This is a genomic window from Actinoplanes ianthinogenes, from assembly GCF_018324205.1.
In the GTDB taxonomy this organism is placed as follows: domain Bacteria; phylum Actinomycetota; class Actinomycetes; order Mycobacteriales; family Micromonosporaceae; genus Actinoplanes; species Actinoplanes ianthinogenes.
The window spans coordinates 7,572,990-7,627,500 of sequence record NZ_AP023356.1 but is presented as its reverse complement, the minus strand read 5'-3'; the positions used below and the strand labels follow the sequence as shown (position 1 = coordinate 7,627,500).

Genomic DNA, 54,511 nt, shown 5'->3' with positions numbered 1-54,511 from the left:
GGGCGGCGTCCAGGCCGGCGGTGGTGACGATGTTCCACCCGGCCCGGCCACCGCTGATGATGTCCAGCGAGGCGAACCGGCGAGCCAGGTTGTACGGCTCGTTGTAGGTGGTCGACGCGGTCGCGATCAGGCCGATCCGCTCGGTGGCGCCGGCCAGCGCGGTGAGCAGCAGGGTCGGTTCGAGGACGCCGGACGGGCGGCGCCCGACCTGGTCCCAGAGCACCGGGCCGTCGGCCAGGAAGAGCGAGTCGAGCTTGCCGCGCTCGGCGGTCCGGGCGATGTTCTTGAAGTGCTCGACGTCGAGGTCGGCGTAGGGGTCGCTCTCCGGCAGGCGCCAGGCGGCCTCGTGGTGCCCGACGCTCATCACGAAGGCGTTCAGGTGAAGCTGCCGCTCAGAAGAGGACATCACTGCACCTGCGGGGTGTAGTGGGTGGCCTCGTCGCCCTCGAGGATGTAGCTCTTGGTGCCGTCCAGGCTGACCGGGACGTCGCCGGCGACGGTGACCCGGTGCAGCTTGCGGGCCAGGTCGCCGTAGTCGTCGGCGGCGTAGTGCTGGGTGCTGCGGTTGTCCCAGACGACGATGTCGCCGACCTGCCACTTGTGGCGCAGGGTGTTCTCCGGCCGGGTCACGTAGTGCTGGAGCAGGCGCAGGATGTCCCGGGACTCGGTCCTGGACAGGCCGAGGATGCCGGTGACGAAGTTGCCGATGAACAGGTTCGGCCGGCCGGAGTCGGGGTTGACGCGGACCACCGGGTGCGCGGTGCGGTACCGGGTGGAGACGAAGACCTTGTGGTACTCCTCGACCTCGGTGGAGCGGAACTGCGGGTGCTCGGCGTAGTCGTACTCGTTGGAGTGCTCGGCCCAGGCCCGGTCGGCCAGCAGGCGCAGGTGCTCCGGCAGGTCGGCGTAGGCGGCGGCGGTGTTGGAGAACAGGGTGTCGCCGCCGTACGGCGGGATGACCAGGCTGCGCAGGGTGGTGGCCTTGGGCGGGGCGACCACGAAGGTGACGTCGGTGTGCCAGGCGTTGGCCCGGGCACCCTCGCCGCCCGCCACCTCGAGCACGTTGGCCTGGCCGTCGACGGACGGGACGGTCGGGTGCGCCAGGGTCAGCTCGCCGAAGATCGACGCGAAGCGCTGGTGCTGTTCGTCGTCGAGGTGCTGGCCGCGGAAGACCAGGACCTTGTGCTCGACCAGGGCGTCGTGGATCTCCTTGGCGGCGCCCTCGTCGAGGGGGGACTTCAGGTCGACGCCGGTCACCGAAGCGCCGATCCGGCCACCGATCCGCGTGATTTCGATGCTCATGACATTCCTCCGAAATTAGTTGGTGCGCCAGGTCGAGAAGCGACGCTCGATGGCGATCAGAAGCTGGTTGACGAGCAGGCCGATGGCGGAGATCGTGATGATTCCGGCGTACATGTCAGGCACCGCGAAGTTGTACTGGGCGTAATTGATGAGGTATCCGAGGCCCGCTTTGGCGCCGACCATTTCGGCCGCGATCAGAATGAGGATCGAGTACGCCCCGGCGAGCCGGATGCCGGTGAAGATGGTGGGCACCGCGGCCGGCAGGATCACCTTCTGGAACAGGCGCAGCGAGCCGAGTCCGAGGGACCGCGCCGACTTGATAAGCAGCGGGTCGACGGTGCGGACGCCACTGACCGTGTTGAGCAGGATCGGCCAGGCGCAGGCGTACAGAATGATCGCGATCTTGGAGGTCTCGCCGAGGCCGAGGATCAGCACGAAGACCGGGAGGATCGCCAGCGCCGCGGTGTTGCGGAAGACCTCCAGCAGCGGGTTGAGCAGGTTGGCGACCGGTTTGTACCAGCCGATCAGCAGGCCGAGCGGGATGGCGATGACGATCGCGAGACCGAAGCCGGCCAGCGAGCGGGTCAGGCTGGCCTGGGTGTGTTCCCACAGCTCGCCCGACTTCACCAGTTCCCACCAGGCCTTCAGCACCTCGGAGAGCGGTGGCAGGAAGGTCGCGTCGACCACGCCGAGCCGGGGCAGGATCTCCCAGACCGCGGCGAGCGCGAGGATCGCGACCGACCGAGTCACAACATTTCCGAAAAATCCTGTGATACGCCGGTGACGGCGCGCAGCCGGCGCGGTCACTACCAGGGGTGCCGCGGTCTGCGCGGGCTCAACCAGGGTGGAGCTAGACACGGGAAGCCTCCAGTTCCAGCGAACGGGCTTTGCTGACCTCGTCGCGCAGCAGGCTCCAGATCTCATGCCGGTAGTGCGCGAACTGCGGGTCCGACCGGACGTCCTCGGACTGCTCGAGCTGAGGAATGTCCACCACCTGCTTGATCCGCCCCGGACGCGAGGTGATCACGGCCACCCGCTGTCCGAGATAGACCGCCTCTTCGATGCCGTGCGTGATGAACACGACGGTCTTGCCGGTCTTCTCCCAGATCCGCAGCAGCTCGTCCTGGAGCCCGTCCCGGGTCTGCGCGTCCAGCGCCGCGAACGGCTCGTCCATCAGCAGCACGTCGGGGTCGAACGCGAGGCTGCGGGCGATCGCGACGCGCTGCTTCATGCCGCCGGAGAGCTCGTGCGGGTAGCGGTCGTGGAAGCCGGCCAGGCCGACCAGGTCCAGGTACTCCTTGGCGCGGGCGGCGCGTTCCCGGCGCGGCACGTGCTTGGCTTCCAGACCGAATTCGACGTTGCCCTGGGCGGTGCGCCACGGGAGCAGGGCGTACTGCTGGAAGACGACGCCGCGATCCAGGCCGGGGCCGGTGATCTGCTTGCCGTCGACCAGGATCCGGCCGCTGGTCGGCTCAGCGAGGCCGCCGAGCAGGTCGAGCAGTGTGGACTTGCCGCAGCCGCTCGGCCCGACGATGACCAGGAATTCGCCGTCCTTGACCTCCAGGTTGATGTCCTGGAGCGCGGTGACCGTGGTCCCGCGGGCCTGGAACACCTTGCCGATGTTCTCGAAGACGATCTTCGAGGTCATGCCGCACCTCCGACGTTGTACTGGTTGGTGAAGATGTCGGTGGCCTTGATGTCCTTCTTCAGCTCGCCGGACCGGCTCAGCCAGTCGACCCAGGTCTGGAACTCCTTGTCGGCGATCACGCCGTTCTTGCCGGCCACCCCGAAGCTCTTCCAGTACTGCAGCGGCGAGCTGTCCTCGCTCCGGCCGCGCTTCTTGACGATCTCCTCGAATTTGGCGATGACCTGGTCACGCGGGGTGGTGCGGGTCCACTCGATGGCCTTGCCGACGCCGGTGACGAAGGTCTTGACCGTGTCCGGGTTCTTCTTGAGGAAGTCGTCGCGGAAGATGTAGCTGCCCGCGGTGAACTCGCCGAGCAGGTCGAAGTCGGTGAACACCGGGTGGATGCCACCCCGCTCGAGAGCCTTGTCGCGCAGCGTGCCGCCGAGGGTGCCGACGTCGATCTGCTTCTGCCGCAGCGACTGCTCGGTGTTGACCGGCGGGACCACGACCAGCTCGACCTGCTTGATCTCCGCGTCGGTGAGCCCGTTCTTGGCCAGGTAGGTCTTGATCACCGCCTCGTGGTGCGCGCCGAGCGTGTTCACGCCGATCTTCTTGCCGATCAGGTCGCGGGCGCTCTTGATCGGGCTGCCGTCGAGCACGTAGTAGCCGCTGAAGGTGTCCTTGTTGACGCCGTAGTAGCCGATCACCGCCTTGATCGGCGCGCCGTTGGCGGCGAGTTTGACGATCGCGCCGTTGAACGCGCCACCGAAGTCCGTGTCACCGGTGGTGGCGGCCTGGATGTCCTGTGGACCGCTGATCGTGTTCCCGATCCACTTGAGCTTCAGGTCGCCGAGGTAGCCGAGGTCCGCGGCGAGCTCGGGCAAGGTCACCGCGCCCACGCTGCCCTGATATCGCAGTTCCTTGACCTGCTCGCCGGCGGCCGCGGCGCCGCTGTCGCCGCATGCGGAGAGCCCGGTGACGGTCAGCAGTGCGCCGCTCAGCAGTCCGGCAAGTGCGGTTCGACGGGTGGTCATGATTGCTCCTCAGGGGTCATCGGACGACATTCGAGAATGCCGCCGGAGAAGAAAAGGGCGATTTTGCGTACGAATACACCGCAGTGACCGGCGACGATGCGGGGTCCGGCGGTATTGCAGGGGCGGCGACTTCGCCGTCACACGCTCAACAGGCGCAGGTACACACCCGGAGGTAGTCGACGAAGCGACGCCGGGTCAGGCGCTTGCTTCGGCTCATGCCTAGGAACGTAAACGGCTGGCGACGCCGCGTCAGCACCTTTGTGACCCAGGTCACATACATTTCCCATAGGGTGAGTGGGATATGAAACGAGAAAAGAGGGCGGCAGCGCCCCACGCGCTACCGCCCTCTCCCGAGAAACCGCAGGTCAGTCGTCTCCGCCGAAGTCCTCGAAGGCGTCCTCGATGGCCTCACCGACGAAATAGCCGGCGGCCAGACCGCCGACCGCCCCGAGGACGGCGCCACCCATCCCACTGCCGTGCCGATAGTGCCCGTGGTGCGAGGGACCGTGCCCGTAACCGTGTCCACCGTGGCCGTAACCGGGCGGCGGGGGCGGCGGGTAGCCCGGAGCGCCGTAGGCGCCGTGGCCGGGAGCGCCGTAACCCGGGCGGGACTTGTGCCGGTCGACCGCCTGCCGGACCCAGCCGTCCACGACCGACCGCCAGTCGGTGGTGTCCGCGTCGTGGTGGGAGACCGTGTAACGGCTGTAGGTGTCGTGACCGCTGTGGAACAGGCCGCCGCGCTTGTCGAACTCCAGGACCACCTCGACCTGGTGCGGGCTGGTCACGAAGGTGAGCTCGACCTCGTTGACGGCGTGCGCGTACTGCGGGGCGGGCCAGTACTCGATCTCCTGGTAGAACGGGAGGGTCTGGTGGACGCCGTAGATCTGACCGTACTCCAGGTCGGCGGACTTGAAGCGGAAGCCGAGCTGGCCGAAGGCGTCGAGGATCTTCTGCTGGATCGGCAGCGGGTGCACGTAGACCGGGTCGAGGTCGCCCTTGTCCAGCGCACGGGCGATGGACACCTCGGTGCGCACGCCCATCACCATGCCGCGCAGCTGCTGCCCGTACGCCGTCGTCACCGGGGTCTCCCACGGCATGTCGATGCGGAACGGGATGGACAGCTGCTGACCCGGGTAGATCCGGGTCGGGCCGGCCACGGTCAGGCGGAAGAAGTCGCCGGTCGTCGAGTAGTCACCGCCGCCGCCCTCCACCTCCATGCGGGTGACCAGGGCGAGCGTGATGTGCTCGATGTCCGCTTCCTGAGTGCCGCCGGTGAGGTTGACCTGACCGGTCAGCGGTGCTCCCGGATAGGTGCTCGGGTTGCTCAGCACGGTGTCGACGCTCGGACCGCCGACGCCCATGGCGCCCAGCAACTTCTTGAAGACCACGATCTCTCCTGTGCTCCGTAGCCGGCTTCGTCGGAACGCTAGCAACGCCGCCTGGAGGAAGGCTGAGAAAGCCCACGACCAGCCGTTGTTGACGCGAAGCCTACGACTATCGTGCAAGGTCATGGAGCCAGTAGCGGTCTATCACCTCACCGACGTCACCGTCGGCCACGAGCCGAGTCACCCGGACGAGGTCGTCGCGGGCGAGCCGACCACCGGGGCGGTCACCGTCACCACCCTGGACGGGCTGGGCGTGGAGGTCGGCGTGTGGGAGATGAGCACCGGCGCGGTTCGTGATGTGGAGGCCGAGGAGGCGTTCCTGGTCCTGTCCGGCCGGGCGACGATCGAAACGGATTCGTCGACGACCACCGTCAAACAGGGCGATCTGGTACGCCTGGCCGCGGGCACCAAGACCGTCTGGACGGTGACCGAGCCGATCCGCAAGCTCTACGTCACCGGGATGTGAGAAAGGGCGGCTTCTCGCGTACGAAAAGCCGCCCTTGATCGTGAATTACTTGATCAGGCCGAGACCCTGCACCGCGGTCCGCTCCTCCTGGAGCTCGGCGACCGAGGCGTCGATCCGGGCGCGGGAGAACTCGCTGATCTCCAGGCCCTGGACGATCTCCCACTTGCCGCCCGTCGAGGTGACCGGGAACGAGGAGATCAGGCCGGCCGGCACGCCGTAGGAGCCGTCGGAGACGATGGCGGCCGACGTCCAGTCGCCCTCGGCGGTGCCGTTGACCCAGGTGTGCACGTGGTCGATCGCGGCGGAGGCGGCCGACGCGGCCGAGGACGCGCCGCGGACCTCGATGATCTCGGCGCCGCGCTTGGCGACCCGCGGGATGAACTCGTCGGCGAGCCAGGCCTGGTCGACCAGGTCCTTGACCGCTCGGCCGGCGGCCTCGGCGTGGAAGACGTCCGGGTACTGCGTGGCGGAGTGGTTACCCCAGATGGTGACCTTGCGCAGCTCGGCGACCGGGACCTGGAGCTTGGCGGCGAGCTGGGCGAGGGCCCGGTTGTGGTCCAGGCGGGTCATCGCGGTGAAGCGGTCGGCCGGGACGTCCGGCGCGTGCTGCTGGGCGATCAGGGCGTTGGTGTTGGCCGGGTTGCCGACCACCAGGACGCGCACGTCGGAGGCGGCGCCCGCGTTGATCGCGGCGCCCTGCGGGCCGAAGATGCCACCGTTCGCCTCGAGCAGGTCGCCCCGCTCCATGCCCTTGGTCCGCGGGCGGGCGCCGACCAGCAGCGCCACGTTGACGCCGTCGAAGGCGGCCTTCGGGTCGTCGAACACGTCGACGCCGGCGAGCAGCGGGAACGCGCAGTCGTCGAGCTCCATCGCGGTGCCCTGGGCGGCCTTGGTGGCGGCCGGGATCTCCAGCAGGCGCAGGCGGACCGGTACGTCCGCGCCGAGCAGGTGACCGGAGGCGATGCGGAACAGCAGCGCGTAGCCGATCTGGCCGGCTGCGCCCGTCACGGTGACGGTGACCGGTGTCTTAGTCATGAGTTTTTGTCTCCCGAGGTTGAGGCATATCGGCACCCGATCCGGACTCTATCCCTCGCGTTACGGGACGATGACGCGGATGCCGATGGATGTGACCTCACGCGTCACTTCCGGGCGACTCCCGCGTAAAGCGCCACCTCGGCCGGGGTGGGTCGTTCGGCCTGCTCGGGGCGCCAGTCGCAGGCCGCGACGAGCCCCGGCTCGACGAGCGCCAGCCCGTCGAAGAAGCGGGCCACCGCGGCCCGGTCGCGGGCCAGCGCGTCGACCTGGCCGGCCTGATACATCGCGTGGTACATCGCGGCGTGCTCGGGGCTGACGAAGTCCATGGTCGCGTGGGTGGCGACCAGGTAGCTGCCCGGCGGCGCGGCGGCCAGCAGCTCGCGGACCACGGCACGGGCCTGGTCGTCGCCGGTCAGGAAGTGCAGCACCGAGATCAGCAGGATGCCGACCGGCCGGTCGGGATCGAGCAGCTCGCGCACCTCGGGGGCGGCCAGGATCTTGCCGGGGTCGCGGAGGTCGGCGTCCACATACGTCGTGGCGCCGCCGATCATCAGGGCCCGGGCGTGCGCCAGGACCATCGGGTCGTTGTCGACATAGACGACCTTGGCGTCCGGGGCGACCGCCTGAGCCACCTCGTGCGTGTTGTCCGGGGCGGGCAGGCCGGTGCCGATGTCGAGGAACTGGCGGATGCCCGCCTCCGCGGCCAGGAACCGCACCGCACGCTGGTGGAAGGCACGACCCTCCCGCGCGGTGGTCCGCACGGCGGGATAGGCCGCCGCGATCCGATCCCCCGAGTCACGGTCGACCTGGAAGTGGTCCTTGCCGCCGAGCCAGTAATTCCAGCGGCGGGCCGGTGACACCGTGTGCGGATCCACCTGATCGCTCATCACATGGTCATCCTAACCGGATTTCCTCCACTGTGGACATCGATGGTTTTCTGGTTCGGCCTCGCGGGCATATCCTGCATCGGCGGACTCACAGAAAGGTGCAGCGTGGCCATTCTGGCGCCGCCCTACCGGCCCTTCTCCCCCGGCTTCCCGCCGCTCGACCCGGCGCGCGGGGACGGCGGCGCGACCATCGCGGTCACCTTGCGTTACGCGCCACTGGCGTTCCTGCTCGGGCTCTTCACCCCGATCCTGCAGATCGACGGCCACAACGTGCCGGCCGGCTGGGGACGGGTGACCACCCCGGTCGCGCTCGGCGAGCACCACGTGCACGTGCACGTGCCCTATCTGCTGCCGTCCCGGCTGGGCGCGGCCGAGACCACCGTGCTCGCGTTGCCGGGCAAGACCGCCGAGTTGGAGTACCGGGCGCCGCTGCTGGCCTTCCTGCACGGGGCGCTGGGACCGCCGCCGCAGAAGTACCCGGGCCTGATCATGGCCGTGCTCTTGCTGATCGTGACGGCGATCCTCGCGATCTGCGGCTGCGCCGGGCTCCTCAGTTCGGCCGGGCAGGACGACACGCCCACGGCCGCGGCCCGGTCCGGGCCGCATCACACCGCTTTCCGGTACGGCGAGTAGCCCCGCTTCGCGAACGGAAACGCCGGAGAAACCCCGCGGCCGTCAGGCTGTCGCCCATCGATGGTGCAACGCGGGGAGGAGACACCATGCCGGTGCCGCTGATCGACGAGCTGCCCTTCGACCTGGCCGAGCTGGTCCGGTCGACGCTGGCCGCACACCGTGCCGAGGCCGACGAGCACGACGTGGTGCTGCTGCACGCCATCGCGCCGGCGGTCGCGCTTGGGCACCCGGAGCTGGCCGGCCACCTGGTGACCAGCCTGGTCGAGAACGCCATCCGGAGCACCGAGCCGACGGGCTGGGCCGGGGTGACGGTCCGCAGCGACGCTCTGCGCGCCGTCCTCACCGTGGTGAACACCGGTCCGGCGACCGCCGGCGACCAGGTGCCGGCCATGGCCAGCCGGTCGGGGGCGATCGTCACCGTCACGCCGCGGCCCGAGGGCGGGCTGGTCGTCGAGGCGGCGTTCCCGGCGGCCCGGCACGTGGCGGATCGGCGCAGGGCACCCCTGTCTCCGCGGTCAGAACCCGGAACAGAAACTCCCGCACAGTGGTGACCAGTTCTTGTGCCATTTTCCGGCGTCGTCGGGGGCGTACCAGTCCGCGCCCTCCGCCGGTTCCATCGCCACCCACCGCAGGGGCGACTGCGGACCGCCGAGAGAGAGGGTGCGCGTCTCGCCGTTGACGGATGCGGTGATCGTGACGAAGCCGGTGTACGCGTGGTCCGGCTTGGATTTCACATGGATGGCGACGAGGTCCTGGCTCTTGTCGGCGAGCGCGACGGAGGCCGGCGGCATCGCCTCGGCCGGTCCGCTGTCGATCTCCGAGTCATCCCCGGTGGTCTCGACGACGGTGGTCGTCTGCTGCTGGCTGTCGATGGTGATGTCGTGGTGGTAGAAGAACCCGTCGCCGCCGAAGACGCACTTCACCCAGGTCCCCGAGCCCGGGGGGACCGCCTTGCGGGTGCCGAGGCTCACGGTCGCCCGGGTCAGCGTGACCAGGTCGGGAGTCCCGGCGGAGAGGACCACCGTCTTGCTGATGTCGGTCAGGTGGAAACGGTCGATCGAGCGGACCCAGGCCATGAAGCCCGCGTCGTAGCAGGACATCTCGCCGACGGTCCGCTCCGGCGGTGCGGGCAGCCGGTCCGGCGGCCCGTCGAACCAGAGATACCAGGGCGAGCCCTCCCGCACCTCGACATTGGCGATCTTCGGCGCCCGCGCCTCGCAGTGGATCACGTTGTTGACGCCGTTGGCGTTGCAGTCACCGGCGACACTTCCCCCGGCCTGCGCGTCGCCCGCGACACCGGCCGGCCCGTCCCGCAGTCGGGCCACCACGACAGTCGCTCCGGCGCCGGCCAGCAGGATGGTGGCCAGGGCGCTCGCGACGGCCCACCGGACCCGCTTGCGCGGCGGGCCCGACCCGGCCGGCACGTGCTCGCGCGGCTCCTCCGGTGACGTCACGCCTCGGCCCCCATCGTGTCGGTGTCAACAGGTGATCTGATTGCCGGAACCGACGGCGTTGCAGTCCCCGGACACCTCCGCCGAGATCCGCGTCTGCGGCGGCGCCGGCCGGGTCTCCCCGCCGTCGCCGGTGAACTGCAAAACGTCACCACGACGCCCACCACGGCGAGGACGGCGCCGACGCATTGCCACGCCGGGTCCCGGACGGCGGTCAGGACGCGCCGCCGGAGACTGCCGGCGGGCGCGCCGTCGTACTGATCCCCGGTTTCCCCCGCGTCCATCTGGTTCCGACGCCTCCCTCAGCCACCACCGAGGCGCCAGTATCGAAGACGTCGGCGCGTGATCGCCAGGAGCCCGCGCCGGGCCGGTGGGCCGATCCCACGATCGGGCCGGACGACGCACCGGAAGGATTCGCCCGTTCGGACAGGTAGGGGATCAACATGACTGACGGTGACGAACCGATCAGCGGGTACCGATGGCCGGTTTCGGCCACAAGGCTCTCGCTGTGAGTCTGCCACCGCCACAGGATCCCTGGTCGCGCCCGTCGGAGCCGTCGCCGGAACATGGGCCGCCGCCGTCTTACGGACCACCACCGGGCGGGCCCGGAGCGTCTTACGGACCACCGCCCGCTTACCCGGCAGCGCCGCAGTACCCGCCGACCATGCCCTACGCGCCGCCCGGCAGGCCGCCGTCCAGGTGGAAGCCGTGGCACAAGGTCACCCTCGGCGTGGTGGCGGCCCTCGGCCTCTGCGTGTGCGGCGTCGCGGCCTTCGCCCCGGACAGCCCGAAGACCCCGGCCGGACCGGAGAGCACCGCGGCCGCCCAGCAGGTCGCCGACTCCTCGACCGCTCCGGCGACCGAGGCCGTGGTCGCGACACCGACGGCCACGAAGACCACCACGCCGGCCGCCCCGAAGACGACCAAGCCGAAACCCGCACCCACCACGACGAAGCCCGTCTACTACGCCAACTGCGCCGCCGTCGAGGCCGCCGGGCTCTACGAGATCCGCAAGGGGCAGCCCGGTTACCGCAAGGCCCTGGACCGCGACGGCGACGGCGTGGCCTGCGAGGCCGACGACACCGAGCCGGCCGACGACGACACCGGTGACGACGACGGCGGCGACTCCGGCAGCGGCGGGACCGACCCGCGCTTCCGGACCTGCGCCGAGGCGAACGCCAACGGCTACGGCCCGTACCGCGAGGGTGTCGACCCGGAGTACGACTGGTATCAGGACCGCGACGGCGACGGCGAGGTCTGCGAGTAACGGTCCGCCACCGCCGCCGGCCGCTCCACCACCCGGCCGGCGGCCAGGTCCCCGGCGAGCCGCAGGTACTGCGCGTGGGTCCAGGCCAGCGGCGTCGCCGAGGTGCTCGGCGTGCCCAGCGGGCGGTACGGCGGGTACTGGTCCCAGACCTGCTCGGGCAGCATCCGGCTGGGTCCGGCCGCGCTCGCCAGGACGGCCAGCTGTGCCCGGGCCGCCCGGGCCGAGCCCGCGCCAAGCAGGTATTCGCCGCGTTCGCCGTTGAGCAGCGGCCAGGCGCGGCCCCGGGTGATCAGCGAGTCGGCCGGCAGCGGATAGTCCCACTGGCTGCCGTCGGCCTTCTCGCCGTACCCGTCGAACGACGCCCGGTGCCAGAACGGCCCGGCCGCGAGCTGGGCGTCGACCACCCGCAGCGAGTCGCCGAAGACCGGGTCTGCGGCCGGCAGCACGCCGAGCCGGGCGAGTTCCAGGAAGCCCGGGTCGACCACCCGCCGCTGGTCGACCCCGGACGGCCCGCTGTCCCCGATGTCGTAGGTGGTGCCCTGGTCCGGCTTGCCGTCCTTGGTCAGCCGCAGGAAATACGGTTTCGCCGAGTACGGCCCGGTGGTGGTCACCGTCCAGCCCTTGACCGCGGCCTGCCACCGGTCGGCGACCGCGAGGTAACGGGCGGCCGCCGCGGCGTCCCCGTTCGCCTCGGCGATCGACGCGGCGCAGACCAGGCCGGCGATCTCCGCGGCGATGGTGGCCGGCGAGTACCCGGACTGGTTCTCCCAGCGGTCCTGCGGGCTCCACGGCGCCCGGTTGCCGTCCTGCTCGAAGCCGATCAGGAAGTCGGCCGCGCGGCGCACGTGCGCCCAGGTCGCCGCGTCGGTGCGGCCCAGCTGGTAGGCGAGCACGATCGGCAGCCCGACCTCGTCCAGTTGCAGGCCGCCCCAGACCGGGGTGCCGTCCAGCCGCGAGTTCTGCGGGAACGACCCGTCCGGCTTCTGCTGCACGGTGAACAGGTAGTCGAGGGCCCGCTCGGCGCCGGCCCGGTCGCCGGCCGCCAGCAGCCCGGTCGCGATCTGGTAGAGGTCCCGGGCCCAGACCAGGTGGTACGGCCCGGACGGGTCGTCGCGCCCGAAGGCCCAGGGCGAGGCCGGCGCGGCCACGTAGGCGCCCCGGTGGGTCTTGTCCTCACTGGCCGCCAGGATCATCGCGGACACCCGCCAGAGCGTGCGGTCGGCGACCGACGGCGGCCGGCGCAGCCCGTCCAGGTAGTGGTGCCAGCCGGCCGCGTAGTCCCGGGCGATCGGGTCGAAGCCGCGCCGCAGACCGGCCCGGGCGCCGGCCAGCGCCGCGCCGGTGGACGGGCCGAAGGCGAGCGCGAGAGTGGTGTGCCGGCCGCTGAGCCGGCCGGTCTGCACCAGGTCCCCGGGCGCGCTGCTGGACGTCGAGCGGAAGCCGGGGGACGCCACCAGGGCGCTGGCCACGTCGCCGTCCACGGCCAGCAGGGCGTCGCCCTGCACGCTGCCGGTGTCGCCGCCCCGGCTGTTGCCCAGCGCCGGGTCGTAAACCACCTGGAGCTGGTAGCCCTTCGGGGCGCGGAACTCCACGTCGACGAGCACCGTCGACCGGTTCGGGTCGGTGGCGTACCGAAGGAGGATCTGCCATTTTCCGGACGGGCCGGACAGCCGCTGCGCGAAGCTGAGGCTGCGCTCGTCGGTCAGCCTGGTCTCGGCGGACGAGGGGCCGGAGACCACGAAACTCAGTGCGCGTGCGCTCGGCGTACCCAGATCGGGATAGAAGATCTCGCCGAGGCCGCCCGACTTCTGCACGGTGGCCCACACCTTGCTGCCGGTGCCGGCCGAGGTCACCAGGCCGGTCTTGTCCGCCGGCAGATATTGCGGAGTATCGCCGGGATCAGCGGAAACGCCGGCCAGCGGGGGCAGGGCAAGCAGGGCCGCCGCCAGGCCGCGGCCGATTCTCCGGTACGCCATGAGCCCGCCCATACCCCGATGACCGTCGATGAACCGTCACGGTTTCGCTTGCAGCTCATCGTGCAAAGCCCGCATCAGCTCCGCACTGGTGAACGGCTTCTCCAGCAGGTGCACGCCGACCGCGAGGGTGCCGTGGTTGGTCAGCACCGGCTGGGCATAACCGGACATGAACAGCACCTTCGTCCGGGGGTACCGGGTGGTGACCGCGTCCGCCAGGTCCTTGCCCAGCATCCCCGGCATGATCACGTCGGTGAGCAGCACGTCGATCCGGTTCTCGGCGGCCAGCCGCAGCGCCTCCTCGCCCCCGTTCGCGGTCAGCACGGTGTACCCGCCGCGCCGCAGGATCCGGCTGGTCACCTCGCGCAACGCGTCCTCGTCCTCGGCCACCAGCACCGTCGCCCCGTGCCCGGTCAGCCCGGCGGCCGTGTCCTCCGCGGTGATCTCCTGCGCCTGCACGTCGGTGACCGGCAGCAGGATGGTGAACGTGGTCCCGATCCCCGGCTCGGAGTAGATCTGCGCCGTCCCGCCGGCCTGCGTGATGATCCCGTAGACGGTGGCCAGCCCGAGCCCGGTCCCCTGCCCGCTCGGCTTGGTGGTGAAGAACGGCTCGAACGCCTTGTCGATCACCTCCTTGGGCATGCCGGTGCCGGTGTCCGAGACGCGCAACCTCAGGTAACGGCCGATGCTCAGGCCGGCCCGGGCGGCCGAGTGGTCCGCGTCGACCCGGACCTCGGCGGTGTCGATGGTGAGCCGGCCGCCGGTCGGCATCGCGTCCCGGGCGTTCACCGCCAGGTTCACCAGCACCTGCTCCAGCTGGCCCGGGTCGGCCATCACGGCGGGCAGCGCGTCGGCCGTGCGTACGGTGAGGGTGATGTGTTCGCCGAGCGACCGCTCCAGCATCTGGTGGACCTCGGTCACCACCGTGTTGAGGTCCAGCGGTCGCGGCCGGATCACCTCCCGCCGGGCGAAGGCGAGCAGCTGGTGGGTCAGGTCGCTGCCGCGCCGGGCGGCCCGGGCGATCTGCTCGGCGTCGGCGGCCGGCGCGCTGCCGGCCGCGTCCTCGATGATGAACGCCGCGTAGTTGAGGATCACCGCGAGCAGGTTGTTGAAGTCGTGCGCGATGCCGCCGGCCAGCTGTCCCAGGCTCTCCAGGCGCTGTGCCTGCTGCATCCGGGCCTCCAGCTTCTGCCGGTCGGTCTCCTCGCGCAGCCGGCGCCGCTCGGCCTCGGCGGCCAGCCGGTCGGTGATGTCCCGGACCGCGGCCACGGTGATCACGCCGGTCTCGGTGTGCAGCGCGCTGCACGCGATGTCGACCGGCAGCTCGGCGCCGTCGCTGCGGATCGCCCGGCGTTTGGCCCAGCGTTGCTCGCCGTCCCCGGTGCGCTCGGTGTCCAGCGGGGTGGAGTCGCCGCCGGTGCGCAGCACCGCGGAGACCCGCGGCAGCCCGTCCGGCAGCAGCCGGGACACCGGGGTGTCGATCAGGTCGTGCCGGCGGTGCCCGAACAGCCGCTCCGCCTCGGCGTTGACCAGCACCACCGCGCCGGCCTCGCCGACGCCGAGCAGCGCGTCCGGGGCCGCGTCCAGGATCGCCTGGACCCGGGCCTCGGTGCGTTCCCGCTCGGTGATGTCCCGGGTCGTGGTGGTGGTGCCGAACATCGTGCCGCGCTCGTCGACCAGCGGTGAGATCAGCGTGTTGACCACGATGACCTGGCCGGTGGCGGTGAGCCGGGCGGCCCGGTACCGGTCCACCCGGCCGCCGAGCCGGATCAGGGTGCGGATCTGTTCCTCGTCGGAGCGCCGGTCGGGCGGGATGATCCGGTCGATCGGCCGGCCGATCATGTCGGCGGCGGTGAACCCGTAGAGCAGCTCGGCGCCCGGGTTCCAGGACAGGACCAGGCCGTCCAGGTCGGTGGTGACGATCGCGTCGTGCGACGACTGGACCACGGACGCGAGGAGGGCGCGGGTCCGGGCCGCCTCGCGCTGCGCGGTGTCGTCGCGCAGGACCGAGGTGACGTACGTCTGCCCGTCCGCCCCCTGCACCGCGGAGAGCGAGATCTCCACCGCGAAGATCGTTCCGTCCCGCCGCAGCCCGCGCAGCGGCAACCGGCGCAGCGGCCGGTGCGCGCCGGAGAGGTAGCGGGCGCGCTGCCCGGGGTGCCGGTCGCGGACCTCCGCCGGCACCAGCAGGTCGACGGAGTGGCCGACCAGGTCGCCGGGCGGGTATCCGAACATCTCGTGGGCGCGGCGGTTGGCGATGGTGATGGTGCCGTCCGAGCGGCTGATGACGATCGCGTCCGGGGCGGTGTCGATCAAGAGCCCGGGCAGGGCGTCACGTGACTCCACCACGACCTCCATCCCAAACTACGATAATCCCAGATTTTTCGTGCGGACTGGGTAAAAAGTGAATTATGGGAATCGACCCGAACAAGCCCAGCGCGGCCCGCATCTACGACGCCTTCCTGGGCGGGACGCACAACTTCGCCGCCGACCGGGTGGTCGCCACCCGGGCCGTCGAGCTCGTCCCCGACATCCCGGAGATCGCCCGCGCCAACCGGGCCTTCCTGCGGCGGGCGGTCCGGTTCGCCCTGTCCCGCGGCATCGACCAGTTCCTCGACCTGGGCTCCGGCATCCCCACCGAGGGCAACGTGCACGAGATCGCCCAGGCGATCGACCCGGGCGCCCGGACCGCCTATGTCGACGTCGACCCGACCGCGGTGCTGTACGCCCGGGACATGCTCGCCGCGGACCCGAACACCGTGGTGATCCAGGCCGACCTCCAGGAGCCCGGCACGGTGCTGGCCGCGCCCGCGCTGCGGGACCTGATCGACCTGTCGCGGCCGGTCGCCGTCCTGATGATCGCGGTGCTGCACTTCGCGCCGGACAGTCCCCGGCTGACCGCCGCGCTGCGCGATTACCGGGCGGCGGTGGCGCCGGGCAGCCTGCTCGCGATCTCGCACACCACCGGCAGCGGCGCCGACCCGGCCGCGCTGGAGCGGATCGCCGACCTGTACAACCGCACCGGGACGCCGCTGGTGCTGCGCGACCGGGCGCAGGTGGCCGGACTGTTCGAGGGCTGGGAACTGGTGGAGCCGGGCGTCGTCTTCTGCCCGCAGTGGCACCCGGACCCGGAGGACCCGCCGGAGGCCGACCCGGCCCGGCTGCTCATGCTGGGCGGCGCCGGGCTCGCGCGGCACTGAGGTCGCTGTCCGCCGGACGGTCGCCGCCGTCGCACTCGTCCTCCGGCTCCAGGTCCATCAGGTCGAGCAGGTCCGGGCCGGAGTGACCGGTGTCGACCGTGCCGCCGATCAGGCCGAGCGCGGCGGCACAGTTGCGGCCGTACCCCTGCACCATCCGGTCCACCCGGGTCGGGTGACCGCAACGGCGGCACGGCCGCATCCGCGCCGGAGGTAGATCAGACACCCCACCAGTATCGGTGGACCGGCCGGGGAACGCAGGCGGTCACCCCTCGCCGACCGCCTTCGCGAGCTCGTCCTTGGTCATCGAGGACCGGCCCGGGATGTCCTGCTCCTTCGCCTTCTCGTAAAGCTCCTGCCGGGTGGCCGGGTGCTCCTCGGCGGGCAGGCCGCCGGTCGTCGCCGCCAGGAACCGCTGCCCCATCTCCTCGCGCTCCGCGTCGCTGAGCCGGTCGGCGAGGACCGGCAGCAGGTCCTGCTCCTCCTCCTCGACGTGGTGCCGGAGCTCGCCGGTGATCGCCGCGAGCGTGCCGTCCCAGCCGGGGTCGTCGGGGCTGCCGTCGAGCAGGTTGCGCAGCATCTCCTCGATCTGGTGGTGCTCCTCGACGCCGTCGCGCACCTCCTCGCCGGTCTCGGCCGCCTTGGCGCGGATGGTCGGGTAGACGAAGTCCTCCTCCGCCTCGGAATGCGGCAGCAGCATCTTGGCGATCTCCTGAAGGATCGCCAACTGGTCGTTCTCCTCCGAAGCCGCCTGCTCCAGCAGCGCGTCGACCTTCTGGTGCTGCTCCTTGATGATCTCCACGATGTCCGGCACGGAACCTCCTCGATAGTGGGTACGCGAGCCGGAGATACCCCGCCTGCCAGGAAACACTCAACTTCCGGGGGATAGCGTCCGAACGATTGATCTTCAGGAGAGGGGTGGCGGGTGCCGGCGTTCCTGGTGTTCCGCGTGACCGCGATCGCCGAGGCGTTCTCGTGGACCGGCCTGCTGGCCGGGATGTATCTGAAGCACGTCTCGCACACCACCGACGCCGGGGTGTGGCTGTTCGGCCGGATCCACGGCGCGCTCTTCGTGGCGTACCTTGCGGCCACCCTCTGGGCCGCCCGCGCCGAACGCTGGTCGTTCTGGCGCACCGGCTTCGCCCTGGCCGCCTCGATCCCGCCGCTCACCACGCTGATCTTCGAGCGCTGGGTGACCAAGCGCCGCCCGGCCCCGGAGCCGGCCCCGGCCACCGTCTGAGGCCCGGCACGGCGAAGGGCGCGCCCGCATGGACGCGCCCTTGCCACGTGGGCTACTTGACGGCGATCGGGTTGACCGGGCTGCCGACCGCCCCGGTGACCGGCAGCGGCGCGGCGGTCAGCCAGAACTCGTAGACCCCGTCCGCCGCACAATCCGCGGCCAGCTCGTCCGGATCCCACATCTCCCCGAGGAACAGGCCGATGTGCGGGATCGCCACCTGATGCAGCGGCTGGAACGCGTCGTCGAACTCGTTCGGCCGGACCTCGAAACCCCAGGTGTCGGTCGCGATCGCGGCGATCTCGGTCCGGTGCAGCCAGTCCGCCGTGGTGAACGACAGCCCCGGGGCCGCGCCACCGGCATAGTCGCCCCACCCGTCCCGGCGCACCCGGGACAGCTGCCCCGTGCGTACCAGAACAATGTCGCCCCGGCCCACCGCGGACGTCGCGCCCTGCCGCGCGATCGTCGCCGCCAGATGCTCCTCCGTGATGGCGAAGCCATCCGGCAGCTCGCCGCCGGCGCCGAGCGCGCGCCCGACGTCGAGCAGCACCCCGCGCCCGGCGATCACCGAGGCGACCGTCTCGATGCCGGTCACGCCGTCGCCGAGGCTGGTCACCACCTTCTCCGCCGGGCGCCCGTTCCAGGCCCTGCCGTGGTCGAAGATGTGGCCGAGCCCGTCCCACTGGGTGGAGCACTGGAGCGGCATCGAGATCACGTCGTCGGCGCCGCCGATCCCGTGCGGGAAGCCCTGCACGCCGGCGACCGCGTCGGTGCCGGTGTCCAGCATCGTGTGCACCGGGTTGGTGCGCCGCCGCCAGCCCTTCTGCGGCCCGTTCGCGTCGAAGGACTGCGCCAGCGAGAAGGAGACACCGCGGCGCACCAGGCCCGCCGCACGCGCGCGGTGCGCCGGGGTCAGGAAGTTCATGGTTCCCCGTACGTCCTCGGCACCCCACCGCCCCCAGTTGGAGCAGCGCTTGGCGGCCGCCGCGACGGCACCCTCGGGATCCGTGCGATCGATCATGCGAAGACGTCCGTGATCCAGTCGGCGATGTAGGTCTGCACGTGCGCGAAGTGGTCCAGCCCGATGTGCTCGGCGCCGCCCTCGGCCGGCGTGAAGATCCGCAGGTCCCGCCGGGGCGCGTTGACCGCCTGCTCGTAGGAGCGGTACGCGTACTGAAGCGGGATCTGCCGGTCGTTCTCCCCGTGCGCGATCAGGAACGGCACGGTGATCTTCTCGACCACGCCGTCGAGGTTGACCGCCTCGGCCTTGGCGATGAAGGTGTCCAGGTCGGTCTCGCCCCACACCCAGAGCACGTGGTCCCAGTAGTGCGGGACCGGGTTCTCGCCCTCGCGCTCCAGCCGGCGCTTCTGCACCGCGCCCCAGTCGTGGTTGGCGCCCCAGGCCACGCAGAGCGCGAGCCGTTTCTCGAACGCGGCGGCGCGCGGCGCGTAGTAGCCGCCGAGCGACCAGCCGACCAGGCCGATCTTGTCGGCGACCACGTCGTCCCGGGTGAGCAGGTAGTCGACGCAGGCGCGCGCCCAGTCCTCGGACTCCACCCGGCTGGTCAGGCCGAGCAGCCGCAGCGCCTCGCCGCTGCCGGGGGTGTCGACCATCAGCGTGGAGATGCCGCGAGCCGCCATCTCCTGAGGGAAGCCGGAGGCGTACATGTGCTCCTTGGTGGAGTCCAGCCCGTTGAACATGATGATCACCGGCGCGCTCTCCGCGGCCTTCGTGAAGTACGCCGGCAGCAGCGCACCCTCGAACGGGATCGCCACCCGGCTGGTCGCCGGGTCGATCAGGTCGAACGCCTTCTGCTGGAGTTCCAGGCAGCGGCGGTAGAAGACGTTCCGGTCCGGCTGCTTGGCGCTCTGCATCCGCTCGGCCTGGGCCAGGTAGTTGGTGGCGCGCAGGTACTTCTGCCCCGCGGTGCGCGGGTGGCCGGCCGCCTCGTCGGCGGCGGCCTGGGTGGCCAGGTCCTCGGCGACCGCCGCCCAGGAGGCCAGGAACTCCTTGGTGCCGACGTCGGCGCCCTGGGCGCCCAGCTCGCGGATCGGGCGGCAGGCGCGGTCGACCTCGTCGATCAGGCCGCCGCTGTTCAGGGTGGCGACCACGCCCAGGTTCCAGACGTAGTTGCCGGGGAAATACTCGAACATCACTGCCTCTCTGCGCGAGCTTTCGCCGCGTCGCGACGCCGGACCGCCGCCAACGGCCGCCCAGCTTGTCCGGAAATAACGCGATTTACCAGGTTTCCGATGCCTTCGACGGTCAACGTCACCTCGTCACCGTCCTTCAACGGCGGCGGATCCTGCGCCCCACGACGGCCCCACAGCTCGGCCAGGCAGCCGCCGTTGCCCACGGTCCCCGACCCGAGCACGTCACCGGGCTTCACCACGCTGTCCCGCGCGGCATAGGCGAGCATCGTCTCGAACGTCCACCCCATGTTGCTGAGCAGATCCCGGCCCACCTCGACGCCGTTCACGCTCGCCGAGCACCAGAGATCGAGAAAACCGTCCTTTCGGTACGGCTCCAGCTCATCCGCCGTCACGATCCACGGCCCGAGGCTCGAGGCGAAATCCTTGCCCTTGGCCGGCCCGAGGCTCACCCGCATCTCGCGGCTCTGGAGGTCCCGCGCCGACCAGTCGTTGAAGATCGTGTAGCCGAAGATCGTCCCGCCGGGCCCGGCGACCGCGGCCACCTCCAGCTCGAAGTCCCGGGCCACCGACGCGGGCGGGAACGGGATGTCGTCGCCCGGCCCGTAGATCGCGTGCGGGTTGGTGAAGTAGAACGTGGGCGCGTCGTACCAGGCCTCGGGCACCCCGGCCGAGCCGTCGACGCTGCGCCGGACGCCCTCGACGTGCTCCTCGAACGCCACGAAGTCCCGCACCGACGCCGGCCGCAGCGGCGCCAGCAGACGCACCGCGGCCAGCGGCACACCCGGCTTGGTGCCGACGTTGTCCAGGCCACGCTCGATGACCTGGAGGGTGGAGAGGTCGTCGACGAACGGCCGCACCTCGTCCCCGGCGAGGATGCCCGACTTCTCCCGGCCGTCGTGCCGGTAGCTGACGATCCGCATCAGACCGGCGGCGCGACGAAGATGCCGCGGTCCACGTCGTTGAACGACTGCTTGGCGACGAACTCGTTCATCGGGTTCGCCGTGCCCCACTGGTCGCTGACCATCGGGTCGGAGAAGTCGTAGAGGTGCGGGTGCCAGCTGTCCTCGTCGAGTTCCTCCAGCTCGGTGGTGTACTCGATGGTGTTGCCGTGCGGGTCGAGGAAGTAGCTGAAGGTGTTGTTCCCGGCCATGTGCCGGCCCGGCCCCCACACCTTCTCGACGCCGCCGCGCAGCAGCCGGCCGGTGCCGCGCATGTACTCGTCGATGCCGCGCATCTCGAACGACGCGTGGTGCAGCGAGACGTGCGGCCCGCGGGCGATCGCCAGGCTGTGGTGCCACTTGTTGGTGCGCAGGAACCACATCATCGAGCCCATCCGCGGGTGCATCAGGGTGTCGGAGAGCGCGAAGTTCAGGTGGTCGCCGTAGAAGGCGACGGTCGCCTCCGGGTTCGGCGAGTTGATCACCACGTGCGAGAGCTTGACCGGGACGGACTCGCCCTCCTCCAGCTTGCGATGCTTGCGGACCTCGACATCGCAGGACACTTCGACGGTACGGCCGTCCAGGTCGAAGAAGCGGAAGCCGTACCCGCCGCCCGGGGTCAGCAGCGCGCCCGGCTCGCTGACCAGCGTGACGCCGGCCCGGCCCAGGCGCTCGGCCAGCGCGTCGACGTCGGCCCCGCTCGCCGCGCCGAAGGCGATCAGGTCGAGCCGCTTCTCCGCCGCCTTGCGCAGCCGCACCGAGTACTGCTCCGGCGAGCCGGCCGCGGCCAGGAACGCGATGCCCTCGTCGGTGGTCTCGGCGTCCAGCCCCCACATGGTCGTGTAGAACTCGAGCTGCTTGTCGTAGTCCGGCACGGCCAGGTCCACGTGCCGCAGGTGGGTGATCAGTCGTTCGTCGTTGCTCATGACCAGTCCTTTCAGGCCGGCTCGGCGACGAGGTGGGAGATCCGGGCCATCAGGCCCGGGACGTCGCCGCGCTCGTGGGCCAGCAGCCAGCGGCACAGTTGCAGGGAGGCCTCGACGACCTCCGTGGCGCGCGGGAGCCGCCGCGCGGTGAACTCGGTCCACAGCTCGTCACTCAGCGCGTCGTCCCGGAGCAGCAGCTCGGCGAGGACCACGGCGTCCTCCAGGGCCTGGGCGGCGCCCTGGGCGAGGGTGGGCGGGCAGCTGTGCGCGGCGTCGCCGATCACCACCACCCGGCCCCGGTGCCACGGCCCGTCGAGCACGTGGCTCTCGAACGCGGTGTAGTTGACCCGGCTCGGGTCGGTCAGCTGCTCGCGGATCTCGTCCCACGGCCCGTGGTAGGCCTGCGACAGCCCCCGCATCGTCTCCAGGGCCTGCTCGGGGCTGAGGCTGAACCGGTCCTGCGCCCGCTCGACCAGGTAGGCGTAGATGCTGTCCGGGCCGGTCGGGCAGTACCCGGCGATGTAGGCGGGACCGCCGTAGAACAGGTCGGTCCGGGTGATCGACTCCGGCCGCCGGCTGAACGTGCGCCAGATGCCCATGCCCACCGGCTGCGGCTCGACGTCGATCCCGACCGCACGGCGCGTCCAGGACCGCAGGCCGTCGGCGCCGATGACCAGGTCGTACCGTCGGATGTCGCCGTCGGTGAAGGTCACCGTGACCGCATCGCCGTCCTGTTCCAGAGCGGTCGGCTGCGTCCCGAATCGGACGGCCGCACCGGCCTCCTCGGCGCGCTTGAGCAGGATCCGGGCCAGGGTCGGCCGGTACATGCCCAGCGTGGCCGGCAGGTCCGGGCCGCCGGTGCGGATGTCGGTGAGCTCGGCGATCAGCGTGCCGGCCGGGTCCGGGGCGCGCAGGCCCAGGGTGTCGAACGCGTATCCCTCGGCGCGCACCTGGTCCCAGACGCCGAGCCGGCGCAGCACCCGCAGCGCGTTGCCCTGCAACGTGATCCCGGAGCCGAGAGCGGAGACGTCGGGCTTCAGGTCGATCAGGTCGACCGCGACTTGCTGTTCCGCTAGCAGGATCGCCGCGGCGGCGCCGGCCGCGCCCCCACCGACGACCAGAACGTTACGAACTGCTGGCACGGCGGTTTCCCTTCCGTTTCGTGTGACTGGGACCACTGTCACGTGCGGCGAGGTTATTACGGAAGCTCGACTTGGTGATGCTCACCATCGCCCAGGCTTATAGTGGCGCCATGGCGGTCGACCGGGTGCTGGCCAACCTCGATCTCAATCTGCTGGTGACGCTCGACGCCCTGCTCCGCGAGCGGAACGTGACCCGCACGTCGGAGCACCTGGGCGTCAGCCAGCCGGCGGTCAGCGGCGCCCTGGCCCGGCTGCGCCGCCACTTCGGCGACCCGCTGCTCACCCGGGTCGGCAACCGGTACGAGCTGACCCCGCTCGCGGCCCGGGTCGCGGTGCTGACCGGACCGGCCCTGGCCGGGGTGCGCCGGGTCTTCGACTCGACCGCCGAGTTCGACCCGTCCCGGCTGGACCGCGAGTTCACCCTGGTCGTCTCGGACTACGCGGCGACGATCCTGGGTCCGCTGGTGGCCCGGGAGCTCGCCCGGCTCGCGCCCGGCGTCCGCCTGCGGCTGGAGCAGACCACGCCGTACGCCGTGGACCACGCCGAAGCCACCCTGCGCGCCGCCGACGGCCTGATCGTCCCGCACGGCTTCGTCACCGACCTGCCCTATCGAGACCTCTTCGAGGACCGCTGGGTGTGCATCGTGTCCGACGACCATCCCGAGGTGGGCGACACGCTCACGCTGGAGCACCTCGGCGCGCTGCCCTGGGTGATGTACGTCGACCGGCCCACCGCGTTCGCCCCCGCCGCCCGCCAGTTGCGGATGCTCGGCATCGAGGCCCGGGTGGACGCCGCGGTCGACGGTTTCGTGCAGATGCCGTTCCTGGTCGCCGGCACCCGCCGGATCGCGCTGCTCCAGGAGCGCCTGGCCCGGCTGCTCGCCCCGGTCGCCGGGGTGCGGATCTTCGACTGCCCGTTCGACGTGGTCCCGGTGGCCGAGGCGTTCTGGTGGAACCCGATGTACCGCACCGACCCGGCACACACCTGGTTCCGCGAGCTGCTGGTGAACGCGGCCGGCTCGCTGCGCCATCAGCCCGGCTGATACCAGTTATCAGCGGATCCGGGCTTCCGTGATGGGACGGCGTCTGCCCACTATTCAGGTCCGCCGGATGTGACCTGGACCACCGGCTTCTCCTCCTCCGGAAGGCCCTCCCATGCCCGAAGCCGTCCTCCAGCGCCGCGCCGGCGCCGGCCAGCTGGTGCTGCTGCTGGCCGGCAGCTGCCTGTCGGTCCTCGGCGCGGTGCTGATCGCGCCGGTTCTGCCGCAGATGACCGACCACTTCGCCGGGGTCGCCGGCGCCGACGTGCTGGTCCCGATCGTGCTCACCGTACCGGCCCTGGTGATCGGGCTGACCGCGCCGTTCGCCGGGTTCGTCGTGGACGCGCTGGACCGCAAGCGCCTGCTGATCGCCGCCATGATCGGGTACGCGATCTGCGGCACCGCTCCGCTCTACCTGGACTCGCTGCCGGCCATCATCGGCTCCCGGGTCCTGGTCGGACTCTGCGAGGCGGCCATCATGACCTGCTGCACCACGCTGATCGCGGACTACTGGTCGGGCCGGCAGCGCAGCCGCTACCTCGGTCTCCAGACACTGCTCGCCTCGGTCTCGGCGACGATCTTCCTGGGCGTCGGCGGCGCGATCGGCGCGTCCGGCTGGCGTGCGCCGTTCTGGCTCTACACGGTCGCCCTGGCCCTGGCCGTGCCGATGTCCCTGCTGATCTGGCAGCCCGTCGCCGCCGCCTCCACAACCACCCCGGCCCCGCCGCCCGGTGCGCCCTCCCTCGCCCCGCCGGCCGGCGCGCTCTCAGCCGCCCCGCCGGGCGGTGCGCTCGCAGTCGCCCCGCCGCCCGGCGCCAAACCGAAGCTCCCGCCGCTCCCCTGGCGGCAGCTCCGCACCCCGTGCCTGGTCACCCTGGCCGGCGGCATCGTCTTCTACGCGCTGATCGTCGAATTGTCCTTCGTTCTCGACGAGGTCGGCGTCACCGAGACCGCCACGATCGGCGCCCTCAGCGCCTTGATGTCACTCGCCACGGCGATCGCGGCCGGCTCGTTCGCCAGGTTGTCGGCCCGCACGCCGCGCCAGCTGCTGCCGATCGCTTTCGGACTCGCCGCCCTCGGCTTCCTGATCATCGCGGCCACCGAGGCGGTCCCGGTGATCACCCTCGGGGCGGTCCTGACCGGCGCCGGCACCGGCCTGCTGCTGCCCACGCTGCTCACCTGGGCCACCAACAGCCTCACCTTCGAGGAACGCGGCCGGGGCACCGGCCTGTGGACCGGCACCCTGTTCGTCGGCGAGTTCCTCTCCCCGGTCCTGATCAACGGCCTGAGCGCCGCGGCCGGCGGCCTCCGCCCGGCGCTGGGCATCCTCGGCGTCCTCACCGTGATCCTCGCCGCGGCGATGCCCGTCATCGTCCCGCGCACCGCCCCCGCGCTGAACGTCACCACCGACTAGCCCCAACAGTCCAGCTGGCCGCCACGGCCCCATCACCGCCCGAGATAGGGCCATGAGCACCAGCCCAGAAACCTCGGCTGGCCACCACGGCCCTATCACCGCCCCGGAAAGGGCCATGAGCACCAGCCCAGGAACCTCGGCTGGCCACCACGGCCCCATCACCGCCCGAGATAGGGCCATGAGCACCAGCCCAGAAACCTCGGCTGGCCACCACGGCCCCATCACCGCCCGCAATAGGGCCATCAGCGCCAGCCCGGGGAACTCGGCTGGCCGCCACGGCCCTAACACTGCCCCGGATAGGGCCGTGGCGGCCAGCCCAGGAACCTCGGCTGGGCTCCACGGCCCTATCACCGTCACGGAAAGGGCCGTGGGCGCCAGCCGGGGACTGCGGGCCGGGGTGGAGGGTGAGCGTCAGGACGCGGGCAGATACGCCCGACCGGCGCCGTACGTACTCCCGGCCCGGTCCCGTTCCAGCCACCCGGTCTCGACCAGCATCCGGCGGACCGCCGCCACGTCCTCGGCCACCACCGCGATCCGCCGGTTCACCTCGTCCTCGGTGAGCAGGTCGTCGACCGCCAGGAACCGGGCGAGCAGCTCCGCGATCTGTTCGTACCGCTCACTGAGCGTCGGCGGCAGAGCGATCAGCCGCCCGTGCGCGAAGAAGCTCTTGAGCTGCGGATACTCCCTCAGCAGCGGCGCGATCGGCAGCGTCGAGACCAGCGCCTGCGCCGCCTCGCGCAGCACCTCCGGCTTGGCCCGGTAATACCCGTCGCCGCTGCCACTGGCGAGCCCCAGCCCGGCCAGCCGGCCCAGCGCCTCACCCGCCTCCGGCTTGGAGATGTCCAGGTGGAAGGCCATCTCGGCGAGGGACGACCCCTCGCTCCCGCGACGCACCAGCTCGGCGAAGGCGCGCAGGCGGGCGGGGTTGGACAGCTGGGTCAGGAGTTCGGCGGCACGGGCCGCTTCGGCGGACATCCCCACAACCTAGGAACCTCGCGGGTGACCGGCATCCGATTTTCCGCTCACATTGACTTATCTCGATCACCGAGGCACGCTGGGCGCCACAGCACGCACGTGAGCACACGCGGGCACCGCGGAGGCCTGGGCAGCCTCCGACGTCCCCCGCAGCCCGGCCGTCGCCACCGGCGGCCCCTGAGCTCAGGAGTGCTGAGTTCGCATGACGACTCATGTCGTACGCAAGAAGTTCTTGATCTCTGCTGTGATCGCGGCCCTGGTGGCCACCCTCGCCGTGCTGGTCACACCGACCTCCCCCGCCGCGGCGCACGGCAACGTGATCGGCCCGGCCTCGCGCAACTACGGTTGCTTCCAGCGCTGGGGTGACAAGTTCCAGGCGCCGGAGATGGCGACCGAGGACCCGATGTGTTACCAGGCCTGGCAGGCCGATCCGCAGGCGATGTGGAACTGGAACGGACTGTTCCGCGAGGGTGTGGCCGGCAATCACCAGGCCGCCATCCCGGACGGGCAGCTGTGCAGCGCCGGCAAGACGCAGAACGGCCGGTACGCCGCGATGGACGCGATCGGCGACTGGAAGGCGACGACCGTCGCCAACTCGTTCACGCTGAACCTGTTCGACGGGGCTCGGCACGGCGCCGACTACATCCGGGTCTACGTCACCAAACCGTCCTACAACCCGGTCACGACCGCGCTGAAGTGGTCCGACCTGGACCTCGTCAAGGAGGTGCCGAACACTCCCGCGGCGCAGTGGACCGAGCAGCTCAGCAACGGGGTGCAGATGGACATCCCGGTGAGCCTGTCCGGACGGTCCGGCCGGGCCGTGGTCTACACGATCTGGCAGGCCAGCCACCTGGACCAGTCCTACTACTTCTGCTCGGACGTCAATTTCAGCGGCACGACGTCCCCGTCGCCGACCTCGCCCTCGCCCACCTCGCCCTCACCCACCTCGCCCTCGCCGACGGCGAGCACGCCGGCTCCCTCGGGCGGGTGCAGCGCGGCCGTCTCCGTCGCCTCGCAGTGGTCCGGCGCCTACCAGGCGACCGTGACGGTGACGGCGGGCGCCGCGGCGGTCAAGGGCTGGGCCGTGACGCTCACCTACGGCGCGGCGCAGACCGTGCAGCAATCCTGGAACGCGACCGTGCTGACCAGCGGAAACCAGATACAGGCGTCGAACGCGAGCTACAACGGCGCCTTGTCGGCCGGCGGCTCGGCGACGTTCGGTTTCATCGCCACCGGAACGCCCAGCACCCCGGCCGTCACCTGTTCGGCGGTCTGACCCCTCCCCGGGGCGCGCAATAGTTGCTACAGTGCGGTGAACTGGGAGCGCTCCCAGCGCAAGCTCCGATCCGAAATGGAGGCGCAGCAATCCCCCGCGTGAACCTCACGTAGTGCTGCCACACCATGGACGGGGAACGAGGCAGCCCCACCTCGCTCCCCGTCCCACCCTTGACCGACCGCCTGGGTTAGGCTGCCCTAACCTCTAACAGGCGGGTGGAGATGGCGCAGCCGGAATCGCTGTCGGATTTGCTCAACGGGCGGCGTGCCGCCGTCGACGCGTCATGGCCCGCGGTCGGCTTCCTGGCCGGTTGGCTGGCCTTCCACACCATCGGGGCCGGCATCGCCGGCGCGCTGCTCGCCGCCCTCGGCGTGGTCGCCTGGCGCCTGCGCCGCGGTGACAAGCCCCGAGCCGTCCTGATCGGCCTGCTCGGCGTCTGCGTGGCCGCGCTGATCGCCCTGCGCACCGGCAAGGCCGAGGACTTCTTCCTGCTCCAGATCCTCACCAACGGCGCCAGCGTCCTGGTCTGGACGATCAGCATCGTGATCCGCTGGCCGCTGCTGGGCGTGGTCGTCGGCGCCGTCCTGGGCCAGCGCACCCGCTGGCGCCGCGACCCCGAGCTGCTCCGGGCCTACTCCCGGGCCAGCTGGATCTGGGTCCTGCAATACGTCATCCGGGTCGCGGTCTTCCTCCCCCTTTACGCCGCCGGCGAGCCGGGCGCCCTGGCCGTCGCCCGCATCGTCCTGAGCTGGCCGCTGGTGGCCGCCTGCCTCGCGGCCAGCTGGTGGGTCATCCGGCGCACCCTCCCGGCGGAGCACCCCGGCCTCCGCCATCCGGTGCTCCAGAAATAATTCGGAACCGGTGTCCGAACCGGGTCTGCCCGTTCGAGGTCAAGGTAAGACCACGAACCAGGGAGAACCCGATGACCACGCAGACCATCACCTCGGACAGCATCGGCCGGCAGTGCTCGCCGGCCACCCGGATCACCCGCTCGCTGCTCGGTTACGGCGTCATCGCCGGACCGTTCTACGTCACGGTGAGCCTGGCGCAGGCTCTGACCCGGGACGGTTTCCGGCTGGACAAGCACGCGTGGAGCCTGCTGGAGAACGGCAGCCTCGGCTGGATCCAGATCACCAACTTCCTCCTCACCGGCCTGATGACCATCGCCGCGGCCGCCGGGCTGCGCCGGGCCATGACCACCGGACGGGGACACCGATGGGCGCCCCGGTTGATTACCGTGTACGGGGTGAGCATGCTCGGCGCCGGGATCTTCACCGCCGACCCGGCATCGGGTTTCCCGGTCGGAACACCGGAGATCACCACCGTGAGCGGCCACGGCATGCTGCACTTCGTCGCCGGCGGGATCGGCTTCCTCTGCCTGATCGCGGCGTGCCTGGTGCTCGGCTCCCGGTTCGCGCGGACCGGCCGAGCGGCGCTGGCCTGGTTCTCCCGGGTGACCGGCATCGTGTTCCTGGCCGCGTTCGCCGGGATCGCCAGCGGCTCGCACGGCCCGGTCACCCCGGCCTTCGTCGCCGCGGTGCTGCTCGTCTGGGCCTGGCTCGCGACCGTCTGCGTCCACTTCTCCCGCTCGGCTGTCTGAGCAGCGTCCTCCTCGAAGGGAATCGACCATGCGATACCTGATCATGCTCAAGGCCGTTCCGCCCCCGGCCCCGCCGCCGCCGGCCCTGATGGAGGCGATCATGAAACTCGGCGCCGACGCCACCGCCGCCGGAGCGCTGCTGGACACCGCGGGTCTCGCCCCGAGCGCGGCCGGCGCCCGGGTGTCGCTCGCCGGCGGGCAGCTGAGCGTGACCGACGGCCCGTTCGCCGAGGCGAAGGAGACCATCAGCTACGCGCTCTACGAGGTGCGATCCAAACAGGAGGCGGTCGAGTGGGCGTCCCGGTTCCTCGTCCTGCACCGGGACCTGTGGCCGGGCTGGGAGGGCGACGCCGAGGTCCTCAAGGTTTTCGGGCCGGACGACTTCGGCCCGCCTGCCTGAGCACGGCGCCCGCTGGTGCGAGGATCGGTGACCATGGCGGTCATCGATCCTCGTAGTGTGGTGGAGACGGTCTGGCGGATGGAGTCGGCCCGGATCGTCGCCGCGCTGGCCCGGATCGTCCGGGACGTCGGGCTGGCCGAGGAGTTGGCCCAGGACACGGTGGTCATCGCACTGGAGCGGTGGCCGGCCGACGGGGTGCCCGAGCACCCGGCCTCCTGGCTGATGGCCACCGCCAAGCACCGGGCCATCGACCTGCTCCGCCGGCAGGGGCGGTATCAGGAGAAACTCGCCGAGATCGGCCGGACGACACCGCAGGCGGCCGATCCCGACCTCGCCGCGGAGATGGACGACTACGTCGGTGACGACCTCCTGCGGTTGATCTTCACCACCTGCCATCCGGCCCTCTCCACCGAGTCGCGGGTGGCGCTCACCCTGCGGCTGCTGGGCGGGCTCACCACCGAGGAGATCGCGCGGGCCTACCTGGTGCCCGAACCGACCGTCGGCAAGCGGATCACCCGGGCCAAACGGACGCTGGCCGAGAACCGGGTGCCGTTCGAGCTGCCGCCACCGGCCGAGGCGGCGGAACGGCTGGCCTCGGTTCTCGAGGTCATCTACCTGATCTTCAACGAGGGGTACGCGGCGACCACCGGCGACGACTGGATGCGGCCGGCGCTCTGCATGGAGGCACTGCGCCTCGGGCGGGTCCTGGCCGGCCTCGCACCGACGGAGCCCGAGGTGCACGGCCTGGTCGCGCTGATGGAGCTCCAGGCCTCCCGGACAGCGGCCCGGACCACCGCGGACGGGTCGCCGGTGCTGTTGCAGGATCAGGACCGGCGACGCTGGGACCGGCTGCTGATCCGGCGCGGGCTGGCCGCGCTGGCCCGGGCCGAGGGCACCTTCGGGCCGTATGTGCTGCAGGCGTCGATCGCGGCCTGCCATGCCAAGGCGCTCCGGCCGGAGGACACCGACTGGGAGCGGATCGCGGCGCTGTACGAGGTGCTGGCCTACGTGGCGCCGTCGCCGGTGGTGGAGTTGAACCGGGCGGTGGCGGTGGGGCACGCCTACGGCCCGGCCCGCGGGCTCGCCCTGACCGACACGCTGGAGATGCCGAACTACGCGTTGCTCCCGGCCGTCCGCGGCGACCTGCTGGCGAGGCTCGGCCGCGCCGCGGAGGCCCGGGCGGAGTTCCGGGCCGCGGCCGCCATCACGCGGAACGCTCGCGAGCGGGCCATCTTCGAGTCCCGGGCCGCCGAACTCACCTGACCCGCCTGACCGCTCACGGTCCGCTTCCCTTCCGATCCGCCATTTTCCGGTACGACTGGTAGCCCCGTGGCAGTCGGCTCGCCAGGCCGCGGCCACTGGCGGACCGCCACGCGTGTCGTGCGGGCCCGCGGGTGGTCAGGGCTGATCAACACCCGGGCGGACCTCACGGATCAGCGGACCCGCACGAGCCGCGCCGCGGTCGTGCGGGGGCCGGTCCTCGCGAGCCGACTGCCACGGGGCTGCCAGTCGTACCGGAAAACGGCGGATCGACAAGGAAGCGGACCGCGAGTGGTCAGCGGCTCCAAGCGGTCAGCAACTCGGCCGGGCCGTAAGTCGCATGCAAACCGGTGGCCTGCACGCCGCTGCGGCTGATCGCGAGCAGCGGGATCGGGTCGTCGGTCACCGCGGCGCGGTGCCGCTGGAGGGCGAGCAGGTCGTGCTCGTCGAACGGCGACCGCTCCAGCCACTTGACAGATCCCATGAAGAGCAACTCGCGGGCCACCGGCGCGCGATCCGCGCCGACCACGTCGATCTCCACGTTGTTCGACCTGGTCCAGTAGGACCCGATCACCGGCGCTGACGGCAACCGGTCGTCGGGGAGCAGCCGGGCCAGGGAGTCGCGCAGCAGCGGCTCGATGGCCCGGCCACGCCAGGCGGTCCAGCCGGTCCGCACCCGCTGCAGCACCAGGTCGCCACGGAGCCGCTCGATCTCCGGCAGGTAGGGCCGCACGAACGTCAGCCAGAACCGCAGGTAAGGATCGGTGACCCGGTAGCGCCGCTCCTTGGACGGGGTGGTCGCGACCGGGGTCTCGGCGGCGACGATGCGCTTGCGGACCAGGATCTCGGCGGCCCGGGTCAGCGTGGTGTGCGCGATGTTGCCGGCCGCCCGGGCAATGTTGGTGAACGTCCGCTCGCCACTGCCGATGGCGCGGAGAACATCCCCGGCCGTCGCCTGCTCGGGGAACTCCGCCGCCAACGACCGCTCCGCCGAGACCAGCAGCGGCGACACCGGGTTGGCCAGCTCGGCGGCGAGGAACTCCCAGAGGTCGGCCCCCGGCCGCCAGGCGGCACAGACCAGCGGCAGGCCACCGGTGACCAGCGTGGCGTCGAACGCCGCCGCCGGCTCGAGGCCGAGCATCGTGCCGACCTCGGCGGGGTTCAGCGGCCCGAGCACCATCTCCCGGCCACGCTGGTGGAACGGGCGGCCGTAGGAGCCGAGCGCCTCCATCATCGACAGATCGGAGCCGACCAGCACCAGAAGCACCGGTTTCCGGCTCAGCTCCCGGTCCCACGCCCGCTGCAGGATGCCCTCGAAGGCGTCCACCTTCTCCATCAGATACGGCACCTCGTCGATCACCACGACGCTGGGCTGATCGTCCGGCAGCACCCCGGCCAGCTGACGCAGGGCGGCGCTCCAATTTCCCGGTCGCGCCTCGGCGAAGATCTCCCGGTCCGGCAGCACCGAGTCGGCGACCGCCTCGGTGAACGCCTCCAGCTCGATGGCCTCCGAGGCACCGGCCGCGGTGAAGAAGACCGCCGGGACACCGGCACGATCGACGAACGCCTCGACCAGACTGGACTTGCCGATCCGGCGACGGCCACGGATCAGCAGGCACTGCCCCGGCTTGGCGTCGCGGCCCGCGGACCGCACCTCGGTGAGCAACGCGTCCAGGATGCCCAGTTCGCGGTCCCGCCCGACGAAAGCGACCATGCTTACCCCGCTGTTACTAGCGCTGGAGATACTATCGGCGGCAATAGTATCGCCAGCGCTAGTAATCGGCGAGGACCTGCTGGGCGATGCGGAAGGCCGTGTTGGCGGCGGGGACGCCGCAGTAGATGGCGGTTTGCAGGAGGACTTCCTTGATCTCGTCCGCCGTGAGGCCGTTGGTGCGGGCGGCCCGGACGTGCATGGCGAGCTCCTCGTGGTGGCCGAGGGCGACCAGGGCGGTGAGGGTGACCATCGAGCGGCTGCGGCGGTCCAGGCCGGGGCGGGTCCAGATCTCGCCCCAGGCGTAGCGGGTGATGAGGTCCTGGAAATCTCGGGTGAACGCGGTGGTGGCGGCGGTCGCTCGGTCGACGTGTGCGGGGCCGAGGACCTCGCGGCGGACCGTGATGCCGGCCGCGCGCGACTCCTCGAAGTGCTGGTCGAGGAGGAACGCGACCACCTCCGGGGACTCGGCCGGGGCCAGGTGCGCCACCTGGTCGAGGACGACGAGACGGCCGTGGAGCACAGTGCCGGCGATCAGCCGGAGGCCGTCGGCGGGGGTGGGTCGGTCCTGGCCGCCGGCGACCGCCAGCAGCGGGGTGGCGATCTCGGCGAGCCGGTCGCGGACGTCGAATCCGGCGAGGGCCTCGCAGCATCGGGCGTAGCTCTCGTCGTCGGTCGCGCGCAGCGCGTCGAGCAGCGGCTCGCGGTCGGCTTCCGGGAATCCGGGGGCGAACCAGCGGTCGATCGAGCCGGGGACGACCGCCTCGGTGCCCTTGGCCCGGACCAGCGCGGCGCGCTCGTGCCAGGCCGCCGCCTCGCCGATCTTGGCGCCGGTGCAGAGAACGGCGGCGGCGGTGACCCGTTCCGGGGCGTCGAGCATGAGTTGCAGGCCGATGGCGCCGCCGATCGAGTCGCCGGCGTAGCGGAAGCTCTCGCCCGGTCGCAGGTCGTCGGCGAGGTCCAGGACCGCGCGGGCCAGGTCCGCGATCGTGAACGGGCCGGTGGCCGGGGCGCTGCGGCCGTGGCCGGGCAGGTCGAAGCCGACCACGTGGTAGCGGCCGTAGAGACGCTCGGCGCAGCGGGCCCAGAGGCTCTCGGCCGAGGTGCCGACCGACGAGCCGAGCAGGAGCAGGGGGCGGTCGGGAGCGTCGGTGAAGACGGTCGCGGTCAGCACGCGGATCCTTTCAGGGTGTGTGCCCGGGCCAGGACCGCGTCGATGATCTCGTCGGTGGCGCCGAGGTAGGGCTGGTCCGGCGACACGCCCGGCGTGACGGACTGCTGTTCGGCGTCGATCTCCGGGCGGGCCGCGTGCAGCGTGGCCAGCATCTTTCCGCTGTCCACCCGCAGAGCGGTGAGCAGCTCCGCGGTCTGCGACCCGGCCACCACCGTCCGCCGGGCCAGGGTGCGCAGGGTGGCCCACTCGACGTGCCAGCCGCCGTCCGGACGCTCGTCGACCGCGGCCGCCGCGCCGGCGTGCACCAGGGCCGCCAGCGGCGGGCCGGCGAGGGCGGCCCGTTTGATCAGGACGGCGTGCACCGGGTTCTGCTTGTTCGGCATGGCCGACGAGCCGCCCTTGCCCTCGGCCGCCCCCTCGATCAGCTCGTGCACCTCCGGACGGGCGCCGACCAGCACGTCGTTGGCGATCTTGCCCCAGGCGTCGGTGCAGGTCACGAACGCGTCGGCGACCCGGGTCAGCGGGGCGCGGCTGGTGTGCCACGGCTCCCGGGCGGGCAGGCCGAGCCGCTCGGCGGTGGCCGCGACCAGGTCCCGGGCCCGGCCCGGATCGCCGGTGAGCGCGGTCGGCGCGGCCAGGCTGCCGGCTGCCCCGCCGATCTGGATCGGCAGCCGCCCGGCGGCGGCGAGCTGCTCCCGGGCGTCCAGCACCCCGGTCAGCCAGCCGGCCGCCTTCAGCCCGAACGTGATCGGGATGGCGTGCTGGGTCAGCGTACGACCGGCCATCCGGGTCTCCCGGTGCTCGTCGGCGAGCCGGGACAGCGCGCCGACCTGGACGAGCAGATCGCCGCGGATCCGGGCAATCGCGTCCCGCAGGCACAGCACGATCGCCGTGTCGACGACGTCCTGGCTGGTCAAACCCTTGTGCAGCCAGCCGGCCGCGGCGGTGTTGCGGCCACGGAGCCGGCACTTGAGCCGGTTCAGCAGCGGGATCAGCGGGTTGCCGCCGGACTCCGCGGCCTCCGCCAGGTGCGCGAGGTCCTCCGGCCCGGCCAGCGGGGTCAGGTCCGGCAGCTCGATCGAGGCGATGCCCAGGTCGACCAGGGTGGCGAGCCACGCCGACTCGACGCGGACCATGGCCGCCACCACGGCCGCGTCGGTGAACAGGTCACCGGCTCGGTGGTCGCCGGGCCAGAGCAGGTCGCTCACGCCCAGGCGTCCCGCAGTCGCGGATAGGTCAGGAACACCGTCTCGCCCGCGCCCTGCAACCGGATGTCGAAGACCAGCCCCTGATCCACCCGGCGGGCGATCAGCGTCTGACGCCGCTCGGCGTCGACCGCCGCCAGCAGCGGGTCCGCCGCGAGGGCGGCCGCGTCGTCCGGCAGGTAGGCCCGGGTGAACAGCCGGTCCAGCAGCCCGCGGGCGAAGACGGTCACCGCGATGAACGGGGCCCGGCCCGGCTCGGTCGGTCCCGGCTCCACCGTGGCGAACTGGTAGTTCCCGTCCGGGTCGGTCGCGGCCCGCCCCCAGCCGGTGAAGGTCCACCCGTCGCGCCGCAGCGACCCGGGCTGCCGCACGACGTGCCCGTGCGGGTCGGCCTGCCAGATCTCGATCACCGCGTCCGGCACCGGGTCGCCGGCTCCGTCGGTGACCCGGCCGTGCAGCCGTACCGCCCGCGGGTGCGCCGGCGGCACCAGCTCGTTCATCTGCGGGTACTCGAGACCCAGGTGGAAGAAGGGACCGACCGTCTGGCCGGGAACCGCGCTCATGCGTTGTCCTCGGTCTCGAGCGGAGTGCGGTGGCTGCCGGTGAGCACGATGTCCCAACGGTATCCGGTGTTCCACTCCGGGGTGGTCAGGTCGTGGTCGTACTGGGCGACCAGCAGGTCCCGCGACTTCGGGTCGGTGATCGACTGGTAGATCGGGTCGTACGCGAACAGCGGGTCGCCCGGGAAGTACATCTGGGTCACCAGCCGCTGGGTGAAATCGGTCCCGAAGATCGAGAAGTGGATGTGCGCGGGCCGCCACGCGTTGAGGTGGTTGCGCCACGGGTACGGGCCCGGCTTGATGGTCTGGAACCGGTACGTCCCGTCCGCGTCGGTGATGCACCGCCCCACCCCGGTGAAGTTCGGGTCGTGCGGCGCCGGGTGCTGGTCCCGCTGGTGCCTGTACCGGCCCGCGGCGTTGGCCTGCCACACCTCGACCAGCTGGTGCGCCACCGGCCGGCCGTCGCCGTCGAGCACCCGGCCGGTCACCACCATGCGCTCGCCGAGCGGGGTCCCGGCGTGCTGGATGGTCAGGTCCGCCTCGTCGTCGGCGACGTCACGATGCCCGAAGGCCGGCGCCCACAGCTCGACCGATTCCGGGTCGATCAGCTGGAGGGGCTGGTGGGGGTGCCGCAGGATGCTGCTGCGGTACGGCGGATAGTCGATCCGTGGCTGCGGACCGCCCGGTTGCCGAGCCGCCGCCGCGATCTCCTGGTCGATGTCAGCCTGGGTAATCACCTGCTGGACGCTAGGCGGTCGGAGGCACCTACGGCGATACTCGACTTCCACTCAGCGGAAAGACGGAAAGAGGGCGATGGCGAAGAGTGTGACCGCCCGGGCGCTGGATCTGCTCGGGGCGTTCGACGCGGACCATCGCAGCCTCAAGCTCAGCGATCTCGCCCGGCGATCCGGCACCCCGCTGGCCACCACCCACCGGCTGGTCGCCGAGCTGCAGAAGTGGGGCGCGCTGACCCGCGAACCGGACGGCGGGTACGTGATCGGCCGCCGGATCTGGCAGCTCGGCCTGCTCGCCCCGGTGCAGAGCGAGCTGCGCACGGCGGCCAGCCCGTTCCTGCACGACCTGTACGGCGCCACGCTCGCCACCGTGCACCTGGCGGTCCGGGAGGAGCTGGAGGTGCTGTACATCGACCGGCTGTCCGGGCACATCTCGGTGCCGGTGATCAGCAAGATCGGGTCACGGCTGCCGTTGCACGCCACCGGGGTGGGCAAGGTGCTGCTCGCGTACGCGCCGGACGACGTGCTGGCGGCGGCGTTGCAGCGGCTGACCCGGGTGACGGCGTACACCGTGACGCAGCCGGCCCGCCTGCTCGACCAGTTGCGCCGGGTCCGGGCCGAGGGCTACGCGACCACCGGCGAGGAGATGAGCCTGGGCGCCTGCTCGGTGGCGGTGCCGGTGCGCAACGGGGACGACGTGGTGGCCGCGCTCGGCATCGTGGTCCCGGATCTGCGCCGGCAACTGCCCCGGATGGTGTCGGCGTTGCAGGTGGCGGCGCACGGGATCGGGCGTACGCTGGCTTCCGTCCAGTGGAAATAGGGTCTTGCCCGGGGGCTGTTCGCCGCTGAAGGTGGGTGGCATGCGTACCCAGGTCGCCATCATCGGCGCGGGCCCGGCGGGCCTGCTTCTCTCTCATCTGCTCGCCCAGGGCGGCGTCGACTCCGTGGTGCTGGAGACCCGCTCGGAGGAGTACGTCGCGGCCCGGATCCGGGCCGGCATCCTGGAGCACTCCAGCGTCGAGCTGCTCGAGTCGGCCGGACTCGGCGCCCGGCTGCGGGCCGAGGGCGACGAGCACCGGGGCATCTATCTGCAGTGGCCGGGTGAGCGGCACCACCTGGACTTCGTGAACCTGACCGGGCGGTCGGTGTGGGTCTACGGCCAGACGGAGGTGCAGAAGGATCTGATCGCCGCCCGCCGCGCGGGCGGCCAGGAGATCCACTACGAGGTCGGCGATGTGGTGTTGCACGACGTCTCCACCGATCGGCCACATGTGACTTTTACCGATAAAAGCGGACAAGCCGTGAGACTGGATGCAGCGGTCATCGCCGGCTGTGACGGCTCCTTCGGCCCGTCCCGCGCCGCCGTGCCCGCCGCCAAGACGTTCGAGAAGGTCTACCCCTACTCCTGGTTCGGCATCCTCGCCGACGTCGCACCCTCCACCGACGAGCTGATCTACGCCTGGCACCCGGACGGCTTCGCCCTGCACTCGATGCGCTCGGCCACGGTCAGCCGCCTCTACCTGCAGGTTCCCAACGGCACCGACCCCGCCTCCTGGTCCGACGACCAGATCTGGGACGCGCTGGCCACCCGGCTCGGCCACGGCCAGAACGGCTGGAAACTCACCCCCGGCAAGATCACCGACAGGAGCGTGCTGCCGATGCGCAGCTACGTGCAGACGCCGATGCGGCACGGCAACCTGTTCCTGGCCGGCGACGCCGCGCACATCGTCCCGCCGACCGGCGCCAAGGGGCTGAACCTGGCGATCGCCGACGTGGCGCTGCTCAGCAAAGCCCTGGTGGCGCGCTTCCGGGAGCACGACGCGCGGCTCGCCGACGCTTACTCGGACGCCGCACAGCGCCGGGTCTGGCGGTGCACCCACTTCTCCTGGTGGATGACCACGATGCTGCACACCTCGGGAGACCCGTTCGACGCCGAGTTGCAGCTCTCGCAGTTGCGCTGGGTCGCCTCCAGCGAGGCCGGCGCCACCGGTCTCGCCGAGAACTACGCGGGCTTGCCGATCAACTACTGAGCATTTCCTCGATCCGGGCGCCCAGCGGCGCCGGGATCGGGAAGCGGGCGCTGAGCCAGTCCAGCACGGCCCGGGCCGCCGCGACGTTGCCGCGGTAGCCCGGGACCATCGCCGCCAGCGGAAGGACGTGCGGTGGATAGGTCCGCTCGACGCGCCGGCTGGGATCGAAGACGTCACGGTACGGCGGTTCGCCCTCACTCAGGCGCAGCAGCGCGATCACCCGGTCGACGGCGTGCCCCTGGATGAACCGGGCCGCGCTCAGGTGCTCGCCGCGCAGCTCCCGGTGCAGGCCGACGTACAGGTTGGTGAGCGCCTCGTTGAGGTGGAACTCCACGGTGTCGAACGGCGGGCGTGGCTCCGGGACGTCCGACTCGGTGAGCCCGGGCGGGGCGTCCGCCCGGCGCCACACCACCCGGGCGCCACGGAACGCGACCCGGTGCAGCTCGGCGACGGTGAACACGGCGTACTCGACGAAGATCCCGTCGGCGTAGAGCGCCTTCCGGCCGTGCCGCTCGTTCGCGAAGCTGTAGACCACCGGGCAGGGCGTCTCCAGCCAGCCCGTCCCGTCCGCGTAACGGCTGGTCGCGCCCTCCTCGACGACCAGGAAGAAGTCCAGGTCGGAGTGGTCGTCGAGGCGTCCCCGCTGGGCGCCGGCCGACCCCAGCCCGAGCACCGCGACCGTGTCGTCCCGGGTGGCCAGGTGGGCGGCGAGCTCGTCCAGGCGGTGCAGCAGCGGATGCATGGGCGCCCCCTCAGGTGGAAATCCGTGGATCCCTAAGGAGCATCACGGATTTCCTCCGCCCACCCAAGTCCCAACAATCGACGTGCGTCACAACGAACGGGGGAACATCGGTGGGATGGCTCGGCGACTGGCTCGGCGGGCTCCCGCCGGTGCTGGTGTATGCGGTGGTCGCAGCCCTGGTCGCGGGCGAGGCCGCCGTGATCGCGGGGGTGGTCCTGCCGTCGGCGACCGGATTGATCGCCATGGGCCTGCTGGCCGACGCCGGCGTGGTCGACGTGGTCCCGGCCCTGCTGGTGGCGGTCGCCGCCGCCGTGCTGGGCGGCACCGTCGGCTACTTCCGCGCCGCCTCCGCCCCGGCCACCGCGCGTTCCTCCGCGGATGCCGCGCGGCCGATGGGCGGCAAACTGGCGAAGCACTGGGCCCGCGCGGAGCGCCTCTTCGTCCGCTTCGGCGGCCGCGCGATCTTCCTCGGACAGTGGGTGGTCGGCGCCCGCACGCTGATGCCGCGCCTGGCCGGCCGCAACGGCGTACCCTACCGCCGCTTCGCCGCCTGGCACACCCCGTCGGCAACGCTCTGGGCAGTGTGGATGGTCGGTGCCAGCTACCTCGCCGGTGCCGGCTACCAGGCCCTCGCGGCCCGCGCCGGGCGCGCCGCCGGCGCGCTGACCGCGCTCACCCTGATCATTGTCGGCCTGATTCTCGCGGGCCGCTGGTTCGGCAGACACCCCTTCCCGGTACGCCCACCGCGCCGCAGGTCGCCGTTACCGACCCTCGTGGCCGGCCGGCATCCCGCGGTCACCGCCGCGGTCAGCCTGGCCCTGCTGACCCTGCTCGCCGTACTCCTGGTCGAGGTGATCCCGCCGGTGGTCCGCTTCAGCGGCCTGGCCGCCGCCGACGACGCCGTCGCCGACTGGACCCGTTCGCAGTGGACCTCGGACGGTTACTGGTTCGCCCTCTCCACCGCCACCAGCCTCTCCCCGAGAGTGCCGCTGACGCTGGCCGTAGCGGTAGCGCTGCTCCGCTGGTGGTGGACCCGCCGCCCGGCCACTCGAGGCTTCTGGGCCGGCTTGTTCGAGGCGGCCGGCCCGGTGCTGCCGGCGATCGTGCTGGAGACCGCGCTCGCCGTCATCCCCCACCCGGGCTGGCGCGCCGCGGACCACCTCGCCTTCCCGTCACCCGCGGAATACGACGGGTCGGTGCCGCTGGACGCCGCGGCCACCGCGCTGGCCGACATGTCCGCCGGAGCCACCGCGCAGACCGCCGCCGCCCTCGGCCTGCTCGCCTGGCTGCTCTCCTCCGGCCTGCCCTGGAAGTGGCAGGTCACCGTCTGGACGTCAGCCTCCACGGTCATCGTCACCGGTGCCGGCTGCTGGGTATACCTGGGCTGGGGCCGCCTCAGCGAAACCGTCGCCGCCGTCCTCCTCGGCGCCGCCTGGGCCGCCCTCAACGCCGCCGTCTGGTCGGGCCGCACCACCGCCCACCCCGTCCCGGCCGACACCGCGCCGACGCCCGAGCCGGTCGCGGCCACGGTCTGATGCCGGAAACCGTGGACACCAGCCGGAGGGGTCGACTGGTGCCCACGGCCGTCTCGGGCCCCGCCGCGGGCGCGTGCCCACGGCCGTCCCAGTCCCGGCGTGAGCGCGTGCCCACGCCGAAACCCAGTCCCCAGCCCGGCCCGTGCTCCCGGCCATCCCCAGTCCCGGGCCGAGCGTGTGCTCACGGCCATCCCCGGCCCCAGCGCAGGCGCATACTCCCGGCCTGCCCCAGTCCCGACACGGGCGCGTGCCCACGGGTGACCCAGTCCCCAGCCACGCCCGCGCTCCCGGCAACCCGCGCCCCAGCGCAGGCTCATGCTCACGGCGATCCCCGGCCCCAGCGCAGGCGCATACTCCCGGCCGTCCACAATCCCGACACGGGCGCGTGCCCACGGGTGACCCAGTCCCCAGCCAGGCCCGTGTTCACGGCCGTTCTCAGTCCCGGGCCGGGCGTGTGCCCATGGCCCTCCACAGTCCCTGGGCGGGCGCGTGCCCATGGCCCTCCACAGTCCCTGGGCGGGCGTGTGCCCATGGCCCTCCACAGTCCCTGGGCGGGCGCGTGCCCACGGGTGACCCAGTCCCGGGGCGGGCGTGTGCTCACGGCGTACCGAAAGAAGGGGTCAGGGGTTGCCTTTGTCGCGGGGTGGGACGTTGTCGTCGTAGGCGCCGATGCGGCCCCGGTAGCGGTCGCCGTTGAGGAAGGGCCAGGCGTTGGCGGTGCAACCGTGCAGGCCGAGCGTCTGTTGCTGCATGACCGGCGCGGGATCGCCCTTGCCCGGGCACAGCTCGTGGGCCTGATGGAGGCGATGCCCGACCTCGTGATTGATCACGTATTGCCGGTAGGCGTCGAGGCCGGCGCCGTAGCCGGGAACGCCTTTGACCCAGCGGGCCACGTTGACCACCACCTTGTCTCCGGAACGGCAGGACGTGTAACCGTCCCGGGCACCGGCGCAGAGCGCATCGCGCGTCTTCGGAGTCACCAGGCGCACCACGAAGTCGGCCCGGTCCCCCGGCCCGACACGCTGGAGCCGCCACTCGCCGCCCGCGGTCCAGCTGCGCGGGTCACGCAGCGTCGCGGTCACCGTGCGGGCGAACTCGTCAGCGGTGACGCCGTGGATGTCCCGCTCGACGGCGACCTGGTAGTGCAGCAACTCGCCCTTCTTGCCGGCCGGAGCCGCGGTCTCCCCCGAGGCGACCGCGAACTTCTCGTGACCGGCGGCCGGATACGTGATCCGAGCCGGTGACCTCGGCGTCCCCTCCGGCACCTGCGCCTTGCTGGGTGGCACCCGCGGCGGCGAGCTCCCTTGCGGAGCGTGTGCCAGCGAGGCCTGCGCCCGCGACGCCGGATCCTGCGGCACCTGGGCCAGCACGGCCGTGCCGCAACCGGCCAGGAGGAGGCCGGCGGCCAGGATCGGCCAGCTGTTCCTCGGCTGCTTGGTCGATGGCGCACGCCGCCGGCCCCGGCGATGCCCACCACCCGAACGAGGGTGGATCGGCCCCGCGCGGCGCCGTGATCGAGTTTCTCTCACGATTCTTTGACGGGCCCGGCGCGATCACGGTTGCATCACGGCCGCGGACGTGGCCCATGTCATGTCCCGTGAACGGCCGAGTGGCCCGCTCGAAGTAACCGGTGAAGACGCCGAGGCTGATGTCTGGCATGCACCCAGCATGGGGTCTCAGGTTGCTGGAGGGTCAATCCCCTTGAGGGAGTCGAGTCTGCGGTGGCACGGTGGGCAGCAGCGTGCGGCTGCGGCCCGGCCGCGGATACGCCTCCGCCGCCGCGGCCAGCCTGGCGGCGTGGTCCCGCTGCTTCTGCCAGTGGCCGTAGAGGGCGCCCCGCCGCGACAGCCGGTCCACCTCACGGATCGTCTCCGGGTCGACGTCACCGGGCGGCGCGTCCCGCCACGGCGTGCCGGGCAGCGGCATGAAGGTGTGCGCGTGGATCCGGGCGCCGAGATCGGCCAGCTCCCGGGCCAGCCTCAACGAGTCGGCGACGTCCTGTTCGCCCTCCCCCGGCATCCCGAAGATCATGTCGACGTTGATCCGGAAGCCCTCCTCGATGCCGAGTCGCGCCGCCCGCTTGACCTCCTCGACCCCGTGTCCACGCTTGGCCGCGTCGAGCACCCGGTCCGATCCGGACTGCGCGCCCACGATGATGTTGTTGTTGTCGCAGTACTTCTTGACCAGCCGCAGCGCCTCCCGGCTGACGTGCTCGGGCCGGATCTCGCTGGGGAACGACCCGAAGAAGACCCGCCCGTTCGGCCCGATCCCCTCCCGGCAACTCGCCAGCAGCTCCTCGACGGCGGCCAGGTCCGGCTCGTCGGTCTGCGTGCCGTAACTCAACGCGGTCGGCGTGATGAACCGGACGTCCCGCAGCCCACGAGCTCGCATCTGGTCGACGTGCCAGCGCACGTTCGCCAGGCTGCGATGCCGGAACCGCGCGGAGAACATGAACGGCGTCTGGCAGAACCGGCAGGCGTAGATGCAGCCCCGCGTGATCTCCAGGGCGTTGAACCGGTCCCACTTGAGCGCGAACCCGGGAAAGTCGTCCAGCGGCCGCTGCTTCGCCTTCCCGGTCCTGACCAGCTTGCCGTCCGCGTCCCGATAGGCCAGCCCGGTGATCCCGGCCGGGTCACCCTTCGCGTCGACCAGGCTGAGCAGCGTCGACTCGCCCTCCCCGATCGCCGCCATGTCCCACCCGGCGTCCAGCGTCTGCATCGGCTCCGCGGTCGCATGCACCCCACCGGCCAGATGCGTCACCTGTGGCCCGTCCGCCAGCGCCCTGATCTGCTTCAGCTCATCCGCCAAAGCCGCGGCGTCAGGAGAATAAAAAGACCAGAGGACTAACGTACGAACATCGCCCGCCTCCCGGATGTGCCGTGCCGTCTCCTCGGCGCTCTCCCCGAACCGCACCTCGAACCAGGTCGCGGTCTCGTGCTCACCCAGCGCGCCCAGCAGCGCGTGGAAGCCATAGGTCACCGCTTTCCGGTACCGCAGCACCAGGACCAGCTCGGGAGCGCTCATGCCGCGATTTTGCCAGCTACCGGTCGGTGCCCTCGCAGCGCCGGTCGGCTCCGGACCGCGGTGGTCACGTTCACCTCATGGTGCGGTCAAGGTGCAGGCCGTGCCGTTGACCGTGAAGTCGGTGACAGCGGTGCCGACGCCGCTGGCCGCGAACGTCACGGTGACCGCTGAGCCCGGCGCCACCACACCGTTGCTCTCGATGTTGTGGGCGATGACCGGATCGGAGAGCGATGCGAAGGTGGCGGTCCGGGACGAGATCACCCGCTGCGGCTCCCGGAGCGGGAAGCTCAGGGTCCACCCGTTGATCACTGCCGTTCCGGTGTTGTGGATCGCAACGGATCCTATGTATACGAGCGGGCGGACCTGCACCCAGCCGTAGTCGATCGCGCAGGCCGCCACAGGGTCGCCGGCCGTGCTCGGCGTGGCGGCGGCAGCACCAGCCGGTACGGCCAGTGCCAGCACGGCCGTCGCCGTAGCCAGCACCCGGAAGATTTCTGACATTTTCCCTCCCAACGCCGTGTTTCAATGCTTGACGGGAAGGATGGCGGCCATCACTGGTTTTCGACTGGACGGCAATGGCGCTACGGATTCAGGTACTCGGCCTCACCGGGGCCTGGCTCGACGGCCGGCCCGTCGACCTGGGTCCTGCCGGGCAGCGGGCGGTCCTGGGGTTGCTCGTCCTGGCCGGTGGCCGGCCGGTGACCCGGTCGGCGCTGATCGAGGCGATCTGGGCGGACGAACCGCCGGAGAGCGCGGTCAACATTCTGCAGACCCGGGTGAAACACCTGCGCCGGGCACTCGAACCGGGCCGCCCGGCGCGCCGGGCCAGCCGGCTGATCCCCCGGGCGGGCGACGGCTACCGGATCGATGCCCCGTCCGGCTGCGTCGACCTCTTCGAGTTCCGGCGGCTGGCGCGGCTCGACCGGCTCGACGAGGCCCTCGGCTGCTGGAAAGGCGATCCGCTCGCAGACGTTCCGGTCCTCAGCGGGCATCCTGCCTTGATCGCCCTTGCCGAGGAGCGGTATGGCGTCCTGGTTCGGCACGCCGAGGCGCTGCTGGCTGACGGCCGCGCCGAGCGGGCGGTGGCGCTGCTCGCCGAAGCGGCCGCGGCCCGGCCCCTGGACGAAGCCGGCCAGGCCCGGCTGATCCGCGCCTACCAAGCGGCCGGGCGGCGGGCCGAAGCCTTCGCCACGTACCACGCGGTGCGCGAGTTGCTCGTCGAGGAGCTGGGTGTGGACCCCGGCCCGGAGCTGGCCGCGGCGCACGAGGCGCTGCTGCGTGAGGAGACGCCGAAGCCGGGCGGGCCGACCGCGCCGCGCGTACCTCGCACGCCGGTGCCTGCCGAGCTGCCGCCGGATCTCGGTGGCTTCGTCGGCCGCGAGGCCGAGCTTGCCCAGCTCGATCACCTTGCGCTGGCGGACCGGGACGGCCCGGACACCGCGCTGCGTATCATCGTGCTCTCCGGCACGCCCGGGGTGGGCAAGACCACGCTCGCCGTGCGCTGGGCGCAGAGGCGCCGCGACCGGTTCGCCGACGGACAGCTCTACGTCGACCTGCGTGGTTACGATCCGGAGCAGCCGATGGCACCCGGGGACGCTCCGGCCGGGTTCCTCCGTTCGCTCGGCCTGCCGCCCGAGGCCATCCCGGTGACGCTGGGGGAGCGGGTCGCGCGCCTGCGCAGCATGCTCGCCGGCCGCCGGATGCTCCTGCTGCTGGACAACGCGGCCTCGGTGGACCAGGTCCGGCCGCTGCTGCCCGGCACCGGCACCTGCGTCGTGCTGGTCACCAGCCGGGACTCGCTGACCGGCCTGGTCGTCGGGCACGACGCGAAACGACTGGAGCTCGACCTGCTTCCGCTGCCCGACGCGATGGTCCTGTTCACCCGGCTGCTCGGCGCGCGGGTCGGTGTGGAGGCACAAGCCGCGGCAGCGCTCGCGGTCCAGTGCGCTCGGCTTCCGCTGGCCCTGCGCATCGTCGCCGAGCTGGCCGCGATGCGCGGCACCGCGCCCCTGGCCACCCTGGTCGACGAGCTCTCCGACCAGCACCGGAGATTGGATTTGCTGGTCACCGGGTCCGATCCGCGAACCGACGTCGGGGCGGTCTTCTCCTGGTCCTACGGGCATCTGCCACCGCCGGTGGCGCGGATCTTCCGGCTACTCGGCCTGCACCCCGGCCCGGACATCGACAGCTATGCGCTGGCCGCGCTCTGCGGCGAGGATCCGGCGACCGCCCGCCGCAGCGCGGACGTCCTGGCCCGGGCACATCTCCTGGGCCGCGCCGACGGCGACCGGTACGCGCTGCACGATCTGCTCCGCGCCTACGCCGCCCAACTGGTCGCCGAGGACGACGAAAAGAGCCGGGCGGAGGCCCTGGCCGGTCTGCTGGGCTACTACCGCGGCGCGGCGCAGACCGCGATCGACACCCTGTACCCGGCCGAGCGACGCCGACTGCTCGACAGCGCCCGGCACGGCACGCCGGCGCCCGACCTGCACACCGCGGCGCTCAGCCTGAGCTGGCTGGACGCCGAACGCGCCAACCTGGTCGCCACCGCGGTGCACGCCGCCCGGCACGGCCGGCCCGAGCACACCACCGCGCTCACCATCATCCTGTTGCGCTACCTGGAGAGTGCCGGCCACTACGACGAGGCGACCACACTGCACACTCACGCGTTGCAGGCGGCCGTCCAGGTCCGGGATCGGCGCCAGGAGGCGCACCTGGAGACCAACTTCGCGGTCATCCTGGCGCAGCAGGGCCGCTATCCGGAAGCGGTGCAGCGACTGGAGCGGGCCGCCAGTCTGGCCGCGGTGATCGCGGATCCGGTCGCGCAGGCCCGTGCCGTGGGCAACCTCGGCCACGTCTACCAGCGGCAGGGTCGCTTCCCGGAAGCGGCCGAGCGGCTGGCCGAGGCGATCGCCCTGTGCCGGCAGGCCGGGGACTCCACCGGCGAGGCCCGCGGCCTGGGCAATCTGGGCCAGGTCTACCTGCGCCAGGGACGCGACGATCAGGCCGTCGCGCCGTTGCGCGCCGCGGTCGACATCTGCCGCCGGATCGAGGACGCGACCGGTGAGGCGTACGCGCTGATCAGTATCAGCCACATCGCGTCGCGCGGTGGGGCGTACGAACGGGCGGAGCAGCTCGCTCGCGCCGCGCTGGAGTTGTGCCGCCGCGGCAACGAACCGGCCGGCGAGGGGTACGCGCTGGACGGGCTGGGCCTGGCCCGGCTGCGACGCGACGATCCGGCCGGAGCCCTCGCCCTGATCCGGCAGGCCCTGGAGATCTTCCGCCGGCTCGGCGAACGCGCCGGTGAGGCGAACGCGTGCAACAGTCTCGGCGAGGCACTGACCGCCGCCGGGGACCATGCGGCGGCCCGCGCCCAGTACACCGCGGCGCTGATGCTCGCCACCGAGATCGGCGACGAGCATCAGGCCGCGCGGGCCCGGCGCGGCCTGACGCCACATCCGACCGTGCCGGGTCCGGCTCACACGAGGCTGTAACCCGTGGCGTAGCAGGGCCTCGCGGTCAGTGAGTAGACACCGGCGGCCGGCAGGTAACCGTAGAAGATGTTCCCGTTGCTGCAGTAGACGTACACCGTCGCGGGTCCCACGATCGAACACCCGATGTACGAGGTCACGCCGTCGTACCCGTCGAAGGTGCAGAAGCCGACCAGCGGGGTGGCGGCGGTGGCGGCACCCCGCCCGGTGACCGTGGTGACGGTGGCGGCACGCGGCTTCGTCGTGCTGATCGCCGCGCTGTTGTAAGGCACCTTGTGGAAGCCCTTGGCTGACGCCTGGGCCGGGCTGGCCAGCGCCGCCGCGGCCATCAGAAAGGCGGCGGCCAGGATCAGGCCCAGCAGGGCCGTGCGGATGCTCCGTCGTTGCGTCATTCTCGCCTCCCGTAGGACTGGATTTGCTCCAGCCTGGGGGCCGGCGATGGACCGGCACTGGATGCCGTCTGGACGGTCCGTTTGTCCCGGCGTGCTAACAACCGAGAGGTGGGACGTCCGCGGATGCGAGCAATGGTGTACGACCGGTACGGGCCGCCCGCCGTGCTCAGGCTCGACGAACTCCCCGTGCCGGTCCCCGGCGCCGGCCAGGTCCTCGTCAAGGTCGCGGCGACGTCGGTCAACCTGAGCGACTGGGAGTGCCTGCGCGGCACGCCGCTGTACGCGCGCGTCGGCGGGCTGCGCGCTCCGGCACGCCGCATCCTGGGCTCCGACATCGCCGGCTGGGTCGAGGCCGTCGGGCCGGATGTCACCCGGTTTCGCCCCGGCGATCAGGTGTACGGCGACAACCTGCAGGCCAAGGGCGGCTTCGCCGAGTACGCGACCGCCCCGGAATCGGCGCTGGCGGTGAAGCCCGCGGCGCTGACCTTCGCACAGGCATCGGCGATCCCCCAGGCCGGGGCGATCGCCTGGCAGGGCATCGCCGGAGCCGCAGCCGGGCGCCGAGTCCTGATCAACGGCGCGGGCGGCGGCTCCGGTTCGTTCGCGATCCCGCTCGCCAAACGGCTCGGCGCGCACGTCACCGGCGTCGACAACGCCGGCAAGCTGGACTTCATGCGGTCGCTCGGCGCCGACGAGGTGCTCGACTACCGCCGCACCGACTTCACCCGCGCCGGGCCGTACGATCTGATCCTCGACCTGGTCGCCCACCGCTCGGTGTTCGCCTACCGCCGGGCGCTGGCGCCCGGCGGTCGCTACCGATGTGTCGGCGGCTCGGTGTCGACGCTGCTGCGCGTGCTGACGGCCGGCACGGTCGCCGGCCTTCTCACCGGTCGCCGGCTGGGCGTGCTCGCCGTCCAGGAGGGTCCGCAGCATTTCGGCCCGGTGGCCGGCCTTTGCGCCGGCGGTGAACTCGACATCCACATCGACCGCACGTTTCCGCTTGAGCAGGTGCCCGAGGCGCTGGCCCGGGTGGGCGAGGGGCGCGCCCTGGGCAAGGTCATCGTCCAGGCAAGCTAGGCCGGCGGTGGCCCGACCCCGCCGAACCGGCACCGGGGCATGATCGTGACCAGGGCGGATTCCGACGTCTGCACGCCGGCACCGGTTGCTGTGACGGTGACCCGTACGTGCCCGGTCCTGCCCGCGGTCAGGACTCCCGCCGAGGTGACGCTCGCTCCGGCGGTGTTGGTGTCCATCGGGGCGATCTGGTAGGTGTACGTCGTTGCCGGGTTGGCCGGGAACACACTCGCGGACAGCTTCGTCCCCGAGGATGCCTGGTCGAGCGTCACTTTCCGGTCACCGAAGTCGACCCGCGACGTGTAAGCGTTCGGGAATGCCGAGCCGGTGGCGTCCGGTGCGCCGGAGGTCACCACGACCGGGAACGTCGTCGACTTGCTCTCCCCGTTGGCGGTGGCCTTGGCCGTGATCAGGACCGCGCCGGTGGACACCGGCTTGACCGAGCCGCAGGCGTCGACCGTCGCGACCGCCGGGTTCGAGGAGGTGTATTTCACCTTGAGCGCCCGCTCGGAGAGATCCCAGAACGTCATGTCGTGCTTGGTGACCGACAGTTGGGCGTTGATCCGGTTGTCGGGGGTGTCCAGGCTCAACTCGGTGGCGTCCGGCTGGGCGGAGACCACCTCGACGCCGCCCGTGCGGTGTCCGCTCACCCGCAGGGTCACCGGCTTCAGGTCCGCGTCGGCCGAGCTGGGGCCGGCCAGGATGGTCCAGTCGCCCGTGGGGAACACCTTCTTGTGCTTCACGTCGTCCCAGAACCACAGGTCACCGGCGCCGATGGTGACCTTCACCGTCGTGGACGACCCAGCGATCAGGCCGCTCTTGACGAAACCCTTCAGCTGCTTGAGCGGGCGCTGATTCCCGTCGGCTCCCTTCGGAGCGCGGGCGTAGACCTCCACGACAGCCTTGCCCGGGTTGTTGGCGGCCCGGTTCGACACGGGCACCGAGACCGTCACCGCATCGTCGGGAGTGATCTTCGAGGAGGACAGTCGCGGGGTGCCGTAGACGAACGGCGAGTACGACAGACCTCGGCCGAACACATAGTGGGGAGCCGCGCAATCGGGACCGACCTGGTAGTAGAGGTACGTCCGGCCGCACTTGGCGCCTTCCGCCTTGGTCATCCGGTAATCCTCGATCGCGCGGTCCGGAGCGGCCGCCGGCCCGAGTTGGGCGTCGACGTCGGAGTACCAGGTCAGCGGCAGCTTGCCGGAGAAGTTGGCCACCGCGGTACGCCCGTCCTCGAGCTTCACCGCGTCGTTGAACACCAACTCGGCCATCGCCTTGCCCTGGTACATGCCGTTGAAGGACGACCAGACGATCGCCCCGACGCTCGGCAGGTCCTTGAACGCGCTGACGTCGACCATGGTCTTGGCCTGGATCCACACCACGATCTTCTTGCCGTATTTCTGGGCGAGCGGAGCGATCGAGTCCCGGATCAGCTCGGCCTGCATGCGCGGCATGACGACCGTGGAGCGGTCCGTGCCCTCGCCGCCGTCGTTGTTCCGATGACCGGCGACCACCACGACATTGTCAGCCTGGGAGATCTGATATTCGGCGGTCGCCGCGTCCGCTACGGGATCGCAGGGGTTGCTGGCGCACACCGAGGTGGTGATCGCGGTGCCATCGGCGTCAAGGACGTCCGGGAACACCGCGAGGTGGCTGGACAGGAACGGCGTGGTGGAGCCTGCGGTCACGGCCGAGGCGGATGAACCCGTCCGCTCGGCCAGCGCCTGGGCGAAGGTGGTGTTGACAGCTGTGGGCCCGGAGTAGGAGCCCGACTGGAACGCGTTGAGGGAGTCGACGTGCCCCGGGGCGACTGTCTTGCCGGTCGCCGCGCCCGCGAACGGGAGTGTTCGGCCGGCGTTCTTCAGCAGCACGGGCGCCTCGAGGGCGGACTCGTGCGCGACCGCACGGTGCGCCGGCGAAGCGAGCTTGACATCAGGATCACCGGCTGCCGACAGCGAGTAGGACTCGCTGTTCCACGGGACCGAGGCGACGGGATCGAACTCGCCCAGCTGGAACCGCGCGGTGAAGGCGCGGACGAGCGCGATGTCGACGTCGGCCTCGCTGACGAACCCTTGGCTCTGAGCCGCCGGGAGTCCGGTCGCGGTGGGGTAGTCACCGCCCGAGCAGTCGAGATCGGTGCCGGCCTTGAGCGCCCAGGCGTTGCCGAGGGTCTTGCCGATCTGCGTCTGACCGCCGAGTTGGGCGGGGTGCCAGGAGTGTCCTGACGTCCCGGTTCCGTGCACGCGGGTGATCGCATCGCAGTCGGAGACGACGTAACCGTCGAAGCCGTACGACCGGCGCAGCATGGTCTCGAGGGAGTACCGGCTCGCGGCGGCCGGCGTCCCGGGAGTACCGCCTGGGGTGGCATTGTCGCGAGGGCTCCACAGGGTCGGGTAGCTCGAGGCGGACGGGTAATCCGTCGTGTAGTCCTCCACCACGGAGAGGGCGTTGTAGGCGGCCATCAGCGACCGCGCGCCCGCCTTGCCGGCCGAGGCTCCGAACGGCGGCAGGAAGTACTCGTGCATCGAACGCTCGGTGAAGTTCGACGTGCCGAAGTCGCGGTTCGCCTCCGAGTTGTTCGCCAGGTAGTGCTTCGGCGTGGCGACCGCCTGAACGTAGTCGTGCGCCCCGGTGGGAACCGTGTCGGGACGCGACGAGGTGTTGCCCTGCAAACCCGTCACGAAGGCGCCGGCCACCTGGCCTGCCAGGAACGGATCCTCGGTGTAGGACTCGTCCGCCCGCCCCCACCGGGGATCGCGGTTGAGGTTCTGGTTCGGCGACCAATAGGTCAAGCCGTGACAGGCGCCACCGACGGGGTCGGGATGCGCCACACCCGGCGGGCAGGACGTGTTGTAGGTGACGCGGGCCTCGTCAGCGATACCGCCGGCGATCTCCCGGGTGATGGCCGGATCCCACGTCGATGCGATCGAGGTGCTCTGCGGATACTGCGTGTAGTTGCTGTTGCCGGGGACGGTCGGGAAGTAGATCCCGTGATTCGCCTCCCCCCAGTACCCGTACGACTTCACGCCGAGGCGGTCGATCGCTTTCGGCTTCGCACGCCAGGTCGCATGCGGCTGCATCGCTATGAGCTGGTCGTACTTCTCCTCCAGCGTCATCCGCGAGACCAGGTCCGCCGCACGGACGCTGAAGGGCAGCGAGGTGTTCTGGTACGCCGGCGTGCTCTCGGCGGATGCCGGGGCCGGCCGCGCGAGCGCGCCGAGCGTGCCCACCGCCACAGCCCACGCCAGCCCGAGCGCCAAGACCCCTCTGCCGTGCCTCCTCCCTCGCGAGGGCGCAGAACTGACCTTCACCATGTGAACGTCTCGCCTGTCCAAGGTGGTGGACTCCGATCTCTCGATGGGATCTGCACTGCTGTCCCGCTGCCACACGGTCCGGAGAGCAGGGGATCGCAGCTGAACCGGTCAACAAAGTCGGTGGCACTGCTGAGCTGGCTCAACGTTGATAGATCAACATCAATTGGTCAGCCGTACTATAACGGTTACTCAAACGGTTCGGCAGGACGGCCATCCGAATCTCTTGCATCGACGCCCTACTATCCCTGCCGCGGCGATCACGCCGCACCGGAACGACGGAAGGGATTCGTGCGTGTCACGTATCGGCAGAACCGTCATCGTGGCCGGCCTGGTCACCGGAGTGCTGGTCTCCGGGGCCGCGGCGCCGGCCGCGGCCGCCACCACCGCCACCATCGACCACACCTCCGCGAAGGAGCGCAAGCGGGTCGACAGCGTACCCACGCCGAAGCTCGGCTGGTACGACTGCTATCGGGTCGCGCAGTGTGCGACGATCCGTCTCCCGCTCGACTACGACAAGCCCAAGGGCCCGAAGACCGAGATCGCGATCCTGCGGATCAAGGCCAAGGATCAGAAACACAAGATCGGCAGCTTGTTCCTCAACCCCGGCGGGCCGGGCGGATCCGGCACGTCGATCGCGCTCAACGCGCCGTACTTCCTCAGCAAGACGCTGCTCGACCGGTTCGACATCGTCGGATTCGACCCCCGCGGCATCGCGAACAGCGACAATGTGCGCTGCTTCAAGAGCGTCAAGGATCAGGCCGCGGTGCTCAACAAGATGAATGTGGCGTTCCCGTGGGGCGCGGCCGAGGAGAAGAAGTACGTCGGGGCCGCCAAGCAATTCGGCAAGGCGTGCTCGACCACCGGGAAGCCGCTGTCCGGTTCAATGTCGACCGCCGAGGTCGCGCGCGACATGGACGTCCTGCGGCGCGCCGTCGGCGACAAGAAGCTGAACTATCTCGGCTTCAGCTACGGCACCGCGATCGGGCAGTACTACGCGAACATGTTCCCGGACCGGTTCCGGTCGATTGTGGTCGACGGCGTGCTGGACCCGGCGCACTGGGTCGGTACCAAGAAGACCGCCAATCAGGAGCAGGACGAGCGGCTGCGCTCGGCGGACGGGGCGTACCGGGCGTTGCGGGAGATCCTCAAACGGTGCGACGCCGCCGGGGAGAAGTACTGCGTGTTCGCGGCCGGCGACCCGGTCGCGAACTTCGACCTGATCGCTCAGAAGCTGCGGAAGAAGCCCTTGGTGATAACCGACGAGACCGGCAGCTACACGATCACGTACGCCGACTTCGTCGGCGGCATCCTCGGTGACCTGTACGACACCGGTGCCGGCGACTGGGTCACCCAGGACGCGCAGTACATCTACACGCTGCTCACCTCGTCCAGCGCCGCCGACAAGGCGGCGGCGCGCACGGCTCTGGCCAAGCGGATCAAGGACGCGCGGGCCAGGAAGCCGGCCCGCGACTTCCCGTACGAGAACGGGTTCGAGGCGTTCTCGGGGGTGGACTGCACCGACGCGCTGCACCCGAAGGACGCGAACTTGTGGCCCGCGCTGATGGCGAAGGCCGACAAGCGAGCCCCGTACTTCGGCCGCGCCTGGGGCTGGTCCACCGCGCAGTGCGCCCGGAACACGTGGACCGTGCGGGACGAGGACGCGTACACCGGCCCGTGGACGAGGCGGACCGCCGCGCCGGTGCTGATCGTCGGCACCCAGTGGGACCCGGCGACCAACTACGACGACGCGGTGTCGGCGTCCAAGCGGCTGCCCAACAGCCGGCTGCTGTCCAACACCAACTGGGGACACACGTCGTACGGCACGTCCGACTGCGCCACCACCGCGATCGACAACTACCTGCTCAAAGGCACTCTGCCCGCGAAGGGCACGGTTTGCCAGGGCGCGTACCAGCCGTTCCTGGAGCCGCTGCCGGACGACTCGGCCCTGAGCGTCTCTGCGCTGCGGGCGCCGGCCGCGCCGGCCCAGCGGCCGCAGGTGGTCGGTCCGCCGCTGCCGTCGACCCTCAGCGGCACCCGATAGGAACCGATCGGAGATGAGCACGCGGCGCCCGGCAACGGGCGCCGCGTCGCGTTGGGGCCTGCCTCTTCACTTCTCCGCCGACCTACACGGACGGCAGGGCCGAAACTTTCGAAGTCCGTTCCGGCATTCCCGCAAGTCCCGCACCCCATAGCAGCACGTGATCATGCCCGACCTCAGGGAGATGCGCATATAACGATTAAGACGGGGCCAACTTTCTACCGGAAATTTCTCGGAAGTTGTTGCCTCCAACCTGGCGCAGCGGCAGCATCGATCGTGACGAATGTCTCAGGATGCGGTCCGATCGCCCCGCGGGCGGCTCGGGCACTGGCCAGGGAAGGAGGCCATGGTGACGGAGAGCCCTTCGGTCCATCGTGGCGAGATTCGACCATGGAGATCGAGCACGTTCAGAGCCCTGGCCGTCGCTGCCGTCGGCATCGTGGCGGCGGCCACGGCCGTGACGGTGACGTCGGCGGCGAGCGCCGCAGCCAGCACCCTGGGCGCCGCTGCGGCGCAGTCGGGCCGCTATTTCGGTACGGCCATCGCGGCGGGCCGGCTCGGCGACTCGACGTACACCACGATCGCCGGGCGTGAGTTCACTATGGTCACGGCGGAGAACGAGATGAAGCCGGACGCCACCGAGCCGCAGCGGGGGCAGTTCACCTTCACCGCCGGTGACCGGATCTACGACTGGGCGACCCAGCGCGGCATGAAGGTCCGTGGGCACACCCTGGCCTGGCACGGACAGCAGCCGGGCTGGATGCAGAGCCTCAGCGGCAGCAGCCTGCGGCAGGCGATGATCGACCACATCAACGGGGTGATGGCCCACTACAAGGGCAAACTCGCCGCCTGGGACGTGGTCAAC

The 54,511-nt window shown here is 71.2% G+C and carries 50 protein-coding genes (2 of these 50 only partly in view); 20 read left to right on the top strand and 30 right to left on the bottom strand.

Annotated features, from left to right (window positions below):
- From Aiant_RS34460 to Aiant_RS34435, 6 genes are all read right to left on the bottom strand, one after another.
- On the bottom strand, positions 1-406 hold the start of the coding sequence (locus Aiant_RS34460) for an LLM class flavin-dependent oxidoreductase (RefSeq protein ID WP_189333119.1). Its footprint begins 941 nt before the window's first position; 406 of the gene's 1,347 nt are visible here — the first part of the coding sequence; it begins with the start codon at positions 404-406; its stop codon lies off the left edge, out of view.
- Positions 406-1,302, bottom strand: coding sequence for a TauD/TfdA dioxygenase family protein (locus Aiant_RS34455; protein WP_189333118.1), 897 nt, complete (start codon positions 1,300-1,302; stop codon positions 406-408). The genes Aiant_RS34460 and Aiant_RS34455 overlap by 1 nt, the downstream gene beginning before the upstream one ends.
- Before the next feature lie 15 nt (positions 1,303-1,317).
- Positions 1,318-2,052 (bottom strand): ABC transporter permease, encoded by a 735-nt coding sequence (locus tag Aiant_RS34450; RefSeq protein ID WP_229830651.1) that lies wholly within the window; start codon positions 2,050-2,052, stop codon positions 1,318-1,320.
- A gap of 100 nt (positions 2,053-2,152) precedes the next feature.
- A complete protein-coding gene (locus Aiant_RS34445) occupies positions 2,153-2,950 on the bottom strand; it encodes an ABC transporter ATP-binding protein (protein WP_189333116.1) in 798 nt (265 codons plus the stop codon).
- The gene (locus tag Aiant_RS34440) at positions 2,947-3,963 is read right to left on the bottom strand and encodes an ABC transporter substrate-binding protein (protein WP_189333115.1); all 1,017 of its coding nucleotides are present in this window, start codon (positions 3,961-3,963) and stop codon (positions 2,947-2,949) included. Before Aiant_RS34440 ends, Aiant_RS34445 begins: the two co-directional genes overlap by 4 nt.
- Before the next feature lie 365 nt (positions 3,964-4,328).
- On the bottom strand, positions 4,329-5,351 hold the full coding sequence (locus tag Aiant_RS34435) for a sporulation protein (protein WP_189333114.1): 1,023 nt from the start codon (positions 5,349-5,351) through the stop codon (positions 4,329-4,331).
- Between the two features lie 121 nt (positions 5,352-5,472).
- Between Aiant_RS34435 and Aiant_RS34430 the strand changes: the two genes are divergently transcribed.
- Positions 5,473-5,814 (top strand): cupin domain-containing protein, encoded by a 342-nt coding sequence (locus Aiant_RS34430; RefSeq protein WP_189333113.1) that lies wholly within the window; start codon positions 5,473-5,475, stop codon positions 5,812-5,814.
- Between the two features lie 45 nt (positions 5,815-5,859).
- Here Aiant_RS34430 and Aiant_RS34425 read toward each other — a convergent pair whose 3' ends face one another.
- Both Aiant_RS34425 and Aiant_RS34420 read right to left on the bottom strand, forming a co-directional pair.
- Positions 5,860-6,849: a malate dehydrogenase gene (locus tag Aiant_RS34425; RefSeq protein WP_189333112.1), complete on the bottom strand. Its 990-nt coding sequence runs from the start codon at positions 6,847-6,849 to the stop codon at positions 5,860-5,862.
- A gap of 104 nt (positions 6,850-6,953) precedes the next feature.
- Positions 6,954-7,736 (bottom strand): SAM-dependent methyltransferase, encoded by a 783-nt coding sequence (locus tag Aiant_RS34420; RefSeq protein WP_189333111.1) that lies wholly within the window; start codon positions 7,734-7,736, stop codon positions 6,954-6,956.
- Between the two features lie 105 nt (positions 7,737-7,841).
- Here Aiant_RS34420 and Aiant_RS34415 point away from each other — a divergent pair, with 105 nt between their 5' ends.
- Positions 7,842-8,369, top strand: coding sequence for a hypothetical protein (locus tag Aiant_RS34415; RefSeq protein ID WP_229830648.1), 528 nt, complete (start codon positions 7,842-7,844; stop codon positions 8,367-8,369).
- An 86-nt stretch (positions 8,370-8,455) separates the two neighbouring features.
- On the top strand, positions 8,456-8,920 hold the full coding sequence (locus Aiant_RS34410; protein ID WP_189333110.1) for a sensor histidine kinase: 465 nt from the start codon (positions 8,456-8,458) through the stop codon (positions 8,918-8,920).
- Here the strand turns inward: Aiant_RS34410 and Aiant_RS34405 are convergent.
- Positions 8,885-9,823: a hypothetical protein gene (locus Aiant_RS34405; protein ID WP_189333109.1), complete on the bottom strand. Its 939-nt coding sequence runs from the start codon at positions 9,821-9,823 to the stop codon at positions 8,885-8,887. The two genes, Aiant_RS34410 and Aiant_RS34405, sit on opposite strands and share 36 nt — an antisense overlap.
- A gap of 661 nt (positions 9,824-10,484) precedes the next feature.
- Between Aiant_RS34405 and Aiant_RS34400 the strand changes: the two genes are divergently transcribed.
- Entirely contained in the window at positions 10,485-11,087 is a 603-nt protein-coding gene (locus Aiant_RS34400; RefSeq protein WP_189333108.1) for an excalibur calcium-binding domain-containing protein, read from the top strand.
- Here Aiant_RS34400 and Aiant_RS34395 read toward each other — a convergent pair.
- Together Aiant_RS34395 and Aiant_RS34390 are read right to left on the bottom strand one after the other, a co-directional pair.
- Complete coding sequence (locus tag Aiant_RS34395) at positions 11,051-13,063, bottom strand: glycoside hydrolase family 15 protein (RefSeq protein WP_189333107.1); 2,013 nt, start codon at positions 13,061-13,063, stop codon at positions 11,051-11,053. The two genes, Aiant_RS34400 and Aiant_RS34395, sit on opposite strands and share 37 nt — an antisense overlap.
- A gap of 36 nt (positions 13,064-13,099) precedes the next feature.
- A complete protein-coding gene (locus Aiant_RS34390) occupies positions 13,100-15,418 on the bottom strand; it encodes a PAS domain S-box protein (RefSeq protein WP_229830646.1) in 2,319 nt (772 codons plus the stop codon).
- A 53-nt stretch (positions 15,419-15,471) separates the two neighbouring features.
- Here Aiant_RS34390 and Aiant_RS34385 point away from each other — a divergent pair, with 53 nt between their 5' ends.
- Complete coding sequence (locus tag Aiant_RS34385; RefSeq protein WP_189333106.1) at positions 15,472-16,260, top strand: SAM-dependent methyltransferase; 789 nt, start codon at positions 15,472-15,474, stop codon at positions 16,258-16,260.
- On the opposite strand, the gene Aiant_RS34380 is transcribed toward Aiant_RS34385, so the two are convergent.
- Together Aiant_RS34380 and Aiant_RS34375 are read right to left on the bottom strand one after the other, a co-directional pair.
- On the bottom strand, positions 16,226-16,483 hold the full coding sequence (locus tag Aiant_RS34380; RefSeq protein ID WP_229830643.1) for a hypothetical protein: 258 nt from the start codon (positions 16,481-16,483) through the stop codon (positions 16,226-16,228). The two genes, Aiant_RS34385 and Aiant_RS34380, sit on opposite strands and share 35 nt — an antisense overlap.
- 39 nt (positions 16,484-16,522) lie before the next feature.
- Positions 16,523-17,071, bottom strand: a complete 549-nt coding sequence (locus Aiant_RS34375; protein ID WP_189333105.1) for a hemerythrin domain-containing protein — start codon at positions 17,069-17,071, stop codon at positions 16,523-16,525.
- 111 nt (positions 17,072-17,182) lie between these two features.
- Here Aiant_RS34375 and Aiant_RS34370 point away from each other — a divergent pair, with 111 nt between their 5' ends.
- Positions 17,183-17,497 carry a DUF3817 domain-containing protein gene (locus Aiant_RS34370; RefSeq protein WP_189333104.1) on the top strand — a complete coding sequence of 105 codons (315 nt, stop codon included), beginning with the start codon at positions 17,183-17,185 and terminating at the stop codon, positions 17,495-17,497.
- A 52-nt stretch (positions 17,498-17,549) separates the two neighbouring features.
- Here Aiant_RS34370 and Aiant_RS34365 read toward each other — a convergent pair whose 3' ends face one another.
- From Aiant_RS34365 to Aiant_RS34345, 5 genes are read right to left on the bottom strand one after another with little or no spacing between them, the layout of a single operon-like run.
- Positions 17,550-18,515, bottom strand: a complete 966-nt coding sequence (locus Aiant_RS34365) for a cyclase family protein (RefSeq protein ID WP_189333103.1) — start codon at positions 18,513-18,515, stop codon at positions 17,550-17,552.
- Entirely contained in the window at positions 18,512-19,648 is a 1,137-nt protein-coding gene (locus Aiant_RS34360) for an alpha/beta hydrolase family protein (protein ID WP_189333102.1), read from the bottom strand. Before Aiant_RS34360 ends, Aiant_RS34365 begins: the two co-directional genes overlap by 4 nt.
- Positions 19,648-20,568 (bottom strand): fumarylacetoacetate hydrolase family protein, encoded by a 921-nt coding sequence (locus Aiant_RS34355; RefSeq protein ID WP_189333101.1) that lies wholly within the window; start codon positions 20,566-20,568, stop codon positions 19,648-19,650. Before Aiant_RS34355 ends, Aiant_RS34360 begins: the two co-directional genes overlap by 1 nt.
- Entirely contained in the window at positions 20,568-21,512 is a 945-nt protein-coding gene (locus tag Aiant_RS34350) for a VOC family protein (RefSeq protein WP_189333100.1), read from the bottom strand. Before Aiant_RS34350 ends, Aiant_RS34355 begins: the two co-directional genes overlap by 1 nt.
- A gap of 11 nt (positions 21,513-21,523) precedes the next feature.
- A complete protein-coding gene (locus Aiant_RS34345) occupies positions 21,524-22,654 on the bottom strand; it encodes an FAD-dependent monooxygenase (protein ID WP_189333099.1) in 1,131 nt (376 codons plus the stop codon).
- Between the two features lie 77 nt (positions 22,655-22,731).
- Here Aiant_RS34345 and Aiant_RS34340 point away from each other — a divergent pair, with 77 nt between their 5' ends.
- On the top strand, positions 22,732-23,697 hold the full coding sequence (locus Aiant_RS34340) for a LysR family transcriptional regulator (RefSeq protein ID WP_229830668.1): 966 nt from the start codon (positions 22,732-22,734) through the stop codon (positions 23,695-23,697).
- A 112-nt stretch (positions 23,698-23,809) separates the two neighbouring features.
- Entirely contained in the window at positions 23,810-25,108 is a 1,299-nt protein-coding gene (locus Aiant_RS34335) for an MFS transporter (protein WP_189333098.1), read from the top strand.
- Positions 25,109-25,519: 411 nt separating this feature from the next.
- Here the strand turns inward: Aiant_RS34335 and Aiant_RS34330 are convergent, their stop codons facing one another.
- On the bottom strand, positions 25,520-26,083 hold the full coding sequence (locus Aiant_RS34330) for a DUF2087 domain-containing protein (RefSeq protein ID WP_189333097.1): 564 nt from the start codon (positions 26,081-26,083) through the stop codon (positions 25,520-25,522).
- A 202-nt stretch (positions 26,084-26,285) separates the two neighbouring features.
- Here Aiant_RS34330 and Aiant_RS34325 point away from each other — a divergent pair, with 202 nt between their 5' ends.
- From Aiant_RS34325 to Aiant_RS34305, 5 genes are all read left to right on the top strand, one after another.
- Positions 26,286-27,359: a lytic polysaccharide monooxygenase auxiliary activity family 9 protein gene (locus Aiant_RS34325; protein ID WP_189333096.1), complete on the top strand. Its 1,074-nt coding sequence runs from the start codon at positions 26,286-26,288 to the stop codon at positions 27,357-27,359.
- A 221-nt stretch (positions 27,360-27,580) separates the two neighbouring features.
- Positions 27,581-28,210 (top strand): DUF3159 domain-containing protein, encoded by a 630-nt coding sequence (locus Aiant_RS34320; protein WP_189333095.1) that lies wholly within the window; start codon positions 27,581-27,583, stop codon positions 28,208-28,210.
- 71 nt (positions 28,211-28,281) lie between these two features.
- Complete coding sequence (locus Aiant_RS34315) at positions 28,282-28,959, top strand: DUF998 domain-containing protein (RefSeq protein WP_189333094.1); 678 nt, start codon at positions 28,282-28,284, stop codon at positions 28,957-28,959.
- A 28-nt stretch (positions 28,960-28,987) separates the two neighbouring features.
- Entirely contained in the window at positions 28,988-29,359 is a 372-nt protein-coding gene (locus tag Aiant_RS34310) for a YciI family protein (protein WP_189333093.1), read from the top strand.
- Positions 29,360-29,392: 33 nt separating this feature from the next.
- A complete protein-coding gene (locus Aiant_RS34305; protein WP_189333092.1) occupies positions 29,393-30,622 on the top strand; it encodes an RNA polymerase sigma factor in 1,230 nt (409 codons plus the stop codon).
- A gap of 292 nt (positions 30,623-30,914) precedes the next feature.
- Here Aiant_RS34305 and Aiant_RS34300 read toward each other — a convergent pair whose 3' ends face one another.
- From Aiant_RS34300 to pcaH, 5 genes are read right to left on the bottom strand one after another with little or no spacing between them, the layout of a single operon-like run.
- A complete protein-coding gene (locus Aiant_RS34300; protein ID WP_189333091.1) occupies positions 30,915-32,333 on the bottom strand; it encodes an ATP-binding protein in 1,419 nt (472 codons plus the stop codon).
- 58 nt (positions 32,334-32,391) lie between these two features.
- A complete protein-coding gene (gene pcaDC, locus Aiant_RS34295; protein ID WP_189333090.1) occupies positions 32,392-33,504 on the bottom strand; it encodes a bifunctional 3-oxoadipate enol-lactonase/4-carboxymuconolactone decarboxylase PcaDC in 1,113 nt (370 codons plus the stop codon).
- Complete coding sequence (locus Aiant_RS34290; RefSeq protein ID WP_189333089.1) at positions 33,498-34,712, bottom strand: lyase family protein; 1,215 nt, start codon at positions 34,710-34,712, stop codon at positions 33,498-33,500. Before Aiant_RS34290 ends, pcaDC begins: the two co-directional genes overlap by 7 nt.
- On the bottom strand, positions 34,709-35,272 hold the full coding sequence (pcaG, locus tag Aiant_RS34285) for a protocatechuate 3,4-dioxygenase subunit alpha (protein ID WP_189333088.1): 564 nt from the start codon (positions 35,270-35,272) through the stop codon (positions 34,709-34,711). Before pcaG ends, Aiant_RS34290 begins: the two co-directional genes overlap by 4 nt.
- Complete coding sequence (gene pcaH, locus Aiant_RS34280) at positions 35,269-36,006, bottom strand: protocatechuate 3,4-dioxygenase subunit beta (protein ID WP_189333087.1); 738 nt, start codon at positions 36,004-36,006, stop codon at positions 35,269-35,271. The genes pcaG and pcaH overlap by 4 nt, the downstream gene beginning before the upstream one ends.
- Positions 36,007-36,082: 76 nt before the next feature.
- Here pcaH and Aiant_RS34275 point away from each other — a divergent pair, with 76 nt between their 5' ends.
- Positions 36,083-36,823 (top strand): IclR family transcriptional regulator, encoded by a 741-nt coding sequence (locus Aiant_RS34275; protein ID WP_189333086.1) that lies wholly within the window; start codon positions 36,083-36,085, stop codon positions 36,821-36,823.
- A 40-nt stretch (positions 36,824-36,863) separates the two neighbouring features.
- The gene (locus Aiant_RS34270; RefSeq protein WP_189333085.1) at positions 36,864-38,033 is read left to right on the top strand and encodes a 4-hydroxybenzoate 3-monooxygenase; all 1,170 of its coding nucleotides are present in this window, start codon (positions 36,864-36,866) and stop codon (positions 38,031-38,033) included.
- Here Aiant_RS34270 and Aiant_RS34265 read toward each other — a convergent pair.
- Entirely contained in the window at positions 38,023-38,775 is a 753-nt protein-coding gene (locus Aiant_RS34265; RefSeq protein WP_189333084.1) for a hypothetical protein, read from the bottom strand. The genes Aiant_RS34270 and Aiant_RS34265 overlap by 11 nt on opposite strands.
- A 110-nt stretch (positions 38,776-38,885) precedes the next feature.
- Between Aiant_RS34265 and Aiant_RS34260 the strand changes: the two genes are divergently transcribed.
- Positions 38,886-40,310, top strand: coding sequence for a DedA family protein (locus Aiant_RS34260; protein ID WP_189333083.1), 1,425 nt, complete (start codon positions 38,886-38,888; stop codon positions 40,308-40,310).
- Positions 40,311-40,930: 620 nt separating this feature from the next.
- Here the strand turns inward: Aiant_RS34260 and Aiant_RS34255 are convergent.
- The 3 genes from Aiant_RS34255 to Aiant_RS34245 form a co-directional block, all read right to left on the bottom strand.
- On the bottom strand, positions 40,931-41,596 hold the full coding sequence (locus Aiant_RS34255) for a DUF3152 domain-containing protein (protein WP_245006632.1): 666 nt from the start codon (positions 41,594-41,596) through the stop codon (positions 40,931-40,933).
- Positions 41,597-42,002: 406 nt separating this feature from the next.
- On the bottom strand, positions 42,003-43,334 hold the full coding sequence (locus Aiant_RS34250; RefSeq protein WP_189333082.1) for a TIGR04013 family B12-binding domain/radical SAM domain-containing protein: 1,332 nt from the start codon (positions 43,332-43,334) through the stop codon (positions 42,003-42,005).
- A gap of 75 nt (positions 43,335-43,409) precedes the next feature.
- On the bottom strand, positions 43,410-43,835 hold the full coding sequence (locus Aiant_RS34245; protein ID WP_189333081.1) for a cellulose binding domain-containing protein: 426 nt from the start codon (positions 43,833-43,835) through the stop codon (positions 43,410-43,412).
- Between the two features lie 74 nt (positions 43,836-43,909).
- Between Aiant_RS34245 and Aiant_RS46925 the strand changes: the two genes are divergently transcribed.
- Entirely contained in the window at positions 43,910-46,828 is a 2,919-nt protein-coding gene (locus tag Aiant_RS46925) for an AfsR/SARP family transcriptional regulator (RefSeq protein WP_212846596.1), read from the top strand.
- Here Aiant_RS46925 and Aiant_RS34235 read toward each other — a convergent pair.
- The gene (locus Aiant_RS34235; protein ID WP_189333079.1) at positions 46,813-47,217 is read right to left on the bottom strand and encodes a hypothetical protein; all 405 of its coding nucleotides are present in this window, start codon (positions 47,215-47,217) and stop codon (positions 46,813-46,815) included. The genes Aiant_RS46925 and Aiant_RS34235 overlap by 16 nt on opposite strands.
- Positions 47,218-47,340: 123 nt before the next feature.
- Between Aiant_RS34235 and Aiant_RS34230 the strand changes: the two genes are divergently transcribed.
- Positions 47,341-48,294, top strand: coding sequence for an NAD(P)-dependent alcohol dehydrogenase (locus Aiant_RS34230; RefSeq protein WP_189333078.1), 954 nt, complete (start codon positions 47,341-47,343; stop codon positions 48,292-48,294).
- On the opposite strand, the gene Aiant_RS34225 is transcribed toward Aiant_RS34230, so the two are convergent.
- Positions 48,291-51,524: a glycoside hydrolase family 3 C-terminal domain-containing protein gene (locus Aiant_RS34225; RefSeq protein ID WP_189333077.1), complete on the bottom strand. Its 3,234-nt coding sequence runs from the start codon at positions 51,522-51,524 to the stop codon at positions 48,291-48,293. The genes Aiant_RS34230 and Aiant_RS34225 overlap by 4 nt on opposite strands.
- A gap of 376 nt (positions 51,525-51,900) precedes the next feature.
- Between Aiant_RS34225 and Aiant_RS34220 the strand changes: the two genes are divergently transcribed.
- Both Aiant_RS34220 and Aiant_RS34215 read left to right on the top strand, forming a co-directional pair.
- Positions 51,901-53,649, top strand: coding sequence for an alpha/beta hydrolase (locus tag Aiant_RS34220; protein WP_189333076.1), 1,749 nt, complete (start codon positions 51,901-51,903; stop codon positions 53,647-53,649).
- A gap of 343 nt (positions 53,650-53,992) precedes the next feature.
- A protein-coding gene (locus Aiant_RS34215) for a non-reducing end alpha-L-arabinofuranosidase family hydrolase (protein ID WP_425322634.1) crosses the window boundary here: on the top strand, positions 53,993-54,511 show its start. The gene runs 1,875 nt beyond the window's last position; 519 of the gene's 2,394 nt are visible here — the first part of the coding sequence; it begins with the start codon at positions 53,993-53,995; the stop codon falls past the right edge of the window.

Excerpts from the sequence above, each read along its gene's own strand:
- Aiant_RS34455 (WP_189333118.1), bottom strand. The coding sequence starts at position 1,302 with ATGAGCATCGAAATCACGCGGATCGGTGGCCGGATCGGCGCTTCGGTG.
- Aiant_RS34445 (WP_189333116.1), bottom strand. The coding sequence starts at position 2,950 with ATGACCTCGAAGATCGTCTTCGAGAACATCGGCAAGGTGTTCCAGGCC.
- Aiant_RS34440 (WP_189333115.1), bottom strand. The coding sequence starts at position 3,963 with ATGACCACCCGTCGAACCGCACTTGCCGGACTGCTGAGCGGCGCACTG.
- Aiant_RS34430 (WP_189333113.1), top strand. The coding sequence starts at position 5,473 with ATGGAGCCAGTAGCGGTCTATCACCTCACCGACGTCACCGTCGGCCAC.
- Aiant_RS34425 (WP_189333112.1), bottom strand. The coding sequence starts at position 6,849 with ATGACTAAGACACCGGTCACCGTCACCGTGACGGGCGCAGCCGGCCAG.
- Aiant_RS34420 (WP_189333111.1), bottom strand. The coding sequence starts at position 7,736 with ATGAGCGATCAGGTGGATCCGCACACGGTGTCACCGGCCCGCCGCTGG.
- Aiant_RS34410 (WP_189333110.1), top strand. The coding sequence starts at position 8,456 with ATGCCGGTGCCGCTGATCGACGAGCTGCCCTTCGACCTGGCCGAGCTG.
- Aiant_RS34400 (WP_189333108.1), top strand. The coding sequence starts at position 10,485 with ATGCCCTACGCGCCGCCCGGCAGGCCGCCGTCCAGGTGGAAGCCGTGG.
- Aiant_RS34395 (WP_189333107.1), bottom strand. The coding sequence starts at position 13,063 with ATGGCGTACCGGAGAATCGGCCGCGGCCTGGCGGCGGCCCTGCTTGCC.
- Aiant_RS34390 (WP_229830646.1), bottom strand. The coding sequence starts at position 15,418 with ATGGAGGTCGTGGTGGAGTCACGTGACGCCCTGCCCGGGCTCTTGATC.
- Aiant_RS34385 (WP_189333106.1), top strand. The coding sequence starts at position 15,472 with ATGGGAATCGACCCGAACAAGCCCAGCGCGGCCCGCATCTACGACGCC.
- Aiant_RS34365 (WP_189333103.1), bottom strand. The coding sequence starts at position 18,515 with ATGATCGATCGCACGGATCCCGAGGGTGCCGTCGCGGCGGCCGCCAAG.
- Aiant_RS34360 (WP_189333102.1), bottom strand. The coding sequence starts at position 19,648 with ATGTTCGAGTATTTCCCCGGCAACTACGTCTGGAACCTGGGCGTGGTC.
- Aiant_RS34355 (WP_189333101.1), bottom strand. The coding sequence starts at position 20,568 with ATGCGGATCGTCAGCTACCGGCACGACGGCCGGGAGAAGTCGGGCATC.
- Aiant_RS34350 (WP_189333100.1), bottom strand. The coding sequence starts at position 21,512 with ATGAGCAACGACGAACGACTGATCACCCACCTGCGGCACGTGGACCTG.
- Aiant_RS34340 (WP_229830668.1), top strand. The coding sequence starts at position 22,732 with ATGCTCACCATCGCCCAGGCTTATAGTGGCGCCATGGCGGTCGACCGG.
- Aiant_RS34335 (WP_189333098.1), top strand. The coding sequence starts at position 23,810 with ATGCCCGAAGCCGTCCTCCAGCGCCGCGCCGGCGCCGGCCAGCTGGTG.
- Aiant_RS34330 (WP_189333097.1), bottom strand. The coding sequence starts at position 26,083 with ATGTCCGCCGAAGCGGCCCGTGCCGCCGAACTCCTGACCCAGCTGTCC.
- Aiant_RS34325 (WP_189333096.1), top strand. The coding sequence starts at position 26,286 with ATGACGACTCATGTCGTACGCAAGAAGTTCTTGATCTCTGCTGTGATC.
- Aiant_RS34320 (WP_189333095.1), top strand. The coding sequence starts at position 27,581 with ATGGCGCAGCCGGAATCGCTGTCGGATTTGCTCAACGGGCGGCGTGCC.
- Aiant_RS34315 (WP_189333094.1), top strand. The coding sequence starts at position 28,282 with ATGACCACGCAGACCATCACCTCGGACAGCATCGGCCGGCAGTGCTCG.
- Aiant_RS34310 (WP_189333093.1), top strand. The coding sequence starts at position 28,988 with ATGCGATACCTGATCATGCTCAAGGCCGTTCCGCCCCCGGCCCCGCCG.
- Aiant_RS34305 (WP_189333092.1), top strand. The coding sequence starts at position 29,393 with ATGGCGGTCATCGATCCTCGTAGTGTGGTGGAGACGGTCTGGCGGATG.
- Aiant_RS34300 (WP_189333091.1), bottom strand. The coding sequence starts at position 32,333 with ATGGTCGCTTTCGTCGGGCGGGACCGCGAACTGGGCATCCTGGACGCG.
- pcaG (WP_189333088.1), bottom strand. The coding sequence starts at position 35,272 with ATGAGCGCGGTTCCCGGCCAGACGGTCGGTCCCTTCTTCCACCTGGGT.
- Aiant_RS34275 (WP_189333086.1), top strand. The coding sequence starts at position 36,083 with ATGGCGAAGAGTGTGACCGCCCGGGCGCTGGATCTGCTCGGGGCGTTC.
- Aiant_RS34270 (WP_189333085.1), top strand. The coding sequence starts at position 36,864 with ATGCGTACCCAGGTCGCCATCATCGGCGCGGGCCCGGCGGGCCTGCTT.
- Aiant_RS34265 (WP_189333084.1), bottom strand. The coding sequence starts at position 38,775 with ATGCATCCGCTGCTGCACCGCCTGGACGAGCTCGCCGCCCACCTGGCC.
- Aiant_RS34250 (WP_189333082.1), bottom strand. The coding sequence starts at position 43,334 with ATGAGCGCTCCCGAGCTGGTCCTGGTGCTGCGGTACCGGAAAGCGGTG.
- Aiant_RS34245 (WP_189333081.1), bottom strand. The coding sequence starts at position 43,835 with ATGTCAGAAATCTTCCGGGTGCTGGCTACGGCGACGGCCGTGCTGGCA.
- Aiant_RS46925 (WP_212846596.1), top strand. The coding sequence starts at position 43,910 with ATGGCGCTACGGATTCAGGTACTCGGCCTCACCGGGGCCTGGCTCGAC.
- Aiant_RS34235 (WP_189333079.1), bottom strand. The coding sequence starts at position 47,217 with ATGACGCAACGACGGAGCATCCGCACGGCCCTGCTGGGCCTGATCCTG.
- Aiant_RS34230 (WP_189333078.1), top strand. The coding sequence starts at position 47,341 with ATGCGAGCAATGGTGTACGACCGGTACGGGCCGCCCGCCGTGCTCAGG.